A 55,057-nucleotide genomic window follows, 5' to 3' on the forward strand; every position below is an offset into this window, starting at 1 on the left:
GGGTTGAGAAAAGTGTTGGGGCAAAAATTAAAGAAATGTATGAAACAATTTGCCCCCATTGCTCAAATACTGCTGAAATTATCTATACCTTCTGGATTAAAACAATAAATTGCCCTAGCTGTCATAAAGAAGTTGAACTTTTTAAAGATTATATCATCACATTTGATAAAAAAGAGCAAAACTACTTTATATTGTGTCCTTCTTGTCACAAGGTAATTCATTACACCCAAAAGCCCAGGGAGAATGAAAAATGTCCACACTGTAATTTTGATTTTAACCCGTTTCAAGGTAGCGTATTGAATAATATCGTTGTTTGTCCCTACTGCTTGGATGAGTTTAGTTTCATTAATGAGTTAAGAAAAAAGGATGAGCCACCATCAATAAAACAATATGCAATTGATGGCTGGTGTCAAAAGTGCAAAGTCAGATTTATCAAAGAGCCCGATGATTTTGATTTAAAAAAATACGAGGCGGTAAAAAGTGAATTTCTTCTGAAAAAGGATAAGCTTTTATTCCCACGGGAAGAAATACCCGATGGTTTTAACACGAATCAAATGAAGAAACATAATTATCGGTTTTGGTATCAAATGTTTAATGAGCGTCAGCTTTTTTCATTGTCTTTACTTCTTGAACAGATAATGAAGATAGAAAAAGAAAATGTACGGGAGGCGTTGTTATGTGCATTTTCCGAAACACTTCGCTCAAATAATTTGTTTTGTTATTATGACCGAAGATGGGCTAAACAATTAACACCTCTTTTTTCAAGGAAGGATTTTGCCCCCGTTTACTTCCCGCTTGAACAAAATGTGTGGGGTGGTAGGTTCGGACGAGGAAACTTCAAACAAACCTTTAACCGTCTTTTAGAAGGCAAACAATATAACCTTATGCCGTTTGAGCGTAAATACATGGGTAAAAAGGTAAAGCGCATTTTTATAGATGAAAAAATCGGAGAAAACCATTGGGAATTATACTGCGTAGATGCAAGAAAAATGGATGAATATGTTAGAGAGAAAGTGGATTTAGTTATAACTGACCCGCCTTATTTTGACAGCATAAATTATTCAGAAGTTTATGATTTCTTTTATGTGTGGCTTCGGATAGCGCTTAAAGATAAATACCCTTATTTTAAACCGACCACAACTCTAAACGATGCAGAGGCTATTGTCAATGAAATTCAAGGTAAAAGTAAGGAAAAATATGTTGCGATTTTGAGTGAAATTTTCCATAAATCAGCTCGGCTTTTAAAGGATGATGGGCTTTTTATTTTCACTTTTCACGATTTTGACGAAGATAGTTGGTGGGATATGTTTGAAATAGTTGAGCAAGCTGGGCTGAAGGTGGTGAAAATACATTTTTACCACGGTGAAAATGTAAGCGCAGGAAGGTTCGGCGGACAAAAAACGGTCTTTGATGCGATATGGGTTTGTAAAAAGAGCAGCAACGATCTCGCTCCGATTCCTTTGAAAAATATAATTCCAAAAGTGAAACAAGAGGTAAAAAAGCTGACAGCGCAGTTTTATCAGGGCAAATTTTTCAAATTGGACACTGGTGATTTGAAAATTTTTGCCCTAGGCAAATTAATTGAGTTTGGTGGCAAAAACCTAACAAGGGAAAAATTAAAGGAAATTGTAAGCATTTTGGTAGAAGACGAAGAATTATTAACTTTTCAAATGCATCATCATACAAAAAATTCAACCGTTCAACTAAATTTGTTTGATAAAGATAAGCAAACCATTGAATTATTAAGAATTGATCGGAAAGCATACCTGGTTGAAGAATAAAAATAAAGTTATCATAAGCCCTGATGTTGATGGTTTCCTTTGCGGTCTTCTTGTTTCCTATTACCTTGATTGGGAAATCGTTGGGTTTTATGATGGTGGGAAAATTTCAACAATTGCATCAACCCTAATAATTTGAGAGACTTTGATAAAATACACGATTTTAAAAGTAAATATCCATTTGGAACAATTCACTTTCTAATTTGCCTTTTAAGTAATATGAAGGTTTCCGTTGAGATACCAAAAAACGCAGTTGGAATAATTATGTTTGCTGATGGCGTGTTTAAAAGTATGAATTGGTTAAAATACTTAAGAGAAAGGGAATTATTTCGTTTTCTTTCCCTTCAAGCACTCGTCTTGAGTATAGTATTGAAAAAGGTTAGCGCCTGTAGCTCAATTGGACAGAGCAGCGGACTTCGGATCCGCGGGTTGGGGGTTCGAGTCCCCCCAGGCGCGCTTAAATTTCCCCTTTCCTTATTCTGAATTCTATATCCCCGCCAGAACTTGAAGCTTTTATTTTCGTCCCAGTTTTAACATCACCTATCCATCCCTTTAACTTATCGTGGTTCTTTTTTTCTAACTTTAAAGGGAAGTCAATTTCAATATCTCCACCAGTAGCATTAAGGTCAACATAAGCGTTTAAATTTGATGGAGCTGATATGATCACATCGCCACCAGCCGTGGAGATTTCCGATTCCCCCATCGCGTTGATAAGTTCAACCTTTACATCGCCACCAGAGGATTTCGCAACGATTGAGCCAGAAAGTTTGCGAACGATTATATCACCGCCAGCTGATTTCGCTTCAAGCTCTCCGTTTATATCGTTTGCGATTATGTCTCCACCTGCTGAACTTAACCTCGCAGACCCAGTGTGATTTTTCAATTTGATATCGCCACCAGCGCAAGAAATTGAAATTTCTCCCTTTAACCCCTCACAATGTGCATCTCCACCGGCTGTTTTAACCTCTGCATTTATGTTCTGTGGGGTGAGGATTTTAAGTTCCGCTTTTTCAATCCCCCACTCGCTTAAAAAATTGAAAAATTTAAATTCCCTCTTGCGTTTGACCTTTATTGTTAAAGTGCCCTCACCTTCTTCAAAATCAACTTTTAAATCTTTTAAATACTTGGATGAACCGCTTGCGTAAAAATTAACATCTACCTCATCGTTTTGATGCGACAGAATACTTACATCAGCGATGTCAGATTCAACAATTAGTTTATACCCCGGCTTTACTTTAAATGTCTTTGAAATTTTTATCTCGTTGCTGAACTCTTGTCTCGGTTCAAACTGGATTTCCTTTGTCTTAATGTTTGAACATAAAAGTAATCCGCCAGCGAAGATAATCCCTGTGAAAATAAAAATAAAGAATTTCGTTCTCATCATACCTTGAAAATTTTTTTATCTCTAAGTTTGAATACGATTCTTTGCTTGGATTGTTACATATCACCCCTCAATTTCACTGGCGGTTTTAAAAGTGTGAAGGAGAGCGTCAATCTGAATAATTAGCTTTTTTTTCTCATACCTTGGTGCAAAGATTGAGCCATCAATGAAATAAATTCTCTTCTGTTTCTCGTCGTAGAAGATATAAGACACAAAAGGACCCCCGCCTGTAAAATCATTAAATCTCCACAAACCTTGAACTCTTATGGCATATCTTCCGTTGAAGTTTACGGGAAAGAAATAAAGATGTTTTATGCTTTCTGGGTCATCAGCGATTATGACATATGCATCGTCATTTGTCGTCCTGTAGAATTTTTGCGTTATTTCATTTCTTTTTTCAACTATCCAAACTTGATTAAGAAGACGATATGGATTTTCAACCGAATCAATCCAGTGAACAAAGATGAATCTTTCCATGTCCTCCGGTGTCCTTCTCCTCAGCCAGACAAATCTTTCTTGCGCTGAATCTTTTACTAAATAATAGTCGTGCTGAACGAAAATTGTCCAGCCATATTTTTCAAGCAAATACTTTTCAATGTTCTTCTTGTTATACCCTTCCGAATATATTGACTCTATCTCACGATTAAAGAAATCTCCTCTAAAAGCCATGTAAATTTCGTTTCTATCCTTTGTCAGGTGTTTTAAAAGCGTTTCTTTATCCTTGGAGATCAAAACGCAGACAATTTGTCCTTTGCTCCAGAGATTTTTTTTGATGAAGAAATAAGCCGAGTCAATTTCCACAAGTTCTTTTGCTTTTGGGTCAAGCAGGTTTAGAACATAACCGGCTATTTCACTTTTATCGTCAAGTGTTGTGACGAACATTAAATTTTTGCGCCTTTTCAATTTATCAATTGAATAGATTTGAAATTCTGGGAGAATCGTAAATAAACTTTCCGGTTGCGGTGTGTAAATAAGTCGCTGAAAGGTTGATTTAAGCGGTTGTTCAATTTGTGAATAAAGCGAAGAGTCAACATAAGTTATTATCTCAGTTTCATCGCCCGTTGCTTTTGGTTTAAGTTGTGAACAGGACATAAAAAGGATTGAAACGATGAAGAAGAAAAGAAACCGTTTCATGGGAGATGACGAAATTTACTTTAAAAAATAAAGGTCAAGGTTTGGATAAAAAATTGAATATAAAAGCCACATCGTCGCTCCAATGCTGACTGGAATTGAAAGGTTGTCATCAACTTTTAGGTTCGTTGAAGCTGCTTCAACGATTCCACCAACTACGGCTGAAACCATCGTTATGATATATTCCCCGGGGAGTTCTTGAACTTTGGGTGCTATAAGGACAACTGGGATAGATGCCACTATAAAGGCAAAAGTTCCTTCAAGCGATTTTTTGAAGAATCTATGTTTTCCAAATTTTCTTCCAAATATAGCTGCGCTTGCGTCGGATAAGATTAGGATTGCGAAGGCATTTATAACTATAAACTTTGGAAATATGACAACACAAACAAGGGCAGAGATGAAAACCCAAGTTGCACCATTTAAATTTTTCATCTTATGGTCTCGCTCGTGTTGACGGAGTATAGAGCCAAAGAGCTTGTAAAATAGCTTTTGAACCGTTGGACTGTAGTATCTCATAATGTCAACAGTTACGAAACCGAGTGTCAAGAGGATCAAAATTTTTATCGCTGTATCCCTTGGCGTGAAATAATAAATAACTGGAATTAGCATTGAGAACTGATGGATTGCCTTGCGAATATATTCGGCTTTGTAATTTCTGTCAATGTTCTTGCTGAAGTCAATTAAGACCTCGGAGTAGTCCGGGGCTTCAAATCTCCCGTTAAGCTTTTGATTCAGGATTTGGAGATACTCTTGGAGATGTTTCATTTTGACCGTTGTCTTTCTTTTGGAGGGCGGGGAGTTCTTCGCCTTTTATTATTTTATCTATCTCATCACCAGTGAGAGTTTCTCTTTCAAGCAAAGCCCTCGCAAGGCGATGTAAAGCATCAATGTTCTCAAGTAAAATTTTCTCCGCTCTTTCCATACAAGTTATTACGATCCTTTTCACTTCCTCGTCAATTAAAATTGCTGTTTGTTCGCTATAATTTTGGTGTCTTGTTATTTCTTTGCCAAGGAAAATTTCTTCTTCTTTAGTTCCGTATGTCAGGGGACCGAGTCGTTCGCTCATGCCCCATTCACAGACCATTTTACGAGCGATTGTCGTTGCCTTTTCAAGATCATCAGCTGCGCCGGTTGTTAAGGAGTTGAAAATTATCTTTTCAGCTGCCCTTCCGCCAAGTGCATATGTTATCAGGGCTTCAAGATATTCTTTTGAATAAGTGTGCCTTTCATCTATTGGCAGATAAGTTGTTACTCCAAGAGCTCTTCCACGCGGGATTATAGTTACCTTGTGCACTGGGTCTGCTTCGGGCAACATTTTCGCAACAAGGACATGCCCTGATTCGTGGTATGCTGTTATCCTTTTTTCTTTTTCGGAGATGGCGACATTTTTTCTTTGGATTCCCATCATCACCTTATCTTTTGCCTCTTCAAAATCTTGCATCGTAACGAGGTTATGGTTTTTCCTTGCTGCTAAAAGAGCTGCCTCATTTACAAGATTTGCAAGATCAGCACCTGAAAAACCCGGCGTTGATCTAGCTATTATCTCAAGGTTGACATCAGGGGCAAGTGGTAACCTTCTGGTGTGAACCTTTAAAATTTCAAGGCGTCCTTTGACATCGGGTCTATCAACGACAATTTGTCGGTCAAATCTACCAGGTCTTAAAAGTGCCGGATCAAGAATGTCGGGTCTATTTGTTGCTGCGATTACAATTATACCGCTGTTCTCTTCAAAGCCGTCCATTTCAACTAAAAGCTGGTTGAGTGTTTGTTCCCTCTCATCATGTCCTCCGCCAAGCCCAGCTCCACGATGTCTTCCAACAGCATCAATCTCATCAATGAAAACAATGCAAGGTGCAAGTTTCTTCGCTTGTTCAAACAAATCCCTAACCCTACTTGCACCAACCCCAACGAACATCTCAACAAATTCCGCACCGCTTATTGACAGGAATGGAACTCCTGCCTCTCCAGCTACCGCCTTCGCAAGCAATGTTTTCCCAGTTCCGGGGGGACCTAAAAGCAAAACACCTTTTGGAATTTTCCCACCAAGACGCTGAAATTTCCCAGGGTCTTTTAGAAATTCTATTATTTCCTTCAATTCCTCTTTCGCCTCATCAACTCCAGCAACATCATTGAATGTGACCTTTGGGATATTATTCGTTAAAATTCTTGCTCTGCTCTTCCCAAATGTGAAAATATTCCTCGTCGCATTTCCCTGCATCCTTCTCATTATAAGAAACCAGATAAATATCAAGAGAATCCACGGTATTATGCTCAATAAAGCGTTTAACCATTGGTCACTTTCCTTAACAAAGTTAAATTTAATCCCCCGGCGTGTCCATTCATCTATAACTTTTGAATCAGAGGCGTTCGGAAGAAAGACAACAAACTTGTCACCTCTGACCTTTTTCCCATCAACGGTTATCATTTCCTCCGGTTCTTTCAAAACACCGTGGAAATCAAAATTATTAACATCGGTTTTCTTGACTATCGCCTCTTTGATCTTGCCAGCTTTTAAAAATTGCTGATACTGGTCAAAGGTTATCTCATACTCAAGCTTTTGATTCCCTTTGAACCACACCATCAGCGCAAAAACAGCGGATATGATTATCAGCCAACTTAAAATTACACGCATAGCTCTTCCCCAATTGAAATCATCATCATCGTTATTTTCAAATTTAGGTCTTCTCATATTTCTGTCGTTTTTTCTAAATTTATCACTTGAATTTAAAAATTGCCTGAACATTTTCCAACCTCCAAATATTGAAATTTATTTTTGTGAATCAATCACATAAATTGACTTCAAATTTCTTCCTTTCTGAGCGTAGTCAAGCCCATAGCCGATGACGAACTCGTCTCCTATCTCAAATCCAATATAATCAATTTTAAAATCAATTTGAACTCTATTCTTCTTATATAACAATGTCACAACCCTTAAAGATTTCGGATTTTTAAGCAAGATCAAGTTCTTGATGAATTTGATTGAAAGCCCGGAATCAATTATGTCTTCAACCACAATTATGTCCCTTCCTGTCACTTGGCAATCTAGGTCTTTTAGAAGTTTTACATGTCCTGATGAAATTTTTTCGTCGCCATAGCTTGAAAGTTTGAGGAAGTCAACCTCACAATCAATTTTCACCTCCCTTATCAAATCGGCGAAAAATATGACCGAGCCGTTTAAAACTCCAATGAAAATAGGAATACTCCCAGCATAATCCTTGCTGATTTGTTCGCCGAGCTCTTTGACTCTCTTTTTTATTTCTTGCTCCGGTATCAAAACCTTAAACCTTTCTCCATTAATATAAACGACTTGGTCATTCATCATGTTTGCGTTTTTTGTTTTGGATGAAATTCAATTTTTAAAATTTTTTTCGTTGAATCAGTTATTTTGAACCTGTCGTCAAGACGCAAACCGCAAACCCAAACGATTTTTCCCTCGGATTCAAGAACGAGGATTTTCCCTTTCTCGTAAATCGGTATTTTCAGGTCAATCAGAAAATCACTCACCTTTTTTCTTCCCTTCATCCCAAGTGGGATAAACCAATCACCAGGTTGCCAATTTCTCAGAATGAATTCATCACCTATCAAATCCGCATCAATATACTCAACCTGTGAGTCGCGATGAAATTGAACCTCGTCTCTGTCCACAAATTTAGACATAAAGATGAAATTGTCAGTTTCATATTTTTCCCCGGGGTGAATGTAGACGAATACCTCTTCCTTTGCGAACTCCGGCTTCTTGAGGAAGACAAGATGAGTTCTATCGCGATAAACAAATAAATCACCGGTTAACATAACCGAGTTGCCAGGAGTTGAATCAATGAGGTTTAAAACTGAAAGAACTCTAGCGTAATCAACCCTTTCATTGAAATATGTCTCAACTATAGAAAGTATCACGCTTTCCTGTATGAAGTATAGATAATTTTTCAGTTTTTGGATGTCAACAAGGACTTTGTCCGGGTTTTCCTCTATGGCTATAAATTTCACAATTTTTGAAACTTCGTGTTTGATGAAGTTACTTAACTCCGAGAATATCTGGGCTGTTCGGTTTAAGGTTTCAATTATTCCTGGATTTATATTTTCACTTATCATGGGCAAAATTTTTAGGCGTATGTAGTTTCTTCTATATGAGGTTTTCAAGTTTGAGGAATCAATCCTAAATGATAATCCTTTTGCCTCAGCATATCTTTCAATTTCATCGCGGGTTGCAAAAAGCAGTGGTCTGATTATGCTTCCTCTTTTAACTTGTATTCCAGCGAGACCATTTACCCCGGAGCCACGGAATAAATTCAACAGCACTGTCTCAGCGTTGTCATTGGCATTATGTGCAGTTGCAATTTTATCAAATCCTTTTAACAGTCTTAGAGTTTCAAAGAAATTATATCTTAACTCACGTGCCCCTTCTTGGATTGAGATTTTTTTTGACTTGCAATATTCCCTGGTATCCTCGCCCCTGACATAGCATTCAATTCCGAGATTTGAACAGTATCTTCTGACAAATTCTTCATCCTCGTCTGATTCGGCTCCCCTGAGCTTATGGTTGAAATGAGCTGCTATAAGTTCAATTTTAAGTTGCTCTTTGATTTCGTTTAGAACATCAAGTAAAACCACGGAGTCAACTCCACCGCTTATAGCTACGATGATTTTATCTCCCGGGGAAATGAGTTGATTTTTCTGTGTGAATTCTCGGAAGCGATTTATAAATTCTTTTATCATGGTTGTTTTTGCTTCTGATATAAAAAAACCTTCCAGCCCTTTGGGACTGAAAGGTTTCGCAAGTTTTGTAGCGGGTGAGGGACTCGAACCCCCGACACGCGGATTATGATTCCGCTGCTCTACCACCTGAGCTAACCCGCCACGATGATTTTTTCATAAAAAATATACAAAGTTCAAACAAAAAAGTCAAACTTTCTAAATGCCGGTGACTTGACTTTTGGGGAAATTTTTATTATATTTATATTGCAATATCAAAATATTTGAATATAGTGATATGGAGTTGGAAAAACTCAAACAAGTTGGATTTGAAGAGGAGGCGGAAATTTTAAGGATACTCGGTCATCCGACCAGGTTGAAGATAGTGTGCGGATTGATGGAACGGGAACTATGCGTAAGTGATATTGAGAACTGTCTGGGTGAGCCACAACCGAAGATATCTCAGCATCTGTCTCTTCTTAGGGCGAAGGGTATCGTTAGAGCCGAAAGGGAAGGTTTAAATATAAGGTACAGGATCGTTCATCCGCTCGTGATTAAAATTGTAAAAATTCTTGAAAGAGAAAAATTAAAGGAATAAGCACCAAAGTGGGAAAAACAATTGATCTAAATAATTTCGTTGATATGTTTAAGGCACTTGGACATCCCATAAGGTTACGCATAATTTTTGAGCTTATGGAATCCGAAAGGAGTGTCTCTGAGTTATGGCACCTTTTAGGTGTATCTCAGACGCTTGTATCGCAGCATCTTGCGGTTTTGAGACATAGTGGGATAATAAAGAGTTTTCGCCGTGGGAACACGGTTTATTATTCCATCCTAAACCCAATTGTGGTTGAAATTTTCAAACTAATTCAAAAAAAATTAAAAGGAGGGAAAAAGTATGTTTCTTGATGCTGATGATAAGGAAGAATTGAGAAAGAGATTTGAAGAAAACCTTGTGAATAAGGTTCGCCTTATACATTTCACGCGCGAGCTTGATTGCCAATATTGTAGGGAGACGAAACAACTTTTAACAGAGCTTGCTGAGCTTTCGGATAAAATACAGCTTGAGGTATATAATTTTTACACTGATACGGATAAAGTTGCGGAGTTTAAAATAGATAAAGTTCCCGCAACGGTGATAGCTAGCGAGAACAAAGATTACGGAATAAGATATTTCGGTATTCCATCTGGCTATGAATTTGCGTCATTACTTTCGGATATAGAGATGGTTTCAAGGGGAACTTCTGGATTGAGTCAACGAAGCATGGAGAAAATAAAGGCGATTGATGTTCCGATACATATACAAGTTTTTGTAACGCCGACTTGTCCATATTGTCCAAGCGCTGTTCATTTGGCACATCAAATTGCGATGGAGAACGATTTGATAACCGCTGATATGATTGAAGCGATTGAATTTCCTGAACTTGCAGAAAAATATATGGTTATGGGAGTTCCTAAAGTTGTTATGAATGATATTTACTATTTTGAGGGAGCTTTGCCGGAGAGATATTACATTGACAAAGTTGTTGAAGCAGCAAGGAAGACAAAAGAGATCAAAGAACAACAAAATTAATTTTTTAAAATGGCGGAGCGACTTGTTGTTATTGGTGGAGTTGCTGCTGGAATGAGTGCCGCAAGTAGGGCAAGAAGATTAAACCCGAAAATTGAAATTATGGTTTTTGAGAAAAGCGGTTTTGTTTCATATGGGTCTTGTGGCTTGCCATATTTTGTCTCTGATGTGATCAAAGCACCTGAAAATCTTGTCGTTTACGATGCTAAATTTTTTAAAGAGAAAAGGAACATTGATGTTTATCTTCATCACGAAGTTTTAAAAATCTTCCCCGCCAAGAGAAGCGTCTTGGTTAAGGACCTTGAAAGGGATAAAGAGTTTGAGATTGGATATGACAAGCTCGTGATAGCTACTGGAGCTCGGGCTGTTAAACCGAATATAAAAGGGGTTGATTTAAAAGGGATCTTTACGATAAGGTTTCTTGAGGATGGTATAGCGATAAAAAATTTTATAAAGGAGAATTCACCAAAGAGGGCTTTAATAGTTGGTGCTGGATATATAGGTATGGAAATGGCTGAAGCGCTTGTTTCTCTTGGGATTGATGTGACAGTCGTTGAGATGATGCCAAATATACTTGGTTCAATGGATGATGAGATAAATGAGATTGTTGAGGGTGAGCTTCAAAGAAATGGTGTTAAATTGTTGAAATCAACTTCAGTCGTTGAATTTGTTGGTGATGGTTTTGTTAAGGGAGCGATTTTAAATAACGGTGTTTCTCTTGATGTTGATCTTGTTATAGTTGGAGCAGGTATAAAGCCAAACTCAGAAATTGCAAGAGATGCTGGAATTGAGATGGGTCGTACAGGAGCGATAGCGGTGAATCAAAGAATGGAGACGAATATACTGGGAATTTTCGCTGCTGGTGATTGCGCTGAGGCGTTTCATTTGGTGCTTGGTCGTCCGGTTTATGTTCCTCTTGGGACGACTGCAAATAAACAGGGAAAAGTCGCTGGAGAAAATGCTGTTGGTGGAAATGCAGTTTTCAAAGGTATAGTTGGGACAGCTGTTTTTAAAGTTTTTGATCTTGAAGTTGCCCGCACAGGTATTTCTGAAAAACAAGCGAGAGAAGAAGGGATTGATTATGTCTCAACCGTGATTGAACATGGCTCAAGGGCACATTATTATCCCGGTGGGAGTAAAATAAGGGTTAAGTTGATAGCCGAAAGAAAAACAGGACGTTTGCTCGGAGCTGAAATGGTTGGAAGGGATGGTGTTGCAAAAAGAATTGATGTGTTTGCTACCGCATTGCATGCAAGGATGAGCATTGATGAACTTACGCAACTTGATCTAAGCTATGCCCCACCGTTTGCCCCGGTGTGGGATCCAATTTTGATCGCTGCAAATGATATTGAAAAGAAATTGAAAAGTTAAACGATGAATCAAAAACAGCATAAAGTTATAATTTTTACAACGCCAACATGTCCTTGGTGTAGAGCAGCCAAACAATACTTTATGCAAAAAAAAGTGAAGTTTACGGAGGTTGATGTCACAAAAAATCAAAGTGCTGTTAAAGATTTGATTAGATTAACAGGTCAAACTGGGGTGCCAGTTATTTTAATTGATAATAGACCCGTTGTTGGGTTTGATAAGGCAAAGATTGATAAACTACTTGGTTTGAAATAAAAACAAAAATCGGAGAAAGTAGATATGAAGATCAGACCTCTTGATGACAGAGTTCTTGTTCAACCACTTGAAGAAATTGAATCAAAAACAAGTTCAGGGATTATAATTCCTGATACCGCAAAGGAGAAACCAAGAATCGGTGTCGTTATAGCGGTTGGAACAGATGAGGACTTACGCGAGAAGGTTAAAGAGGGTGATAAAATTTTATTTGCAAAATACGGTGGCGAAGAGGTTGAAATTGATGGGAAAGAGTATAGGATAATTTCAAGGAGTGATATACTTGCCGTAATTGAGGATTAGTTAAGCAAAGTGATGGGCGATGGGTGATATTCTTTGGCAAATAAAGGAGGATTTAATATGGCAAAAATAGTCATCCTTGGTGGTTCTTTTGCTGGTTTGACAGCGGCTTTTGACCTTAAGAGAAAGCTTAAAGATAAAGCCGAAGTTATAGTTATATCAAAGACCAAAAACTTTGTTTTCATTCCATCACTTATTTGGGTCCCGTTTAAGTGGCGCAAACCGGAGGATATATCTTTTGAGCTTAGGCCGGTTCTCGAGAAAAAAGGGATAAAATTTGTTCACGCCGAAGCAACAAGGATTTTACCTGAATCAAACAGGGTTGAGACGACATCAGGCGTTTATGATTATGATTTTCTTTTGATAGCTACTGGACCTGATTTGAACTTTTCAGAAGTTGAAGGGCTTGGACCACAAGATGGATACACGACCTCAATTTGTAATGTTGAGCATGCTCTTCACGCTGGGGAGAGGTGGGAGGAATTCGTTAAGAGCCCTGGACCAATTGTTATAGGTGCGACACAAAAGGCAAGTTGTTTTGGTGCAGCCTATGAATATGTTTTTAACATTGAGTATGCAGCAAGAAAAGCGGGTATAAGAGATAAAGTTGAGATCACTTTCATCACATCAGAGCCATTTCTTGGAAACTTCGGTATAGGTGGGGTTGGAAGCTCTCAGAAGATGACCGAGTATTTCTTTAAAAAGCTTGGAATTCGTGGGATTACAAATGTAGCTATTGAGAAGATAACCGAGGATAAGCTTTTTCTTTCAAATGGTCAAGTTTTGCCATTCAAATATGCGATGATAATCCCGCCGTTTCTCGGCGTTAAGGCAATTCGTGATTCTGGGCTTGGTAATGAAGCAGGTTTTATACCCGTTGATAGCACCTATCGGCATTTAAATTACGATAACATCTATGCTGCTGGTGTAGCTGTTGCGGTTAAATATCCAGAGCCAACGCCGATCCCGATTGGTGTTCCAAAGACAGGTTATATGTCCGAGGTGATGGCGAGGGTTGCTGCTGAAAATATCGCTTCAAAAGTTCTCGGTAAAAATCACGAGTCAAAATTGTCCTTTGAAGATATAGCACCCCTTTGTGTAATGGACGCTGGCAATATGGGTGTTTTATTGGTTGCAAGTAGAGTGTTTAAACCGAGAAAGTACCATATACTCTTCCCTGGTCCCTGGTCACATTGGGTTAAAGTTTGGTTTGAGAAGTATTACCTTTGGAAGATGAGGAATGGATATACGCAATTGCCATAAAAAGTTATTGAAAATCAATAATTGAGTCGGTTAGAAAGTTTTAATCCCATTTCTGAAACATTTGAATTGGTTTGATTGTTATATGAAATTGAACGGTTTTTTGTAAAACTTAAAGGCGGAGGTAAAATTGGTTACGACACCTGTCAACAAGCAAAAGGCGAAGGTAATCGGGATGGTCATAACAGACTGTCCGAATTGTAAGAATCAAATTTTTCTTGAGAAGCAAAGTGTTAAACTTTGCCCGTATTGTGAGGCTGAGGTACACATTGACCTTGAAAACATTGATGTTCGTGTTTGGGCGGTTGTCCCTGAAAGACCTGCACGTCGCAGGCGTAGAAGAAAAAGCACTGAAGATATTGATCTTTTAGCGAACTAAAAACTATTAAGGAGGAAGTAACAATGAAGGTAAACGAGGCAACCTGGGATAGGGTCTTGAGGGTAATCGTTGGTTTGTTTCTTCTCTCGCTTCTTTTTTGGGTTGAAGGAAACGGGAAGTATTGGGGGTTGCTCGGTCTAATACCACTTATAACTGGACTTGTTGGATATTGTCCTGCATATTCACTTTTTAAGTTTTCTACCCGTAAGGAGACAAGCTCGGGGAGTTAATTTTTCATAGACGCCACCTTTAAAATTCCGGGGTGGCGTTTTTAATTAAAATAAATCGCGTTAAAATTTTTTATGTTGCTTCTTTATTTTATACTCGCTCTTATAGTTTTTGTCCTTGTGATGAATTTTAGTGTTGTGTTAAGAGCTAGGTTCAAAAAGGGTAAATCTGTAAGAGATATAGGTGGGGAAATTGGTGAGGCGATAAAAAGAGGTGAAAAGGTTATGCTTTACTTTTATAGCCCAACTTGTTCTGCCTGCAGGGTTCAAACACCGATAATTGATAGCTTGATCAATCTGTCCAATGGGAGGACAAGGATATTTAAAGTTGATGTTAGTAGTGATCCGAATACGGCGCTTAAGTTCGGTGTTATGGGGACACCCTCAATTGTCATAGTTGAGAACGGTAAAATAAAGGAGTTTTTTGTCGGTGTTAAGTCGGAAAATATATTAAGGAGGTATATATGAACTACGGGATTTCAAAAGTCGTCAATTTATCCTATGAGGAAGCTATAGACAAGGTGACAGAGGAATTGAGAAAGGAAGGTTTTGGCGTTTTGACTACGATTGATGTCAAGGAAACATTAAAGAAAAAGCTTGGCGTTGATTTTGACAAATATATAATTCTGGGCGCTTGTAATCCTCCGTTCGCTTATAAAGCGCTACAGGCAGAGTATGACCTTGGTTTGTTGCTCCCTTGTAATGTGGTGGTTTATGAGAGAGATGGGAAAGTCTTTGTTTCAGCTTTTGATCCGATGACGATGACGCAAATAATAGATAATCCCGCATTGAAAGAGATCGCTCAAGAGGTTCGTAAGAAGCTTGAAAAGGTAATTCAAAATGTTTGAAAACAAAACTTTAAAGGTTATGGTGAAGAAGGAACAAAAAAAGAGAGCAAATTATCTGCCGATCATTGGTTTTTTGCTTTTAATACTTGCCGTTGGTTATTTCGGGTATATGACAAAAAAAGCTGAAAATTCAAGTGGTGATGAAAGTTATACGGCTATTTCAAAAGCATTTGCGGGTGTTCCATCAGATATAAGACCCGCACCTGATTTTGAACTTCCAGATGTCAATGGAAAGAAGGTCAAACTTTCTGATTTTAAGGGGAAAATTATAATTCTTGATTTTTGGGCGACTTGGTGTCCGCCTTGTAGAGCTGAGATACCCGGTTTTATTGAACTTTACAAAAAATATAAAGACAAAGGCGTTGAAATAATTGGCATATCGCTTGATGAGGGTGGGGTTAGGGATGTTGTGCCCTTTATGAAGGAGTTCGGGATAAATTATCATATCTTGATAGGGAATTATAAAGTCACGCAAGATTACGGCGGGATAAGAGGGATACCAACGACATTTGTAATTGATAGAAAAGGGAATATCAGAGCAAAATATGTTGGCTATCGTCCGAAAGAGGTTTTTGAAAGAGATATAATTATGCTTTTGAATGAAAAATGAAGTGGTAAAAAAATCAGTCGTTTTAAATTTTAACGAAGTGAAGTTTGAAGTCAAGAAATGTCCTGTTTGTGGGGAGGAAATGCTTCACCTAAGGAGATGCTGTGGAGATAATGAGGTATGGAGATGTGAGAGTTGCAATTATGTTGAAAGGGAAGTTGATGAAAAAATTTGGTATTATTACATTTGGGCAAAATAAAAAAGTTGAGATATGTTTGCAGGTGTAATTGGTGCAGTTGTTGGTGGTGTTTTTGGTTTCTTCATCGGTAGATATTTCTCAAAAATAGGGGGAATGTGCCCTCTTCTTTGTAACCCGAAGATAAGCACGATTTATTTTGCTTTGGTTGGATTTCTTTTATCTTATGGAAAATTTTAAAACAAAACCGGAGTCAAAATGGCAAAGGTTGAAGTTAAATTCGTTGATGGTATGACCTTCATTGGAAGGGGTGAGTCAAATCATTGGGTTGTGATGGATGGAGCTGAAAGCGTTGGTGGAAATAATGCAGGGACAAGACCAATGGAACTTGTCTTGGTGGCTCTTGGCGGTTGCACAGGTATGGATGTGGTGAGCATATTGAGAAAGAAAAGGGTTAAGTTTGACAAGTTTGAGATGAGAATCACCGGCGAAAGAGCTGAAGAACATCCGAGAGTATATACGAAAGTCAATGTTGAATATCTGATTTACGGTAAAGATGTAAGGGAAAAGGATGTTGAACAGGCAATAGAGTTATCGCAGGCTAAATATTGTTCTGTTTCTGCTATTTTGAGAAAGTCGGGCGCTGAGGTTACCTATAGTTATAAAATAATTCAACCAGAAAATGAGGTGGTTAAAAATGAATAAGGGCATAGTCGCAATCTTATTCATTTTTCTTTTACAGAGTCAAGGGGATCAAAAAGTGCAGAAGGCGATTGACCTTGCAAGGAAAGTTTCTGATAATGTTGTTGATTCGGTGAAAGCGACATTGTTTAAAGAACTTGGTAAAGGCGGTTATCTTAACGCTATTTCTGCATGCTCAAACCTTGCGCAAGATATAATCAAGGCGCACCAGAGCAAATATGGGATTTATGTCCGAAGGGTGAGCGAAAAATATAGAAACAAGCTTGATAAGCCGGATGATTATGAACTTGTCATCTTAAGAAAGCTTGATGAACTTAACAAAACGGGAGATTTACCTCAGGAATATTATGAAGTAGTCAATGAGAAAGATGGAAGATATTTGCGATATTTTAAACCGCTTATCGTTCAGCCGATGTGTTTAAATTGTCACGGGACTGACGAGTTTTTGAATAAGAGCATAAAGGATTTTTTGAAGGAGAAATATCCTGAAGATAAAGCTGTTGGATATAAGGCGGGTGATTTTAGAGGTGCTGTGAGCGTTAAAATCAAATTAAGTGACTAAACCATGCACAAGTTTCATCATGAAAACGCTCACCGACTTCACAGCGAGGAGAGGATGAAAATTCTTCCACCGGAGGAAGTTTTGAAATCGTGCGGTCTTTCAGAAGGTATGACGATGGTTGACCTTGGTTGCGGAAGCGGTTATTTCACGATCCCGGCTTCAAGAATTGTTGGGGAAAAAGGGAAAATTTACGCTATTGATATTCAGGAGGAGATGCTTGACAAGTTGAAGGAAAATGGATTACCTTCAAATGTGATACCGCTTCTTGCAAGAAGCGATTATGATTTTCCACTTGATGAGGGTATTAGCGATTTTACTTTTATTGCCTTCGTAACGCACGAAAACGAAGATCTTGAAAAATTTTTTAATGAGATCAAAAGAATAACGAAAGATGATGGCAGGGTGGTTATTCTTGAGTGGAAAAAGCAATATGAGGAATCGGGTCCGCCATATGAGGAGAGGATAGGGATGGATGAAATTTTAGATAAGTTAGAGGGATTTGGATTTAAAGTTATTGAATTTGGGGAATTGAACCAGTCACATTATAAAGTTATTTGCACCAAAAGATGAAAAAGCGTTTGGGGTTTTATACTTTATTTTATTTGCTTCTTTTTTATTTGGTTGGATGCAGTGCATTGTCACCTGATAGTTCAAGTGCATCCTTTGTAGATATAAGTCCAATTGAGGCAAAGAGGAAAATTGAAATGAAGAGGGATGTGTTGATACTTGATGTGAGGACGCAGGAAGAATTTTCACAGGGACATATAGAAGGGGCGATAAATATCCCTGTTCAGGAGATTGAGAAGATGATTGGAGAGTTGAGAAAATATAAAAAATATGAGATTATAGTTTATTGTAGGAGTGGGAATAGAAGCAGAAGGGCGAGTGAAATTCTTGTTAGATATGGATTTAAAAATGTTTATAACCTCAAAGGTGGATTTATTGAATGGAGCAAAACAATAATGGAGGGTGAGGATGAAAAAGATCACAAAAGATATAACAATTGAGGACCTTGTGACTGAATTTCCTGAATCAGTTGGTTTTCTTATGAAAAAGGGGATTAAATGTATTGTTTGTGGCGAGCCGATATGGGGGACGCTTGAGCAAGCGATAAAGGAAAAGGGCAAAGAGGACGAGATGGAAGAGATCATTGACGAATTAAATGAGGTTCTTGGATTGAAAGAAAAAGGGGAAGAGTCAAGTGAAAAGATTTAAAATGTTAATTTTTCTCGTTGTTGGAGCTTTGGCTGGTTACTTTTATTATCTTTTTATCGGGTGTAAATACGGGACATGTCCTATCACGAATAATCCGTATACCTCAACTTTTTATGGTTTGTTGTTGGGACTTGGATTTTATTGGGCATTTTTTACTGATGAAAAGAAAAAGGAATAGTGGATGGCTGTTGCACTTCAAATAAGTTTGTATCCTTTAAGACAGATGGACATAGTAGAACCAATTAATACTGTGATTGAAATTTTTAAAAGGCATGGTCTTGAAACGCAAGTTGGTTCAATGAGCACACTTGTATATGGGGAAGAAGAGAAAGTTTTTGAGGCTCTAAGCGAGGCATACAAAAAAGCAACGGAATTTGGCGAGGTTGTGCTTGTTGCGACCTTTTCAAATGCATGCCCGATGCCCCTGCGCTTTGATATAAGATGATTACTTCTCCCTGAATGATTGAAGGAGCTGTTGCATAATCTGGTCGGACATTGACAGCCCTTGGATATTTAAAACGACAAGCGTCATTGCATCGCTAATGTTTATCGTTTCATTTTGAATGTCGGAGTATAAATTGTCAATTCTGCCAACGATATCACCAACTGTCGTTGAGCCGATGTTTGTGTATGAAGTCCACTTTTTCATAACTGCGTTTGCAATGTCTCCATTTATAACATTGTTCTTTTCAAGATTTGATAAAGCATCTGCAAGGACATCATCTCCCCAGGTCACACCATTCCAAAACCCTGCAACAAAGTAAATCTTCGCATTCTGGTCAAGTTTCTTCCACCATTTACCATCCCTTTGAGGTTGGGCATTTGAGAAAACGGGGAGTAAGAAAAAAATCGTTAGAACCGCTATGGAAAGCTTACGCATGATAAATCTCCAAAAATTAGTTTTACGTATAATTTGCGTTAATCCCCCAGTGGATATATAAAAATGGGGTGATAAACGCTACTCCAAACTAAGCTTTTTACCGATCAAAAGCAAATTAAACCTACCATATAGCTATTCCGTCGGGTTCCTTTCCGGTTTTTATGGTTTTTATAATTTTCCCGTTTTCAATGTCAATTATACTTATTATATCGGCGTTTGAGTTAGCTACATAAACCAGATTTTTATCGGCGAATGCGATTCCAATTGGCACTGGGCTATCACCGAATGTTGAGCCGAACAACCGCCCGGAAGTTTCAATATCGGACTTTTCTGCAGTTTTAATCCGTTTTATGAGAGTTTTACTTTTTGCGTCAATGATTGCGATTTCCCCAGCCCTTGCACAGGATACAACGGCAAATTTTCCATCGCTTGAAATTTTAACCCTGATTGGGAAGCCATCAACTTTTATTTTCTTTTTAACTTTAAAATTTTTTGCATCAACGACAGCAACACTGTCCTCAGCCCTGTTCGTGACCCAAATTTCATTGCCATCTGGTGTTATGTCAATCCCTTCGCTCCCCTTTCCAGTGGGTATGTTTGTTAAAAGTTTTGAATCTTTTAAGTCAATTACACTTACGCTCCCGGATGCGATGTTCGCAACGAAACATTTTTTCACATCTTTTGAAAGCACAAGCATATGCGAGATATCTTGTTCGGTTTGAATTGATTTTAGGGTCTCGCCGGTTTTTACATCAACGATGACTATTGATTTGTTCGCTTCAGCTGTTATGATTACTTTATCGTTGTCAATCCAAGCGACGCCATGCGGTCTGCGGTAGTTTTCAAGGTTTATCGTTTTTTCAACTGTTAATCTCTCAAGGTTAATTAATGTAAGTGTGTTTCCGGGGTTTTCCCGTGTTCCATAGTTTGTTATAATGGCAAATTTTTTATCGGGTGAGATGGCAACCTCGTGGGGGGCTTCACCAGTTGGAATCTTTGCAAGGAGTTTATCAGAGCGAAGATCAAAAATCATTGCGTTATTTTCTGACTTGTTCAGAACGATCAGATTTTGAGCAAAAATAGATGTGGTAAAGATTAACATTAAAATTATGGTCATGGCTTTACATGATTTTTATTTTTGTTGTGCAAGTTTTTTTAACTTTTCCAAATTTAAAATTTTTATCTTCCTTCCCTTTACTTCAATCAGACCATCGTCTTGGAGCTTTCTTAAAGCCCTTGACAATGTTTCAATCACAGTCCCAAGGTAAGAGGCAAGGGTCGTTCTTGAGATATTTAAAATTATTTCGTCTTTATTTTTGTCTTGGCATTGCTTTGCGTATTCATCTACAAGGTATGTTGCGAGTCGCTGTGGGACATCTTTTGATGTCAAGGTTTCAATCTGTTGTGTCAATTGTTTCAATCTTTTTGCGAAACCCTGAAGAATTTTAAGAGAGATTTTGGGATTTTTGATAAAAAGGTTTAAAAATTTTTCCTTAGGTATGAAGAGAAGTAATGTCTCCTCAATGGCTTCACAATTTGAATCGTATGTTTTTCCATCAAACAAGGGAATTTCAGCTACGAGGTTAAACGGTTCAACGATTTGCAAAGTTATATCTCTACCATCTGGGGTAAGTTTAAAAATTCTCACCGCACCTTTCAATATGATATAAAATCCAAGGTATGGGGCACCTTCTAAAAAAATCGTCTCCTTTTTTGAAAATCTTTTCAATTGCGATATTTGGACGAATTTGCGGAGCTCTTCTGTTGTTAATTCCGAGAAAAGAGGTATTTGTCTTATAGTATCTTGGTCTGGTTGCATTTTAAGTTTCTACTTTATTTCAATAAGAGCAAGGATATACGCCCCTGCGCCGAAACCAACCATCGGATATTGCCCTTGATAATCGGAATTTAATTCATCATAAAGTTCGGCTATTAAATTGAAGTTCAAATTTGATTGTTCGGTTATCCATTTCAAAATTTTCTGTGCTTCTTTTTTAAGTCCAACTTTGTTCATCGCGACCGTAACCCTTAGATCAATGAACACCCACTCCTGTCTATCGTACCAATCGCCGTTGTTAACTCTGAAGAAACCGAAACGATTTTTTATTTTCAAATTTTTCTTTATCGCTTCAATTGTATTTATAGCAATTTTATCGTTTGGCGGGATGATCCCGAAGTTTATAGCTTCCACAACGCTTGCGTCAAAGTATTCGTGGTCGGTTTCTGATCTTGCTTCAAGCGTTCCTTTTATGACATAGTTTTCATCAACGAAGTGTTTCAAGAATGCGGAGAGCATTGAATCGGCAAAAGAGTTATAGAACTTTTCTGCGGTTTTGTCCTTCAAAATCCCAGCAAGTTTTGCAATGGATTTTAAGCCCTTTATTCCAGCTATCGTCGTGTATGCATAATGTTTCCCGGGTAGATGTCTTTCCCAAGGTCCCGATTCAGCTCTTATCACACCGAGTTCATCTCTTGAAGCTATGATTACATCTGCGATTTTCGTCGTCAATGTATCCCAGTAGGTTACTGCAAAGTCAACATCTCCTGATTTCTCAACATAATTTGCGAAAGCTTGAAGGAAGAGTCCAAATCCATCAAGTTCAATGTTTGGTCCATCTTCGTTATGGTCTGATTCTTCAACCCCATCGCCGTAGTATTTGCAAACAGTTATCTTGTAATCTCTTTTAACGCCATAATCTTTGCCATCTTTATGTATAAACTTTTTATAAAAGCCCGTTTTTGCCTTGAGCATGAATTCAAGTGCTGATTTAGCTTCATTAAAATAACCAAGTTCAATTAATGCATTAATTGCATAAAATCCATCTCTTACCCAAGTATAAGTCCACTCACCGGGGGGAAGTGAAGCAAGAATTTGACCATATGGGTTTCCAATCTCACGGCATTGAGCCATTTTCAAAATCGCGATTGATTGATTGAAAAGTTCTTTTTCTTTCTTCGTTAATTTAAAGGGATGCTCTCGTTTAAATTTCTCCCAAAATTTTATCTCATCGTTTAAAATGTTCTCGTTTTCCATCAACTTGCGGAATTCCTCATTTTGCCCATCAATTGGTGTGGAAATAAATACGCGCTTTTCAATCTCCCCACCGCTTCCATCGCTTCTCTTGACGGATTTCGTCCGTATGGCTCTTTTGAGTTTCATCTGTTGAAAGTCAATGACATTGCTTATCTGGTCTTCCGATGAAATCGGTCCGTAGAGTGTATTGGCTCTGAAATAGATTTTGCTTTGTTTGTATTTTTTATTCACCCTACAAATTGCAACCATGACAGGGGCGTTAGCTTGATATGTCATAAAGTAGAAAACTTGAACGCCGAGTTTTTTATAACTTGCTGAAATTATCCCCGTTCCGTTTATGTAGCCGATTTCATCTTCAGGAATTTCGGACAAATCATATTTTTGACCGTTAAGTTCAACTATGAAGTTTGCATCGTAAATTAAATTCTGCGTTGTTTTTTTATCAGATGTTATTTTGTAGATGTGCTCGTAAAATGCAACGAGTTGATGTTTTTCAGCACTGTAAATTATAGCACCAAAGCCATTGCTTGAGACGAGCGAGTTTATTGAGCGATGTGGTTTGATGTTTTCCTTCATGACGAGTTTAAAATCTTTCTTCAAAATTATTCCAATTGGTCCTTTGTGAATCCCACCGTCAAATCCAAAATCGCAGACTCTAACCGCGAGGACATTATTTTTTGTTTTTAGCAAGCCCTTCGGAATTTCATATGCTCTTAAAGTTGTCCATTCGGTTTTTCTCTCGGGTGGGAATTTACCCGTCTCACCAATTTTAACACCATTTAAATATGTTTCATCTGCATCGTCTATTTTGCCAAGCAGGAGTATTAACTCTTGTGTCATTAAGTTAGAAGGGACATCAAAATGTAATCTATACCAAACAAAGCCATCATAATTTTCAAATCCCTGGCTTTCAAAAGTTGCTGGAACTTTTAACTTCGTCCATTTTGAATCGTCAATCTCTGGAGATGCCCATTTCAAGTCGTCCCCAGTTTTAAAGAGCCATTCACCAGCAAGGTTTATCTGTAGTTTTAAGTTCTGAGTGAACGAAGTTGTAAATGCCAGAAAAAGCAACAGAAAAAGTTTTCTCATTGTGTTTTCAGTTTTTCTTTTATTCTGACATATTTGCTCTTGTAGAATGAATTTGAGTGAAACACAAGGTTTTCCGCAAAGTGCGAGAACCAAAAGTCGCGATTATGTTCCCCAGGATAAATTTTAAAAGTGTGTGGAATTCCTTTGCTTTTTAGTATCTCGTGCATTTTTATGTTTGCATCCTTAAGCCAATCTTTATCTCCAACATAGAAAAATATGTTCAAGCTGTCAAAATGTTCTTTCGCTAATCCCTGTGCTATCGTTGTCGGTTGTATTGATTTCCAGTAAAGCGAGTCACCGCCGTGGATATCTTTTCTTTCTTTGACTCTTTCAAAGGGAACTTCCAGTGCGCCCATCATGCTTCCTATGCTGATGAATTTATCAAAGTATTTGAAGCCAAGTGACATTGCACCGAATCCGCCCATTGACACACCATCTATCCCGCGTGTCTCACGATGCGGAATTGTCCTAAATGTTGCATCAACATAATTTATCAAATCATCTGTGATGTATTGTTCATACATTTTTTTCCTGTCGTATGTGTTTGCATAGAATGAAGTGTCACCGTCAGGCATTATTATGATCATCTCAACGATTTTCCCAATTTTTATCAAGCTATCAACGACTGTGTTTATATTGTCGTATTTCCAGGACTCATCACTTCCGCCATAGCCATGGAGGAGATAAAGTGTCGGGTATCTTTTGCTGATGTCAATGTCATAGCTTGGGGGCAGATAGACGAAAAATGTTCTTTCTTCCTTTAACCAATCGGAATAAAATTTCGCCCTGAAAAATCTACTTCTATTTCCAATTTCAAGGAGCGAACCATTTTCATATTTGAAATACTTTATTTGTTCATCGCTGAATTTTAAGTTTCCGGTAGCATCTTTTATCAAACGAACATAATCAGCTACAAGAACACTGTCATTTTCAGGCGAGTGATAAACCTTGAAATCAACATAGTCAATTGAGTATCTGTTTTGTGTTAAAAAGTCGCTGATCTGTCCGAGGTCTCTTTTCCAAAGCGTGTATGTCTTTTCATTTTCTCTGTACTTCGGACTTAGGAAAGCAAGGTATGATGTCAAGCGTCCCGTTGTCAAAAGTGAATCCATTATTTTAACCGTGAGGAATACGGAGTTAAATTCTTTCTCGGAAGCCAATCTTTTCGTTTCATTTTTAAACTTCCAAAGTTCATCTCTTGAAATTATCATAACCGGACCGTCGTAGATTCCACCACTGAGACCCTTGTCCTCAACTCTGACTGCAATCACATTATCGGAGTCATATTTTATCAAGTCGTTCGGGATAAAATAAATTCTCTCCTGTGTCCATCCGTTTGTCAACCCAATGAGTTCCCCATTGAAATAGACCCTGTCGTTATCGTCTATTTTCCCAAGGTAGAGGTAAATTTTTTTCGTTTTGAAATACCCGGGGATTTGGATGTGTTTTCTATACCAAGCGATGCCATCAAAGTTATAACCTTGTTTCTCCCATTGAGATGGGACTTTGATTTCAACCCAGCCGAATTCGTCAAGTTTGAACTCGCTGTATTTTTCATCATCACCTATTCTAAATAACCATTTCCCAGAAAGGTCAATTGTTTCCGATTTTTCCAAGCCGTTTAATTTTTGGTTTTGATAAGTGCTACAACCAACAAGTAAAACTGCAAAGAGCAACACCGCATAAATTTTCATCTCAAATGCCGATTTGTTTTATTTTTTTGATTACTTCTTTGATTAAAAGCGAGAATTCGTTTTTGACCTTGCTTGCTACAGCTGTGACTTCCTCGTGAGAGAGTTTGTTTTTGCTTATGCCAGCTGCATAGTTTGTGATGCAGGATATTCCAAGGACTCTCATCCCAAGGAAATTTGCGGTTATGACTTCGGGGACGGTTGACATGCCAACAGCGTCGCAACCGATTTTTCTTAACATTTCAACTTCGGCTGGTGTTTCATAATTTGGACCTCTGACTCCGCAGTAAATCCCCTCGCGAATTGATATCCCAAGTTCAATCCCAGTTTCAATTGCGATTTTTTTCAATCTATCGTCGTATGCCGGGTGATTCATCCTTTTTAAATTTTGTGGAAAGATTAGGAGTGGATTTAGGAACATAAAGTTTATGTGATCAGCTATGACCATAAGGTCGCCGGGTTTAAAGTTCTTGTTCAATCCGCCGGCTGCGTTTGTCACAATTAGAATTTTCACGCCAAGTTCATTTGCGACGAGCACAGGGTAGATTACATTTTCTATCTCACCGGACTCGTAAAAGTGAATCCTCCCTTGAAACCCCAAAACACGAACATCGTTCAATTCCCCGAAGACGAGATTTCCAGCATGACCTTCAACAGTTGGTTGGGGGTAGTTTGGGATTTTTTCGGTTTTGATTTTTGTCTTATTTTTAAATTCTTCCGCAAGTTCACCAAGCCCTGAACCAAGGATTATCGCTATTTCCGGATTAAAATCGCCGATCAGATTCCTTATGTAGGAAATGCTTTCTTCAACTTTTGCTTTCATTTTTAAACTTTTCAAATCTTTTTTGAAAGATGTAGAGCGCTATTAACCCAAGACCAACGGCGAACCAAAGCGTCGCAAATCTTATTATGATGGTTATGGCTACGGCTGTTTCTTTTTGAACTTTATTTATGATGAGTAATCCCGTCATGCTACCCTCCGTAAGTCCAAGACCACCAGGGAGCATTGATACAGCGCCAGCGATTGTTGAAAACGAATAAATGAATGTGGCAAGATTTAGCGAAAAAGCGCCAAGATATGCCTTTACCGTTAGGTAAAATCCGACACACTCAGAAAACCATGACAGTGTTGAAATAAGAACGGTTGGGATCAAAGTTTTAATTTTTAGAAGTTCAGCTATGCTGTCGTAAGCTGTGTTAATTTTTTGGGAGAGATTGTCACTGGTTAGTTTTTTTGTCCAATTCAAAATAAAGTTGAAAAATTCCCTCTTACTTACAGCGAGTGTCCCGGCGATTAGTGTAATTCCGACACCGGCGATTACCCCCTTGCCGTAGTTGAAGTAAAAAGCGCCAAAGAGCGCAAGTAGAAGAAGCGCTAAAAAGTCAGTTAATCTTTCAGCTATTACGATCGGGGCAGAGCGTGATATTTGAACATTATCCGTCAACTTCAACAAGTATGATTTTAACGCTTCCCCAATTTTTCCCGGGGTAACGGACATAGTTAAACCGCTTATGAAGACAATTAAACTTTTGAAGGTTGAAATTTTTATTCCGAGTTTCTTCAGATAAAATTCCCATCTAGCAAAGCGGATTAAATAATTCAGAATTGAAAGCAATAAAATTGGAGCGATGAGGAGCCAATTGAAGCTTTTAATTGCGTTGATTAATTCAGCGACATTGGCATAGAAAGATAAGATGGCAAGTATCAGTATGCCGACGAAGATTGATGCAAGTATTTTTTTGTGGAGGTTTTCAATCATCGGAGAGAAATTCTTTCATTCTAAGGTAAAACTTCGTCAGTGGGAAACCCACGACATTGTAGAAGCACCCGTTTATTTTCTCAACGAAGACAGCACCGTAATCATCTTGAATGCCATATGCCCCAGCTTTGTCAAGCGGTGAGCCAGTTGCAACATATTCATCTATCTCCTCATCGCTTAATTCTCTAAACTTGACATCCGTGACTTCAAAATCGGAGATAAATCTTCCAGTTTTGGTGTCAAGTATTGTGAAGCCAGTATATACCTGATGTGTTTTTCCTGAAAGTTTTCTTAACATTTGTTTTGCTTCGTTTGGGTCTTTCGGTTTATTTATTATTTCGCCTTCAAGGACAACTATCGTGTCAGCTGATATTATAATTGCGTCATCGTATTTTTTTGCGACCTCCGTTGCTTTTTTCTTTGAAAGGTTTAGGACATGGTCTGCGGGAGAAATTGATTGAATTGAGTCCTCGTCAATACCGCTTGGGTGAACTGTGAATTTGAGCCCGATCTGTTTTAAAAGCACTTGTCTTCTTGGTGAAGCGGATGCAAGAACTATCGGTTTATTTATTTTAAGCATTTTTCAAATTCGTTTATTAACAAAAAATCCCGACACGAGGTCGGGATTAAATTAAGAAATGAAAATTTTAAATTCAAAAGAATCGGGGGAAAATTATCTGAACATCGCCTTGATGCTTCCCCAGGTCCTTTTGACGCTTGAGACCTTGTGAAGCACCGTTATCGGACCGACATAAAAAGAACCGTTGTTCGTTACGACTTGGAGTCGGTAAAAGTAGATGTTATCTGTCTGTTTAAAGGCGGATGCGTCAATATATTCGTAGATTGAGTTGCTACCCTTTGGTGAAATTTCAGCAAGTTTTGCGAATTCACTTGATTGATTTACGCCTCTTTCAAGGACGAATTTTTGAACCCCTGTCTCATCGGATGTTTTCCAACGAATTATGACATTATCATTTTGGCTTTGTGCTGTGAAATATTCAACTACAGTTCCAGCTATTGAAATAGCGAAGGTAAGTGCGAGAATTAAAAAAAGTGCTTTCTTCATCGTGTTTAACCTTTTTATTTTCAGTTCAAAGTTAATACAATTTTAGGTAAAAGTCAAGAATTTGGGAAGTGGCGCAGAGCACACTTGACATAGTGATTTTTTTGAGTTATATTTAAATCGTAAAATACAGGTTGAGAGACGAATGAAGGTAATTGTTAACGATTTAAGTTTTGATGTTGATTTACAGAAAAAGGAACACGGGAAGTTTGAGGCGGAAATAGGGGGGGAAAAGTTTAAGGTTGAAATTTTAAACCTCTCAAAAAATGAGATAACCCTTTCAATAGATGGCAAAGTATTTAATTTCAGTTTTAGTTTTAATGGGGAAACGATCAATTTGGTTGATTCAATTTCCGATTATGAGTGTAGGGTCTTGAACAAATTTCAGGAGTTAATAGATTCCTACCGAAGCACCTACCTTGATAAAGAGAAAAGTGAGAAAATCTTAAAATCACCTATGCCTGGGCTTATAACCAAGATTCTTGTCAAGCCCGGGATGAAAATTAAAATTGGGGACAAGCTCTTAATTCTTGAAGCCATGAAGATGGAAAACGAGATCAGGAGCGATGTTGAAGGGACGATTGAAGCAATACTTGTCAATGAGGGTGATGCGGTTGAAAAGGGAGCAGAACTGTTGAAAATTTCTTCAAACTAAACAAAAAGTGGAGGAAATATGCGCTTTATTTTAACCCTTGCAGTTTTATTTTTAGTTTCAACGACTTCGTTATTTTCCAGTGGCTTTCAAATCAATGAACACGGCGCAAGAGCCACTGGTATGGCTGGGGCATTTGTCACATCATATGCTCCAATAAGTATCTTTTACAATCCAGCTGGTTTAGCTTATTTGAAAGGAACGAATCTCTCGCTTGGGACAACGCTTATCTTCCCTTCAGCCAGATTTCGCGGTCCTTATCAACTTAACACGACACAGGAACACAAGATGGTTAAGCAGGTTTTTTATCCGAGTAATCTTTATTTAACACACACTATGGAAAGTGGGCTTGCCTTCGGAATCGGTGTTTTTAACCCCTATGGGCTTGGTTCAAAATGGCCCGAGGACTGGGTCGGGCGTGCGATAACGGTTCAATCAGACCTTAAAACATTTTACATCAATCCAACCATTGCTTACACCTTTGCAGATGAGCTTTCTCTCGGTTTTGGGTTTGATTATGTTTATTCAACTGTTACTTTGACAAGAAAAATCACAAGTTTTAATCCCGAGGTGGATGTTAAGTTAGAAGGGAGTGGATCTGGCGTTGGTTATAATGTTGGCGCTTTGTTAAAGTTTGGCCTCGTATCACTTGGTTTTTCGTATCGTTCCCAAGTTAAAGTTAATTATTCAGGGACGGCTGAGTTTAAAAAGCCAGCTGTTCTTGACCCATTGCTTCCGGGCGGGAATATAAAGACAAGCGTTAAAATGCCAGATATAATCATGGCTGGCGTTGGATTTTCAGGGGAGGATTTAACGGTTGAATTTGGCTATCAATTTACAAGGTGGTCATCTTATGATGTGGTTGAAATTGATTTTGAAAATGAGACGGCAGCTCAAAGGGACCAGACACTTGAGAGATATTATCGCGATGTATCAATTTACAAGGCGGGGCTTGAGTATCGTTTTGGAAACTTTGCGTTAAGAGGTGGTATCGCTTATGATCAAAATCCAATTGATGACAAATATGTTGAGCCATCGCTCCCGGATTCCGACCGATGGGAGTTTACAGTTGGGGCTGGATATACGATGGGCAACTTAACAATTGATCTTGCTTATATGTTTGTTAGATTTAAACAGAGGGAGGTTATCGGCACCGTTGTCGGATTTGATGGTGTTTACAATGCAAGTGCTCACCTCTTTGGGATAAACATCTCGTATAAACTTTTTTAATTCAAAACTAAACCGGGTTTTGTGCCATGAGGAAGAAAATTCAAATTCTCAATTTTTTACCAGTTCTTTTTGTTTTTCTACTTGCTTTTGTTTTTTATGCGTGTGAAGAATTTTCGGAGGTTGGGAATCCGCCATCGCTTGGGAAAGTTGATTTTTCAAGGGTCGTTGCGATTGGGAATTCGTTGACAGCTGGTTTTCAGGATGGTGCATTGTTTGAAGGTGCTCAACAGTATTCATATGCAAATTTGATAGTTCAGCAGATCAATTCAATTGGTGGGAATGTAAATTTCGTTCAACCATTGATAAGCGAACCAGGAATAGGGACGAGGTTATATTTGAGGTCGCTTTCACCACTTACACTTCAACAGCAAACGGTGACGGGTGCTCCGAAAAACTTAACTCATCCTGCACCATTTAACAATCTTGCCGTTCCTGGCGCGATATTATATGATGTTTTTGACACGACCGATTTTGCAGCGAAATCATCTGCCCGTCAGAATCCATTTTTCCAGATTGTTTTAAGAAGCAAAGCGTTTGGTCCGACGATGTTTCATCAGGCGAAGGCATTAAATCCGACTTTTGTCATCTTTTGGATGGGAAACAATGATGTCTTAGGTTATGCTGCAAGTGGTGGAACAAGAGGAACTGATCCAACTGGAAAATTACCTACGCCGGATGTCATCTTTCAACTTCTTTTCCGACAGGCTATTGATTCACTCCTTAAGATTAACACTACTGTTAAAGTAGCTGTTGCCAATATCCCCGATGTCACTGTGATACCTTTCTTTACGACAATACCTTGGTTTATTGTTGATCCTACAACTGGCAGTCCAGTTCTTGATCAACAGGGCAGACCAATTCCGCTCATTGGAATAAAGGGAGGACAGCCAGCGCAACTTGGTCCAGGTGACCTTGTTTTGCTTACAGCGAGCTCATTGATAGCAACTGGTTACGGATTGCCGAATGTTCCACCATTTAATCAATTGCCCAATGCTGGGAAACCACTTCCTGATGAATATGTTCTTGACGCAAGTGAAGTTGCAATTGCAAGAGCTGCGATTCAAAAGTTTAATTTGATAATTGATACTGTCGTAACAAACCCGACCCGTGCGGGTAGAGTTGTCAGGGTTGATATTTATTCAAAGTTAAAAGATGTCAAAGAGCATGGGCTTGAAATCGCTGGGTTTAAATTTACGACCGATTATATAACTGGTGGGCTTTTCAGTTTGGATGGGGTTCATCCTTCATCACGGGGACACGGTATAGTTGCGAATGAATTTATAAAGGCGATAAATACAAAGTTTGGCACAAATATACCTTATGTTGATGTTATGTCTTTGCCTGGGATTCAGTTGCCAACAACCGCAGTTGCTCAAGGGAAATATCAAATTCCAAAAGTTCCAGCTGAGGCGCTTAAAAGGGTGGTTGATTTGATGGTTGGTAGATGATTTTTCTTTAGGATTAGAGGGGCGACATTTAGTCGCCCCTTTTTATTTTAAAGGGAACAACTCTACTTTCGTTATCGTCATTTTAGATGAAAAACAAAAAACAAAATTAGGTTAAACTATGCGCAGATATTTACCCACCTTGATTATTTCCATTATCGTATTCACCTCTTTAATTTTTGCTCAAGATGAAGCTCGTCTTTTCAGATTTCCTGCGATTTATGATTCACAGATTGTTTTCACTTATGCGGGCGATCTTTACATTGTTTCTGCAAATGGTGGGATTGCTCGGAAGTTGACAAGTCATAAGGGTTATGAAATGTTTGCTCGTTTTTCTCCTGATGGTAAATATATCGCTTTTACAGCTCAATATGATGGAAATACGGAAGTTTATGTGATGCCATCTGAAGGTGGTGTTCCTCGCAGATTGACCTACACCGCAACGCTTGAGCGCGATGATGTTTCAGATAGGATGGGTCCAAATAACATCGTGATGGGTTGGACTCCAGATGGTAAGTATGTCATTTTCCGCTCAAGGATGAAAAGTTGGAATGCTTTTCAGGGGAAATTATATAAAGTTTCACTTGATGGAGATATCCCAGAGGAGTTACCATTGCCGAGAGGTGGTTTCTGCTCTTTCTCACCAGATGGAAAGAAGCTTGCTTACAACAGGGTCTTTCGCGAGTTTAGAACTTGGAAAAGATACAGAGGTGGGATGGCTGATGATATTTGGATTTATGACTTTGAGACGAAAAAGACGGAAAATATAACAAATAACCCCGCATCAGATATTATTCCGATGTGGTATGGCGATAAAATTTATTTCATCTCGGACAGGGATGAGAATAAAAGAATGAATCTTTATGTCTATGACTTGAAAACGAAACAGACGAGGAAGCTGACGAATTTCAAGGACTATGACATTAAGTTTCCGTCAATTGGGAAAAATGCGATCGTCTTTGAATATGCCGGGTATATTTACAAGTTTGATCTTAAGACGGAAAAGGTTGAGAAAGTTCCAATCATAATTGCAGATGACATGTTGAATGGTCGTGGTGGAATAATAAAGGTTAGCGATTTTATAACCGATTATGATATTTCACCTGATGGAAAAAGGGCTTTGTTTGTTGCTCGTGGTGATATCTTTACAGTTCCAGCTAAAGAGGGACAGACGAGAAATTTGACTGCGACATCTGGGGTTCACGAGCGTGATGCGGTTTGGTCTCCAGATGGTAGATATATCGCTTATATTTCAGATGCGACTGGGGAAGATGAAATTTACATCATCCCTCAGGATGGCAGTGGGAAGCCAATTCAAATAACATCTGGGGAAGATACTTATAAATATCAACCTGTTTGGTCACCAGACGGGAAGAAAATAATGTGGTCGGATAGAAAATTGAGATTACGCTATGTTGATATTCAAACCAAAAAAATAAAGGATGTCGCGCAGTCAAAAGTTTGGGAGATAAGACAATATGCGTGGTCACCTGACGGGAAATGGATTGCTTATGTTAAGCCGGAAGAGGAAGGACTTTCAAAAATTTACCTTTATTCACTTGAAAAAGATGAATCATATGAAGTCACGGATGGATGGTATGCATCTTACAGTCCGATTTTCAGCTCTGACGGGAAGTATTTAATTTTTGTCTCGGATAGGGATTTTAATCCGATTTACGGCAGAACCGAGTTCAATCATGTTTATCAAGATATGGCAAGGGTTTATCTTGTTTTGCTTTCAAAGAGCGTTGAGTCGCCGTTTAAGCCAACAAGCGATGAAGTTAAAGTAAGCGAAGGGAAACAGGAACAGCAAAAAGAAGAAGCAAAGAAAGGTCCTGTCAGTGTAGTGATTGACCTTGATGGGATAAAAGAAAGAATAGTTGGTTTGCCGATAACACCATCAAATTATACGCGTCTTGGTTATGTTCAGGACAAAGTTTACTACATAAGGAGAGGGTTGAAGGATAATAAACCGACGCTTTTTATGTATGATTTGAAGGAGAAAAAGGAGACGGAGATTGGTCAATTTGATAATTTTGTTATTTCGTTTGATGGGAAGAAGATGCTTGTTGTCAGGGAAAAGGCATACGCAATTGTTGATTTGCCGAAGGCGAAGCTTGAGTTGAAAGACCAGCTTGACCTTTCTGGACTTGAAGTTAATCTTGACAGGCGGGCGGAGTGGAAACAAATTTTTGATGAATGTTGGAGACAGATGCGTGAATTTTTCTATGATCCGAACCTCCATGGTGTTGATTGGGAGGCAGTCAAAAAGAAGTATGAGGTTTTGTTACCTTATGTCAATCATCGTGCGGATTTGACTTATATAATTGGTGAGATGATCGGAGAGTTAAACGCTGGTCACACTTATGTTGGCGGGGGCGACCTCCCGAAAATAGATAAGACGCGGGTCGGTTTGCTTGGCGCTGACCTTGAAAGGGACAAGTCATCGGGTTATTACAGGATAAAGAAAATTTTGAAGGGTCAAAATTGGGATAAAAATCTAAGGTCACCTTTGACAGAACCCGGAGTTAATGTGAAAGAAGGTTATTACATACTCGCTGTAAATGGTAAGTCGGTTAAGGAGATGAAAAATATCTACGAGTCGCTTGTAAATACGGTTGGGAAGCAGGTGAAGCTTCGTGTTAATTCTCAGCCAAAGGAGGAAGGAAGCTGGGAGGTTACAGTTGTTCCGATAGGTGATGAGACACGGCTTTACTATTACAATTGGGTTCAAAGCAATATAGAGAAAGTTAATAAAGCAACGGATGGGAAGGTTGGATATATTCATATCCCTGATATGGGAGTTATGGGGTTAAACGAGTTCGTTAAGCATTTTTATCCTCAACTTAACAAGAAGGCACTGATCATTGATGTTAGAGGCAATGGTGGCGGGAATGTCTCACCGATGATAATTGAGCGTTTACGCAGGGAGATTGCTATGGTAAGCATTTCAAGATATACGATACCGACTCCAAACCCGAGGGATATGCATTATGGTCCGAAGATTTGTATAATTGATGAATTTTCCGCTTCGGATGGTGATATATTCCCGTATAGGTTCAAGAAGTATGGGCTTGGAAAGCTTGTTGGTAAGAGAACTTGGGGAGGTGTGATAGGCATCAGGGGGACATTGCCCCTTGTTGATGGTGGATATTTGAATAAGCCTGAGTTTGCAGTCTATGGCGCTGAGGGGGAGGGATGGATAATTGAAGGTTACGGGGTTGAGCCGGATGTTTATGTTGACAATGACCCGGCAAAGGAATATGCCGGTATTGATGAACAGCTTAACAAGGCGATTGAATTGATACTTGAGGAGTTGAAGATGAAGGAGAAGAAGCTTCCACCTGTGCCACCTTATCCGAAGAAGTAATGTTGAAGGGGCGAGCTTTGGCTCGCCTTTTTTATTTTTGATGGCAAATTTTTATTTTTATCTTGAAGAAAGTAGCTGATTAAAAATTTCATTCCGTAAAGATATGTCCGTCAATGTTAAAGGTGAAACAGGGTTAATTTTAATTGATGGTGCAATTGGTGAAGGTGGAGGGCAAGTTTTGAGAACTTCGCTTGCGCTTTCCATTTTGCTCTTGAAACCATTTGAGATGATAAACATCCGAGCCAATAGACCAAACCCCGGGATTCAACCGCAACATTTAAAGGCGATTGAGTCATCTGCTGTTATTTCTGACGCTGTCGTTGAAGGTGCTTACTTGAAGTCAAATCGCATCAGATTTTATCCATCGCGTATAAAGTTTGGAAATTTCAGATTTGATATCGGAACAGCTGGCTCAACATCTCTTGTTTTGCAAACGCTTTATCTTCCTTTGTCTTTTTCCAATGGAACTTCAACACTTGTGATAATTGGTGGAACGCATGTGGCTTGGAGTCCGACATTTGACTATATCAAAAATTGTTGGATCTATTTTATGGAAAGGATCGGATTGAAGATAAAAGTAGAGATGAAAAGAGCCGGCTTTTATCCACACGGTGGGGGTGAGATAAAAGCAGTGATAAGTCCAACACAGGGAGTAAAACCAATTAAACTCATTGAGCGAGGGAAACTTTCAAAGATTCAAATTTATTCGGCGCATACAAATCTAACGGATGAGGTTGCGCAAAGGCAGGCTAAAGCTGCTGAAAAAGTTTTAAAAGGATATAGTGAAGTTGAAGTCATAGTTGATGAACTCAAGTCACACTCAAAAAATACTACAATAGCGATAACGGGGATTTTTGAAAATACGGTTTGTTGTTATACGAACCTCGGTGAGAGAGGCAAAAGAGCTGAAATTGTTGCAGAGGAGGCGTGCGAAAAGTTTATTAGGTTTATCTCCTCTGGCGCCGTCGTTGATGAACATATGGCTGACCAGATTTTGCTTCCACTTTCAATTGCTGATGGTGTTTCAGAGTTCACGACACCAAGGATTACAAATCATCTTCTCACAAACATTGAGACGATAAAAAAGTTCCTTGAGGTTGATTTTGAAATAGAAGAACTTGGAAATTCGTTCAAAGTGAAAATAAAACCTGGTGAATTTAAGCATGAGGGTTAGGATACTTGATTTGAAAAATGAGATTGAAGTCGCAGAGGAGATTTTAAGGTTCGGAGAAATTGATAGAAATTTTTCTTCGGAAGTTGTGCTTGAGAAGTTGTTGGATGTAAGTTTTAAAATTGAAGGCGTAAGCGATGAGATTTCAAGTTTTGTTTCAAGTGAAGTTGCAAGGCGTTTAAATGTGGATGTTTTTGTGTCAACGGCAAGGGAAAACGGAAAAAGGGATTTGATAGCGTCAATGAAGCGGGAAAATTTGAGATACTTTTTGAATATTTTGAGCAATTTTTCCGATGAAGGGAAAGAGCTTGCGGGGAAATTGTCCCGGGCGATTGATGGATTTTCCGGGGATGATTTGATTTATAAGTTCGGTGATGTTGAGTTTGATTTTTCAAAGAGGACTTATGTGATGGGGATTTTGAATGTGACGCCTGATTCATTTTCGGATGGCGGGAGGTATTTCACGCTTGATTTGGCGCTTGAACACGCTTTGAAGATGATTGAAGAGGGCGCAGATATAATTGATGTGGGTGGCGAATCAACTCGTCCGGGCTCAGACCCAGTTCCAATTGAAGAGGAATTAAGAAGGGTTATACCTGTTATAAAGGAACTTGCGAAGCGGACAAAAGTTCCGATTTCAATTGATACTTATAAGTCGGAAGTTGCAAGGCAAGCGCTTGACAATGGTGCTATGATTGTAAATGATATAAGTGGGTTAAGATTTGATGAGAAGATGGTTGAAGTTGTTGCGGAATATAAAGCGAGCGTTGTTTTGATGCATATAAAGGGGACGCCGAAGACAATGCAACAAAACCCCGAGTATAAAGATGTGATATCCGAGATTTATTCCTACCTTTCTGAAAGAGTTGATTTAGCCGTTAGCGTTGGGATAAAACAAATAATCGTTGACCCTGGGATTGGTTTTGGGAAGAGGTTGAGTGATAATCTTGAGATAATAAGACGTCTTCGTGAGTTTAAGTCGCTTGGCTATCCAATTTTGATAGGCGTATCAAGGAAGTCATTCATTGGCAATGTTTTAAATTTGCCCGTTGATCAACGACTTGAAGGGACAGCTGGGGCGGTTGCGATTTCTGTTTGGAATGGTGCGAATATAGTTAGAGTTCACGATGTCAAGGAGATGGTTCGTGTCGTTAGGATAGTTGATGCGATAAAGAAAACAGCATTAAAGCAAGAGCAATGATTGAGCTTGTGAAAATAGGTTTTTTGCGTTTGACATTGATTGATGTCATTGACATTATGATTGTGGGACTTTTGATCCGTCAGCTTTATATTTGGATGAAGGGAACGATAGCAGCACAGATTTTCATAGGGCTTTTGTTTTTAGTGTTTCTTTCGTTTCTTTCCGAGTTAATAAATTTGAAGGTTTTGAATTGGCTTTTAAGGTTTATAGGTGATGTTTGGGTTCTTGCTTTTATAATTTTGTTTCAGCCCGAGTTAAGACGACTTTTGATGCTTGTTGCTAATAATCCATTGTTTCGCCTTATTTTTAAGCCGAGCGTTACAGCTGTGGTTGATGAAATAGTTGAAGCCGTTGCTGAGATGTCGCAAAAGCAAATCGGGGCTTTGATTGTGATACCGAGGCAAACTGGGATAAAGTCAATAGTTGAGACGGGGGTTCCGATTCAGGCGAAGGTGACAAAGGAACTTCTTTTAACGATTTTTTTCCCGAGGTCTCCTCTTCACGATGGCGCCGTTGTAATCTCAGGGGATAGGGTTGAAGCTGCAGCTTGTACATTGCCTTTGAGCGCACAATCAAAGATTGGTAATTTTTTGCTCGGGACAAGGCACAGAGCTGCACTTGGGCTCAGTGAGATTTCAGACGCAATTGTCGTTATAGTAAGTGAAGAAACAGGGACTATATCCCTTGCCGAGGGTGGCAAATTGACACGTGGTCTTTCACCTGAAGGTTTGAAGAAGAAGTTACTTGCGGAGTTACAAGCAACGGACAAATCGCCGAAAGAAATTTTTGAAGAGGTCTCACAAGGTGAATAATATCTGCGCCATAATACCAGCATATAATTCCGAAAAAACAATCGGAACATTGCTTGAGAAAGTTTTGAAATTTGTCAATGATGTCGTTGTGATTGATGATGGTTCCGTTGATAGAACTGTTGATATCGCTTCCGAATTCGGTGTTTATGTCATCAGGCACGAAAGAAACTTTGGGAAGGGAAGGGCATTGAAAACGGGGTTTGAATTTGCAAAGTTAAAAAATTATGATGCTGTGCTCACGCTTGATTCAGATTTGCAACACAATCCTGAGGAAATACCGAAGTTTTTTAAAAAGTACGCAGATGGGTTTGACATCGTCATCGGGAACAGGATGAAAAATTTGAAGGGGATGCCGATTGAGAGAATTTTTTCAAATAAGACGACATCGCTTTTGATTTCGCTTAGAACAGGAGTAAAAGTTCCTGATAGTCAGTGTGGTTTTAGGTTGATCGGGATTGAAGTTATAAAAAATGTTGATGCGAAAAGCGATGGGTTTGCTTTTGAGAGTGAATTCTTGATAAAGGCGTTGCTTTGTGGTTTCAATGTTGGTTTTGTTGATATTGAGACGATTTACAACGGGGAGAGAAGTTATATAAAACATGTGAGGGATACTTTCAAGTTCGTTTCAATTTATCTTCAAAGTTTTTTTTGGGAAAATAAACGAGGTAAAGTTTAGAGTTGGGAAAGTTTGAAGATGAGCGTAAAGCAATGGTTGAGTTACTTAGGAAGCGTGGCATAAAGGATGAAAATGTTTTGAGGGCGATGGAAAAAATACCGAGGCATCTTTTTGTTCCTGAGGCGTTGATTAATTACGCTTATGAAGATTCGGCTTTGCCGATAGGGTGTTCGCAGACGATATCACAGCCGTATACGGTTGCTTTTATGACAGAAGCATTGAAAGTTAAGCCGGGTGATAAGATACTTGAGGTGGGAACAGGTTCAGGGTATCAAGCAGCGATACTTGCGGAGATGGGAGCTCAGGTTTTCACGATTGAGAGATTTGAGGAACTTTTAAAAACGGCACTTGAAAAGCTTTCAAAACTTGGGTATAATGTCATAGGAATGGTTGGGGATGGTTCAATTGGTTGGAGCGAGTTTGCCCCTTATGATGGTATAATTGTCACTGCTGCAGCTCCGAGGATACCCCAATCGCTTGTCAAACAACTTAAAATTGGTGGACGACTTGTAATACCCATTGGCGATCTTGATATTCAGGAGCTTTACATAATTAAAAAAGTAAGCGAGACCAAGCTTGATATAAAAAAGAAGTTCGGTTTCAAATTTGTCCCTCTTATCGGAAAGGAAGGTTGGGGAGAGGATAGTTTCAGGAACAACGGAAGGTGAAATTTATTATGAAAAAAAAGGTCCTTGCTATTGTTGGTCCAACTGCATCGGGGAAGACAAAATTATCAATTATAGTTGCTGAGAAAATCGGTGGTGAAATAATTTCAGCTGATTCAAGGCAAGTTTACAGATATATGGACATTGGGACAGCAAAGCCATCAAAGGAAGAAAGAGAGAGGGTGAAACATTATTTTATTGACGAGCTGAATCCAGACGAGGAATTTAACGCAGGTGTTTTTGGAGAGAGGGGACGTGAGATAATTGAAGATATATTCTCAAGAGGTAAAGTTCCAATCATAGTTGGTGGTTCAGGTCTTTATGTTAAGTCGCTTATAGATGGTTTCTTTGAGGGTCCGGCTGGGGATTGGGAATTGAGGGAAACACTTTACAGAAAAGCTAAACAACTTGGTAAAGAAGCGGTTTACGAGGAGTTGAAAAGGGTTGACCCGGCATCGGCTGAAAAAATTCATCCGAACAATCTCAAAAGGGTTATAAGGGCGCTTGAGGTTTATTATTTGACTGGCAAGCCGATTTCACAACTTCAAGTTGAAATGAAACCAGAGATAAACTTTGAGACCGTTCAGGTTGGGCTTAATTGGGATAGGAAAAAACTTTATAGGAGAATTGAAAAAAGAGTTGATGAAATGATAGAACGGGGTTTGATTGATGAGGTTAGGAAATTGAGGGAGCTCGGTTATGATAAGAATCTTAACTCACTTCAAACGGTTGGGTATAAAGAGGTCTTTGATTATCTTGATGGGCTTATCTCTTATGATGAAATGGTTTACTTGATAAAGAGAAATTCAAGAAGGTATGCCAAAAGGCAGTTGACTTGGTTTAGGCAGGATAGGAGAATAATTTGGGTTGATGTTGATGATGGAACTGATTTTAACGAACTTGCTGATAAGGTGATAGAGATTTACAGTAGGGGGAATTAAATTTTTGCTTGTTTTGGTCTTTTGTTTTTAAATTTTTTCAAAAAGCGTTTTGAAAAATGCTTTACATTGAGCGTGAAAAATGGATTGGAAAAGGGAAAGAAGAAATTGAAAGGGATTGGGCGGAAAGGGGTTTCACCTGTGATGTTTGGGTTGATCCACCCTGGCAAAGTTGGGAGGATTTTGTCCATGATACGGATGAGCTCGTAACTCCTTTGAATGCGACGCTTGAAATTGAATGTGAAGGTGAGATTGCAGAACTTAAACCAGGGGATGAGTGGTTCATACCTCGTGGGGCGGTTCACTCCGTAAGAAATAAAAACAATGTGGTTGCATATTGGCTTTACGGCTACAATATATCAAAAACAAAAGCTTAAAAAGCGAGATGGAATATAGGCAATTTGGTCAAACTGACATTAAAATCCCCGTTGTAACATTTGGCGGTTGGGCTATAGGAGGATGGTTTTGGGGAGGAACAGACGAAGAACTTGCAATTAAAGCAATTCACAGGGCGATTGAACTTGGGATGAATTGCATTGATACTGCACCAGTTTATGGGTTTGGGCTTGGTGAGGAAATCGTCGGTAAAGCAATTAAAGGGAAAAGAAATGAAGTTATAATTGCCACGAAATGCGGACTCCGATGGGATAAAGAAGAAGGTGAGTTTTTCTTTGATACATATTTCAACGGTAGAAGATATTATGTTTATAAAAATTTGAGGAAAGATTCAATAATTGAGGAGTGCGAAAGAAGTTTAAAACGGCTCGGGGTTGATTACATTGATATTTATCAGATTCATTGGCCTGATAGAACAACACCTGTTGATGAATCGCTTGAGGCGTTGGTGAAACTTCAGGAACAGGGCAAGATAAGGTTTTTTGGTGTTAGCAATTTTGATGTGAATTTAATGAAGGAAGTAGTTAAATATGCTCGGGTTGAAAGTGACCAAGTGAAATATAATTTGCTTGAGCGTTCAATTGAAAATGATTTAACATCGTTTTGCATTGAAAATAAAATCTCAATCCTTGCTTATAGCCCTCTTGAACAGGGACTTCTTACCGGTAAGATAACTATGGAGACGGAATTTAAGAGTGGCGATTTGAGGAAAAGACAATTTTGGTTTCAGCCTGAAAATAGGAGGAAAGTTCTTGAGGCGCTTGAGAAGATAAAGCCAATAGCAAAGGAGAAAGGAGTGACATTGGCTCAACTTGTGATCAATTGGACTTTTTCACAGCCAGGGATTACGACGGCTATAGTTGGCGCAAGAAATCCGCAGCAAGTTGAAGAAAATGCAGGCGCCGTTGAGTTCAAGCTGACGGAAGAGGAGATTAAAAAGATAAAGGAGGCATTTACATGGGAAGGATAACCTTTCTTTCTATTTTGTTGATAAGTTTCTCACTTGCTCAAAGACCTGAATATTTTCAACAGAGGGTTGATTATTTCATTGATGTAACGCTTGATGTTAAATCGCATTTGATGAGCGGGAAACAAACGGCAGTGTATTATAACAATTCTCCTGATACGCTTTATGAAATTTATTACCATCTTTATTTGAATGCTTTCAAACCTAGCAGCTCAATGCAAGTTCGGGGTGATGTTATAAGAAATGCTCTTGGTGAAAGGATAAGAAGGATGAAGCCAGATGAATATGGTTGGACGAAGGTGAGATATCTAAGGGCGGACGATGAGGACATTGAGTTTGAAATTTTTGATACGATTTTAAGGGCTAAACTTAAAAAAGCACTTTTGCCAGGTCAAAGTGTTAAACTTGAGATGGAATTTGAATCTCAAATTCCAAAACAAACAAGGAGAAATGGGCGGGACAATCGCGAGGGGATTGATTATAGCATGGCTCAATGGTATCCGAAGATATGTGAATATGATTTTGAGGGTTGGCACGCGGATCAATATATTGAACGCGAGTTTTACGGTGTTTGGGGAAATTTTGATGTTAAGATAACTTTGCCATCGGATTATCTAGTTGGGGCAACGGGCGTAATTCAAAATCCAGATGAAGTTATGTGCGGTTATGAGCTTGGCGCTGTTGATACAGTCATATTTCCACAGGAGTGGAAAAGGAATTTAAAACCAGGGTTGAAGACATGGCATTTTAAAGCTGAAAATGTCCACGATTTTGCCTGGGTCGCTGACCGGGATTATATTCACGAGATAACATGGGTTTCACTTGACGAGGATACGGTTGTGGTTCATTTGCTTTATCAGCCCGATGTTTATAATCTTTGGAGGGAAACGGGGAAATTCACGAAGGAGATAATAAAACTTTACAGTGATTGGTTTTTCAAGTATCCATACAAAAGTTTCACCGTAGCTCAAGCAGGTGATGGCGGGATGGAATATCCGATGTTGATAATGATAACGGGGAGAAGGTCAAGGACAAGCATGATCGGAATACTTGCACATGAGATTGGGCATATTTGGTTTTATGGCTTGATTGGAAATAATGAGTCAAAAGAAGCTTGGATTGATGAAGGTGGGGCAAGTTTTGTCACACCGCGCGTGTTCAAGGAATTTCTTGGCAAGGAATGGAAAGATTTCTCAGGGATTGAAGCGATTTTAAGACCTGAATCGGATATTTACGGTGGATATAGAAGCTATGTGCGTTTTTCACATCTTGGCTTTGAAGAGCCAGTTCTTTTACATTCAGATTTTTTCAGGGAGTCGGTGACTTATACAAACGCTGTTTATGGCAAGGGTGCTTCTATCTTTGAGATGCTTGAGTATGTCCTTGGAGATAGCGTTTTTAATCAGGTTATGAAGGAGTTCTTCAACAGGTGGGCTTTCAAGCATCCTACGACAAAAGATTTTGAAAGGGTTGCTGAAAATGTAAGTGGTATGGAACTTGATTGGTTCTTTGATCAATGGCTTAAAACGACAAGAAAATGCGATTATGGGATTGAAAGTTTTAATGGGGAATGGAAATTTGAAAATGGCATTAGGAAGTATATCGCAAGGGTGAGATTGCGAAATTACGGTGAGATAGTTATGCCAATAGATCTCTACTTTTATTTTAAAGACGGAACTTATCAAAAGGTTATTATACCGCTTGACCTTCAACTTAAACCCAAAAAGGAGCCAGGGGCTATAGTTCTTCCTCCTTGGTTTTGGGTAAATCCAATTTATGAATTTGAAATCGCATTTGATAAAGAAGTTAAAATGGTTGAGATTGACAGTGATTTTAAGTTAAGGGACATCAATAGATTGAACAACAGGGTTGGGCTTTTGAACAAAGTCCAGTTGAAGTTTCTTGAACAGACGAATTTGAATCCGCCGATTGATAAGTATTGGTTGACATTTAGACCTTCACTTTGGTTCTCTCAAGTTGATGGGATAAGGTTGGGATTGATTTTTAACGGTGCTTATCTTTTCAATTTTTATGAGACGAAGTTTGGGGCATGGTATAATGCGAGGACTAAAAACTTTGATTATTTTGGGGATTATAAAAACAATACGCTTCAAGTTTTGGGGAGATTAAGCGAGTTTGAAATTGAGGTCTTTAAGCTTCACGGGTTGAGGAGAATTTATTTTGATATCGCAAAAGATGTGAGAAAATATCTGACGATACCGCCATTTTATCGTTTTACTTTTTTCTTTGAGCATACATCTCTTGTTGAGAATAAGCTGCCGTTTTTGAGGATAAATTGGGAAACGGGAAACTTTAACTCCGTCGGTTTAAAAGTTGATGCATTTCATCAGTTACGTAGATTGAATTTATACGGCGTTTTGAATTTCAAGGCGACAACAGCAAACAGTGCGAAAAATTTTACTAACATATCACTTGAGTTGAAGCAATCAAGCGCTTTTAAATGGGGTGAATTTTCAACGCGACTTTATCTTGTAAGGTCATACGGTCAGGTGCCAGTTCAAGAAAAATTTTATCTTGTCGCAAATCCGTATGAAACTTTCTTTAATCAGCAATTTAGAATGTTATACCTAGTAGACAGAAGATTTTCCGAGAAGGCGAATTTATTCTTGAAGGGCGGTTTGAATTTGCGCGGATATTTTGATAGGGACAGCATAACGATAATAAGAGGTGGAAGTTTGAATTTTGATTTGACATTTTTAAGATTTAAAAACTTTGCGATCTCGTGGTTTGGAGATGTTGGGGTTTTTGAGGGAAGCGAGAACGCAAATTTGTATGATTCGGGCTTTGAGGTGAAACTTAAACCATTTATGTTTATCCCACCGATAGTTGAAAATTTGATAAATGGTTTCAATAGGTTAAATTTAAATGTTGTTTTTCCGCTCTTTCTTAAAGAAGGAGTCAAGTTTAAATGGGCTGTTGAAATAAAAGTTGAGTAAGGTATGAAATTTCAGTTTTTTTTGACCGTGCTTTTATTTTTGAGCATTGGTGTGATTTCTTCGTCAAAAGGTGGCTTCAAAGTTGAAGATGAATATCTTGAATATCACGCTTTCTGGGGGTTTATAAACCTTGGAAGCATAAAAATTTGGACGGAGACGGATGGCGAATATGTTAAGTCGCGTTTTCAAATTGATTCAAATCCATGGCTTTTTTTCATAAGCATTCATTATGGGTTTGAGAGTGAATTTAGGATTGATTCACTTCTTGATGCGAAGTTTTTGATTTATGAGATGAAAAAGGGCAGAAAAATTGTAACTGTATTTGAGCGCAAGGGAGATAAAATCGTCGCTGCTCAGAAGGATTTAGAAACAGGTGAGGTTATAGAAGTGACCGAAAAAGAGACGAGAAGTTTTTACAATGGTATCACCGCATTTTATCTGACTAGGAAACTTTCAGGGTCAAATCAAAAATTGACTTTGTCAATTTTGATTCAGCTTGATGTTAAGGATGTAGAGGTGAATTTTCATAATGAGAATTCAGATTTAAAATTTTCCGGTTCACTTATAAGGACTAAAAAGATTTCTGGTTTTATTCCATTTGTTGCAGAGGACATAGCGGGTGTGACGGGTGATTTTGTGGCTTATTATTCCGATGATTCAGCGCGGATTCCGATAAGGGCATATTTTAAGACATCCCTTGGGAATGTGAAAGTGGAGCTTGTCAAATGGTCAAGGAGCGATTGGCAACCCCCGCAGGTTGCAGATAAAAAATAAAAAATCTTCCAAAATGAAAGCGCTTGTAACGGGAGGAACTGGATTTATTGGAAGTCATCTCGTTGATGAACTTTTAAAGCGTGGTTATGATGTCAAATGTATCGTCAGGGATACAAGTAATCTGAAATGGCTTGAGGGGAAAGATGTTGAAATTGTGAGAGGGAGTTTGTTTGATGTTGACTTTCTTAAAACGGTGGTTAAAGATATTGATTATGTCTATCATATTGCTGGTGTGACGAAGGGACGAAATTATCGGGATTACTATCGCGGAAATGTTGAGACGACGAAGAATTTGCTTGAGGCGAGTTTATATAGCTCAAATTTGAAAAAATTTATCCTTGCAAGCAGTTTGTCAGCCGTTGGTCCTGGCTATGATAAAGTTCCTGTTGACGAGAGCACACCGTATCATCCAATTACTTCGTATGGTAAAAGCAAAGCAGAGGCGGAGAAAGTCGCGCTTTCTTTCAAAGACAAGCTTCCAATCGTTATAGTACGACCGCCGTCGGTATATGGTCCACGCGATACTTACACTTACGAGATTTTTAGATACATAAAACTCGGCATTCTTCCAGTTGTTTTGCCATCGGATCAGATTTTAAGTTTGGTTTATGTTTCTGACCTCGTTGACGGTTTTATACTTGCGGGTGAGAGTGAGAGATCAACGGGGAAAATTTATTTTATCTCAAGCGATGAAATCTACACTTGGAAGGATATAGAGGTGGCGATATTGAGAGCGCTTGATAAAAAAGTTTTGAGAGTTAAAATCCCAGCACCAATTTTATATTCGGTTTCATTTGTTTCGGAAACGATATGTAAAGTTTTCGGGAAAGCATCACCGCTAAATTCTGAAAAGATAAAAGATATCAGACAGAAGAACTGGGCTTGCTCTGTTGAAAAAGCTAAAAGGGAACTTGGATATAGACACAAAGTTCCCCTTGAAGAGGGGATGGAAAAGACAATTAATTGGTATATTCAAAACGGATGGCTTTGAAAGATTTCAGCGGTAAAATTTTCGCTTTCGGTTACGATGTCTTTATGTTTCCAATTGAAAAATTCGCTTTGGAAAAATTAAGGGCGAAAGCATTAAGCTTTATTGAAGGGAAGAGAATACTTGAGGTTGGAGTTGGAACTGGATTAAATTTTCAATTTTATCCAGATGGGGTTAATGTTATAGCGGTTGAGCCAAAATTTGAAATGCTGAAAAGGGCGATTAAAAGGGCAAAGAATTTTAACGGTCAAATTTACTTTGTTTCTGCAAGGGTTGAGTTCTTGCCATTCAAGGATGATTTTTTTGATTCGGTTTTAGCGACATTTGTTTTTTGCGAGGTTGAAAATCCTGCAAATGGTTTCAGGGAATTGCTCAGAGTTTTGAAACCAGGTGGAAGATTGATTTTGCTTGAACATGTGAGACCAGGGGGTAAATTCCTTTCAAAAGTTTTTGATCTGGTGAACAACTTCACCTCAATTTTGGGGGAGAATATAAACAGGGAAACATTAAAAATTGCACTTGAAGCTGGTGTTGTAATTGAGAAAGTTATAAATGTTTATGGTGATTTTGTCAAATTAATAATCGCTCGGAAATAGTTGGATATTAATTTCAATTCAATTCGCAAGGGGAGGAAATACTCAATAATTGAGGGAAGCTTTGCATTGGTTTTCATCGCTTTGTCAACTGATGTGTTTTTGACGGGGTATGCTTTGATACTTGGTGCGAATGAGTTTGTAATCGGTATAATCGGGGCTATCCCATTTATATCACAGATGATACAATTTCTCGGGACTTTACCTTTTGAAAAAGTATAAAAGTCCGAAAAAGCTCGCAGTAGCAGCAAGCATTTTTAATCGTTGGATTTGGTTTGTTTTGATATTTTCTTCCGTTTATTGATGTAAAAGCGAGGTTAAAATTTTAATTTTCGTTGTCGTTTTTTTTCATTTCGTCGTCAGCTGGGATGGTTTTAGCAAACATCTGGACCACATGGATAAGTGAGATTGCAGCGAGGCGAGTTTGGGGAAAATACTTTGGAAGTGAGAAGCGTTTAATAATAGGGGATAAAACAAGTTGAAAAATTCCGTTTTCTTTATTAAATTAATAATGCCGTTGGAGAGGTTCTTTCACTGGGGCGTCGCCAAGCGGTAAGGCAGCGGTCTTTGGAGCCGCCATTCGGAGGTTCGAATCCTCCCGCCCCAGCAAGTTTGCGTTTGGTTAATTTATAAGTTTTTTTTATCTTTGTCATTGACCGCTTGAAACGATGGAAAAGTAACAAATAGAGTGATGAGTCATATAAAGATTTTCTCTGGAAGGTCAAGTAGAGAGCTTGCTGAGAAAATAGCTGAGGAGATCGGAGAACCGCTTGGAAGTTGTGAGATACGTAATTTTAGTGATGGTGAGATTTGGGTTAAGTATCTTGAGAACATTCGTGGTAATGATGTGTTCATAATCCAATCAACTTTCCCACCCTCGGATAATTTGATGGAGCTTTTAATTATGATTGACGCTGCGAAAAGGGCTTCAGCTCGTCGTATTACAGCTGTTATACCTTATTTCGGCTATGCGAGACAGGACAGAAAAGATCAGCCGAGGGTACCGATAACATCAAAACTTGTCGCAAATTTGATCACCGTTGCAGGTGCAGATAGGGTTTTGACAATGGACTTACACGCTCCCCAAATTCAAGGTTTTTTTGATATACCTTTTGATCATCTTTATTCCGCTGTCGTTTTAGTTCCAGCAATAAGGGAGATGGTTGGTGATTTGGATTTTGTGGTGGTCTCACCAGATATAGGTGGTGTGAAATTTGCCCGCGGGTATGCGAAAAGGTTAAATGCTGAACTTGTGCTCATAGATAAAAGAAGATTGAAACCGAACGAATCGGAAGTGGTGAATGTGGTCGGTGATGTTAAAGGGAAGGTGGTCGTCATCGTTGATGATATAATTGACACCGCTGGGACATTTGTAAACGCAGCTTTGGCTCTTATAGATAGAGGAGCGAAAGCGATTTATGGGGCTTGCACCCATCCGATTTTATCTGGAAATGCGATTGAAAAGATAGAAAACATACCTGTTGAAAAGATTCTTGTAACCGATACCATCCCGCTTAGGAAACAGAGTCCAAAAATTGAGGTAAAATCGGTTGCGAGGATATTTGCCGAGGCAATAAAACGAATACACTGCAATGAATCGTTGAGTGTTTTATTTGAAATTGAAAATTAATTTTATTTAAGGAAGATGACGGAAATAGTTCTAAATGCGGAGGTAAGAAAGACAGGCAAAAGCGCTTCAAATCAATTAAGGCGTTCTGGGAAAATCCCCGGGATTTATTATGCCCCTGGAGATGAGCCATTGCCAATAGCTGTTAGAGAGACTGATCTTAAGAAGTTGATTTATACAACGGAGGCGCATGTAGTTAGATTAAAACTTGGAGATGGGAAAGAGTTTCAGTGTATTTTAAAAGAAGTTGAATTTGACCCCGTTACTAATAAACCAATTCATTTTGACCTTTATGGCTTAAAGGCTGGAGCTACTGTGACGCTTGAAATCCCGGTTGTCCTTGTAGGGAGAGCGCCCGGAGTTGAGAAGGGCGGTGTAATTGAACACCTGCTTCACACTGTTGAGGTTGAATGCCCAGCAAGTGCGATACCTGAACATATTGAGGTTGATATAAGCGCCCTTGACATTGGTGATGCAATTCATGTTAAGGATTTGAAGATACCGAATGTTAGAATTCTTGAGAATGAACTTGCTGTTGTGGTGGCGGTTGTTCCGCCAAGAGGTGGTGAGGTTGAAGAAGCTAAACCAGCTGAGGAGGCACAGCCAACCGCACCATCTCAACAAGAGAAACAAGCTCAGTGAAATTAGTTCTTTTTAAAATTTATGATTGCTATATTTGGACTTGGAAACCCCGGGAAAGAATACGAGATGACGAGGCATAATGTTGGTTTTATGGTTGTTGACGCCTTAGCGGATAAGTTGGGGATAGCGCTTAAGCCAGGAAAAGGTGATTATTTAATCGGTCCGGGTAAATATGAAGGTAAAGAATTGGTGTTGATCAAACCGCTAACTTATATGAACAACAGTGGGATTGCGGTTAAGGATGTTGTTGAGCGCTATAGAGTTGATGTGCGCGATGTCTTTGTGATATGTGATGATTTGAATTTACCACTTGGGATGATAAGAATAAAACAAAAGGGAAGCGATGGTGGACATAATGGGCTTTATTCAATAATCTATCATCTCGGGACTATTGAATTCCCTAGGTTGAGATGTGGGATAGGCAATCCCGACAAGATGAAGAATATGGTTGACTTTGTTCTGTCAAAGTTTGATGAGGATGAGATTGGTATTGTCAATGATATGATCGGACTTGCGGTTGAAGCGACATTGTGCTTTATTTCCGAGGGCGTTTTAAAAGCAATGAATAAGTTTAATAGAAAAGTTAAGTTAAAATTTGATACTCCTTAAAAACAAAAAATGACCATATGGAGGCAATTTAATGGCGAGAAAAATTCCAAAAAATATGCTTTCAAGGCGCTGGTATGAGACAACATTTTTGATCAATGCTTCGCTTGACGATCCGATAATTGAGCAGATAATAAAAAAGTATGAGAATTTTATAAAGGAGCGAGGCGGAGAGATAATTTTATTGGAGCGTTGGGGTAGGAGAAGATTGGCATATCCGATAAATAAGAAGAACAGCGCTTTCTATGTATATATTGAATACTTTGCGCCACCGACAATTGTGAGTGAGCTTGAGAGGGCTTTTCAACTTGATGAGAATATCATGAGATATTTGACTGTCGTTGTAACGAAGAAAGCTCTTAAGGCGAAGGAACAGGAGAAAAGGCGTGGTAGAATAACGATTGAACATCTTGGTCTTGGAAATGTTGAATCCGTTGCTCAAGCTGAAACGGAGGAAGATGAATTTGAAGATGAAGAAGAATAGAGTTTTCGTTTGAAAAATCTTTATGTAAAACTTAACGATGGAGGGAGCAATCTATGGCGAAGGAACTCAAAATGCCTGAGCTTAATAGCGTTGTCATAGTTGGGAATTTAACAAAGGACCCGGTGTTTCGCCAGACGACGAAGGGGACACCGGTTGTCAATTTCACAATCGCCTCAAACAGGAGATTCAGGGATAGTAAGAGGCAGTGGAAAGAGGATGTTTGTTTTGTTGGAGTTGTTGCTTGGAATAAGCTTGCCGAATCTTGTAGAGGGAGATTGAAAAAATCAAGTGCTGTCCTTGTTGAAGGTGAGCTACAAAGCCGGAATTTGAAAACAGCCGATGGTAGAACGAGGACCATTGTTGAAATTAAGGCAAGAAGAATTCAATTTCTTGACAGGAGATCTGCATCATCAGGTGACAATGAGGGACAGTCACAACAGTCATCAGGACAGCAATCAGATGCTTTGAACAAGTATCTTTCAAACGAAGGTCCAAAAATTTAATTGAAAAATAAATTTAACATTTATCGTTATGGTTGAGAATGGCGAAAAAGTATTGCGGTTAAGGAAGAAGAAAATATGCAGGTTCTGCGAAGCCGGTGAGATATACATTGATTATAAAGATGAGAAGAAACTGGGCAAATTTTTGACTGAGCAGGGCAAGATAATTCCACGAAGGGTTAGTGGAAATTGTGCTATGCATCAGCGTCAGTTGACGAGGGCGATTAAACGAGCCAGACATTTAGCTTTGCTTCCGTTCGTTGCCGAAGCTGTGAAGTAATTTTTGTAAAACTTAATGGAGATGTGTAAAGATGAAAGTCATATTGCGTCAGGATTATGAAAATCTCGGGAAGGATGGGAGATATTGTAGAAGTGAAGGATGGTTATGCGAGGAATTTTTTAATTCCGAGAAAAATTGCTTTGCCGGCTACACCTGGGAATATAAAAATGGTTGAAACGGAGAAGAAACAAAAGGCATTCAAACTTGAAAGGGAAAAATTGAACGCTCAAAAGCTCGCTGAAAAGCTAAATGGTCTTGAAATAGTTATTCCAATGAGAGCCGGGGAAAATGAGCGTCTTTTCGGTTCCGTAACGGCTCAGATGATAGCCGATGAAATTAGTAAGATGGGTATTGAAGTTGATAGGAAGAAAATTTTGCTTGATGAGCCGATAAAAATGCTTGGGTCATATGAGGTGCCGATAAAGCTTCATCCAGATGTGAGTGTGAAAATTAAGGTCAATGTCGTTCAGTTGGAGGAGCAAAAACAAGAGTAATTCAATGTCCGCCCGATTGGGCGGTTTTTTTATCAAATTTAGGAGATTTGACGAGATGGAAAATGTTGGCTTATTTACTTCCTTTTTGTTTGGGATTCTTTCTTTCCTTTCCCCCTGTGTTTTACCTCTTGTCCCGGGGTATATTTCCTTCATTTCCGGTTTATCGTTTGAAGAGCTGAAGGAATCCCAAAGTTCAAAAAGATTTTTTTTGAAAACCTTGTTAAGTTCATTGTTTTTTGTCCTTGGCTTTTCAATAGTTTTCGTCATGCTCGGGGCTTCTGCCACAGCGGTGGGAAAATTTCTCTCCGAGAATATGAATGTGATTGCAAAAGTTGCAGGTGTTATAATAGTTATTTTCGGTCTTCACATGACGGGCATTTTTAGGATAAAATTTTTGAATTACGAGGCGAAATTGAAAGTTAGCAGTAAACCACTTGGTCTTTTAGGGGCTTTTGTGGTCGGGTTTGCCTTTGCTTTCGGATGGACACCTTGCATTGGACCAGTGCTTGCGACGATACTTGTCCTAGCTTCTCAGCAAGAAACAGTTAAACAAGGTGTTTTGCTTCTTTCGGTTTATTCGCTTGGGCTTGGGATTCCTTTTTTGATCACGAGTTTAAGCATAAATTTCTTTTTCAAGTGGTTTGCACGCATCAGAAAATATCTCAATGTAGTTGAAATCGTAAGCGGTGTAATTTTAATTATACTTGGAGTTTTGATTTTTACGAACTCTCTTGGCGTTATTTCGTCCTACATTATGAAGATGTTTCCTTTTTTGAGTAAATTTTCATAAAAACAAAAGAACATAAAACAAAGATGTCAGAAAATGGGAATCTTAAAGATGTTGTAGTCAGAATAGGTGGTGAAGGCGGTGAGGGTGTGATGAGCGCTGGGGAAATTTTGACCTATTCAGCTGCGAGGTCTGCTTATCGTATTTTTACTTTCAGGACATTCCCAGCTGAGATAAAAGGTGGGCTTGCGATGTATCAATTTCGTGTCAGCCCCTATGATATTTTTTCCATGGGCGATAAGCTTAATATCTTGATGGCTTTTAATCAGGAAGCATTTGATAATTATTCAAGTGCACTTGCTGAAGATGGCGTTCTGTTTTACGATCCCGCTGAGTGTAAGCCATCGGATAGCTTCACGAAGAAGAAGTATGAGGTTCCACTTAGGGAGCTTGCGATGGCATCGGGGACGCACCTTGCAAAAAATATGGTTGCAACTGGGTTTTTAACCGCTATTCTTGGAATTCCGGTTGAGGAATCAGAAAAACAGATCATTGATAAATTTAAGCGCAAGGGCGAAAAACTGCTTCAGCAAAATTTGACTGCTTTTAGAAGTGGTATTGAATATGCCCAAAAGTATCTTGATGAGCTTGAAAGATTTCGCCTTGGGAAGCCAGAGGGGAAAGACAAAAGGATTATATTGTCGGGTAATCAAGCAATCGGCTTTGGAGCAATAGCTGCTGGTTGTAAAGTTGCGGTTGGTTACCCTATAACTCCTGCCTCCCCGATACTTGAATTTCTTGCAAGGCATCTTCCAAAGTTTGGTGGTAAAGTGATCCAAAATGAGGATGAGATATCAGCGCTTGCAACTTGTATCGGTGCTTCATTCGCTGGGGCAAAGGTTATAACTCCTACATCTGGACCAGGGCTTGCGCTTATGACCGAACTTATAACTTACGCCTCAATGGCTGAGCTTCCTGTCGTGATAGTTGATGTTCAACGAGCTGGACCATCAACAGGGATGCCGAGTAAAACAGAGCAAACGGACCTATATCATGTTGTTTTTGGTGGACCTGGCGAAGCCCCGAGAATTGTCATTGCACCAGCTCATGTAAGCGACTGCTTCTATCAAACGGTCAGGGCTTTTAATCTTGCTGAGGAATATCAAATGCCAGTTATAATTCTTTCAGATCAGGTCTTGGCATATCAAACGGAGGCAATTCCAAAGCCAGATATTGAATCAGTGAAGATTATAAACCGTCTTGAGCCAGATTATGAGAGCTTAAATTCATATCTTCGCTATAAAATAACCGAGTCGGGTCTTGCACCGATTGCTGTTCCTGGGCATCCAGGGTTTGAATACATCGCTCCCGGGCTTGAGCATAACGAGCGTGGAGCTCCAAATTATACGCCAAAGGTTCATACCGAGATGCAAAAGAAGAGGTTCAGAAAGCTTGAGGTTTTAGCTGAAAAGCTTGAAAATGAAAATGACGATTATTACGAGGTTATGGGAGCAGAAATTTTAATCATTGCTTGGGGTTCAACCTATGGCGCTGTGAGAGAAGCGATAAAAAAAGCGGAGATGAACGGAATAAAAGTAAGTCATTACCATCCAAGAATTCTTAATCCTTTGCCGAAACGAAAAATTAAAAATATCATTGGAAGTTACGATAAGGTCATCGTTGTTGAGCAAAATTACAATGGACAATTTGCAAATATATTGCGGACATTCGTTGATTATAACCCGATAAAACTTAACAATTACGGTGGAATACCCTTCACATCCGAGGAAATCTACAACAAAATAATTGAGGTGGCAAGATGAGCGAGACAATTGAGAAAATAAAGCAAGCAAAACTTGAATATAAAAGTGATGTTAAGCCAACCTGGTGCCCTGGTTGCGGTGATTATGGTGTTTTGGCATCTTTTATAAGGGCATTAGGTGAGCTGAAAATACCAACGCATAAATTAAGTATTGTCTCCGGAATAGGTTGCTCAAGTCGGTTTCCACACTTCGTCAGAGGTTACAATCTTCACACTGTTCACGGGAGAGCGCTTCCAGTAGCTCTTGGGGTTAAAATTGCAAACCCAGAGCTTGAGGTTTTCGTCATAGGTGGAGATGGTGATGGTTTTGCAATAGGTGGTGGTCATATACCGCATATTGCAAGAAGGAATCCAGATATAGTATACATAATCCTTGACAATGCGATATATGGTTTAACCAAAGGACAGGTCTCACCGACTTCAACACTTACAATGACGACAACAACTACACCCTATGGAGCGCTTGAACCACCGCTTAATCCGATCATGCTTTTACTTGCTTACGGCGCAAGCTTTGTCGCTCGTGGTTTCTCGTCAAACACTAAACAATTAACTCAACTTATAGTTGAGGCGACAAAGCACAAGGGATTCGCAGCGATACAAGTCATTTCTCCTTGTCCCACATTTAATATGGAGATCACGTTTGATTTCGTGCGTGAAAGAGTCGTTGAAATTCCACCAGAGCATGACCCGACGAATAAATTGAAAGCGTTTGAGCTTGCGATGGTTCAAGATAAAATTTACACTGGGATTTTCTATCGCGAGGAAAGACCCACATTTGAAGGAAATCTTGACAAAATTGTTTCAAAGTTTGATGGCAACATTGATGAACTTTTAAAGAAAGAACGACTTGAAAAACTATTTGATCAGTTTGCCTGAGAAATTTTAAACCCGGGCGAAAATAAGCCCGGGTTTTTTATTTTAACGGTAAAAATTTCTTACCCACCTATGTTTCCTTAATTCAAGAAGCATTCTATCGGAAAGTTTCCGTCCATCGGAAACAGAACAGTTTTCCTCAACATGCTCAACCTTTCTCATCCCAGGTATTACAGTTGAGACCGCCTCATGGCTTAGACAAAACCTAAGTGCAAGCTCGCTCAATGTCTTTGCTTCTTCAC

At 38.9% G+C, this 55,057-nt stretch carries 66 protein-coding genes and 3 tRNA genes (2 of these 69 cut by a window edge); 52 read left to right on the forward strand and 17 right to left on the reverse strand.

The genetic code is table 11. The features are described from left to right. The 3 genes from FKZ43_RS03690 to FKZ43_RS03695 form a co-directional block, all read left to right on the forward strand. Positions 1–1,781: the 3' portion of a hypothetical protein gene (locus FKZ43_RS03690; protein WP_140944535.1), read on the forward strand. 385 nt of this gene lie to the left of the window's left edge; only the last 1,781 of its 2,166 coding nucleotides appear in the window; its start codon lies beyond the left edge, outside the window; its stop codon occupies positions 1,779–1,781. Continuing rightward, positions 1,771–1,917 carry a hypothetical protein gene (locus FKZ43_RS11395; RefSeq protein WP_181180242.1) on the forward strand — a complete coding sequence of 49 codons (147 nt, stop codon included), beginning with the start codon at positions 1,771–1,773 and terminating at the stop codon, positions 1,915–1,917. The genes FKZ43_RS03690 and FKZ43_RS11395 overlap by 11 nt, the downstream gene beginning before the upstream one ends. Before the next feature lie 243 nt (positions 1,918–2,160). After that, positions 2,161–2,234: transfer RNA gene (locus FKZ43_RS03695), tRNA-Arg, on the forward strand. 1 nt (position 2,235) lies between these two features. On the opposite strand, the gene FKZ43_RS03700 is transcribed toward FKZ43_RS03695, so the two are convergent. The 7 genes from FKZ43_RS03700 to FKZ43_RS03730 all read right to left on the reverse strand — a co-directional run bounded on the left by FKZ43_RS03700 (position 2,236) and on the right by FKZ43_RS03730 (position 9,144). Further along, the gene (locus FKZ43_RS03700; protein WP_219916501.1) at positions 2,236–3,159 is read right to left on the reverse strand and encodes a DUF4097 family beta strand repeat-containing protein; all 924 of its coding nucleotides are present in this window, start codon (positions 3,157–3,159) and stop codon (positions 2,236–2,238) included. Between the two features lie 63 nt (positions 3,160–3,222). Beyond that, complete coding sequence (locus FKZ43_RS03705) at positions 3,223–4,293, reverse strand: DUF4837 family protein (protein ID WP_140944537.1); 1,071 nt, start codon at positions 4,291–4,293, stop codon at positions 3,223–3,225. A 15-nt stretch (positions 4,294–4,308) separates the two neighbouring features. Next, positions 4,309–5,055, reverse strand: a complete 747-nt coding sequence (locus FKZ43_RS03710) for a diacylglycerol/polyprenol kinase family protein (RefSeq protein ID WP_235894675.1) — start codon at positions 5,053–5,055, stop codon at positions 4,309–4,311. Continuing rightward, on the reverse strand, positions 5,009–7,033 hold the full coding sequence (gene ftsH, locus FKZ43_RS03715) for an ATP-dependent zinc metalloprotease FtsH (RefSeq protein WP_235894676.1): 2,025 nt from the start codon (positions 7,031–7,033) through the stop codon (positions 5,009–5,011). Before ftsH ends, FKZ43_RS03710 begins: the two co-directional genes overlap by 47 nt. 24 nt (positions 7,034–7,057) lie before the next feature. Next, on the reverse strand, positions 7,058–7,609 hold the full coding sequence (hpt, locus tag FKZ43_RS03720; RefSeq protein ID WP_140944538.1) for a hypoxanthine phosphoribosyltransferase: 552 nt from the start codon (positions 7,607–7,609) through the stop codon (positions 7,058–7,060). Next, the gene (tilS, locus tag FKZ43_RS03725; RefSeq protein ID WP_140944539.1) at positions 7,609–9,003 is read right to left on the reverse strand and encodes a tRNA lysidine(34) synthetase TilS; all 1,395 of its coding nucleotides are present in this window, start codon (positions 9,001–9,003) and stop codon (positions 7,609–7,611) included. The genes hpt and tilS overlap by 1 nt, the downstream gene beginning before the upstream one ends. 68 nt (positions 9,004–9,071) lie before the next feature. Then, positions 9,072–9,144 (reverse strand) — tRNA-Met (locus FKZ43_RS03730). A gap of 133 nt (positions 9,145–9,277) precedes the next feature. On the opposite strand from FKZ43_RS03730, the gene FKZ43_RS03735 reads away from it, so the two are divergent. The 21 genes from FKZ43_RS03735 to FKZ43_RS03835 all read left to right on the forward strand — a co-directional run bounded on the left by FKZ43_RS03735 (position 9,278) and on the right by FKZ43_RS03835 (position 18,850). After that, a complete protein-coding gene (locus tag FKZ43_RS03735) occupies positions 9,278–9,577 on the forward strand; it encodes an ArsR/SmtB family transcription factor (RefSeq protein ID WP_140944540.1) in 300 nt (99 codons plus the stop codon). Between the two features lie 44 nt (positions 9,578–9,621). After that, on the forward strand, positions 9,622–9,888 hold the full coding sequence (locus FKZ43_RS03740) for an ArsR/SmtB family transcription factor (RefSeq protein ID WP_140944541.1): 267 nt from the start codon (positions 9,622–9,624) through the stop codon (positions 9,886–9,888). Continuing rightward, positions 9,878–10,552, forward strand: coding sequence for a protein disulfide oxidoreductase (pdo, locus tag FKZ43_RS03745; protein ID WP_140944542.1), 675 nt, complete (start codon positions 9,878–9,880; stop codon positions 10,550–10,552). Before FKZ43_RS03740 ends, pdo begins: the two co-directional genes overlap by 11 nt. Before the next feature lie 9 nt (positions 10,553–10,561). After that, positions 10,562–11,920: a CoA-disulfide reductase gene (locus FKZ43_RS03750; RefSeq protein ID WP_140944543.1), complete on the forward strand. Its 1,359-nt coding sequence runs from the start codon at positions 10,562–10,564 to the stop codon at positions 11,918–11,920. A gap of 3 nt (positions 11,921–11,923) precedes the next feature. Continuing rightward, entirely contained in the window at positions 11,924–12,172 is a 249-nt protein-coding gene (locus FKZ43_RS03755) for a glutaredoxin family protein (RefSeq protein ID WP_140944544.1), read from the forward strand. A gap of 24 nt (positions 12,173–12,196) precedes the next feature. Beyond that, positions 12,197–12,472 carry a co-chaperone GroES gene (locus FKZ43_RS03760; RefSeq protein ID WP_140944545.1) on the forward strand — a complete coding sequence of 92 codons (276 nt, stop codon included), beginning with the start codon at positions 12,197–12,199 and terminating at the stop codon, positions 12,470–12,472. Positions 12,473–12,529: 57 nt separating this feature from the next. After that, positions 12,530–13,732 (forward strand): NAD(P)/FAD-dependent oxidoreductase, encoded by a 1,203-nt coding sequence (locus tag FKZ43_RS03765; protein ID WP_140944546.1) that lies wholly within the window; start codon positions 12,530–12,532, stop codon positions 13,730–13,732. A gap of 127 nt (positions 13,733–13,859) precedes the next feature. Next, positions 13,860–14,108: a hypothetical protein gene (locus FKZ43_RS03770; protein WP_140944547.1), complete on the forward strand. Its 249-nt coding sequence runs from the start codon at positions 13,860–13,862 to the stop codon at positions 14,106–14,108. Positions 14,109–14,131: 23 nt separating this feature from the next. Then, on the forward strand, positions 14,132–14,338 hold the full coding sequence (locus FKZ43_RS03775) for a YgaP family membrane protein (protein WP_140944548.1): 207 nt from the start codon (positions 14,132–14,134) through the stop codon (positions 14,336–14,338). 72 nt (positions 14,339–14,410) lie between these two features. Next, on the forward strand, positions 14,411–14,803 hold the full coding sequence (locus FKZ43_RS03780; RefSeq protein WP_140944549.1) for a thioredoxin family protein: 393 nt from the start codon (positions 14,411–14,413) through the stop codon (positions 14,801–14,803). Further along, positions 14,800–15,183: a DUF302 domain-containing protein gene (locus FKZ43_RS03785; RefSeq protein ID WP_140944550.1), complete on the forward strand. Its 384-nt coding sequence runs from the start codon at positions 14,800–14,802 to the stop codon at positions 15,181–15,183. The genes FKZ43_RS03780 and FKZ43_RS03785 overlap by 4 nt, the downstream gene beginning before the upstream one ends. Further along, a complete protein-coding gene (locus FKZ43_RS03790) occupies positions 15,176–15,793 on the forward strand; it encodes a TlpA disulfide reductase family protein (protein ID WP_140944551.1) in 618 nt (205 codons plus the stop codon). Before FKZ43_RS03785 ends, FKZ43_RS03790 begins: the two co-directional genes overlap by 8 nt. Next, entirely contained in the window at positions 15,783–15,989 is a 207-nt protein-coding gene (locus tag FKZ43_RS03795; RefSeq protein ID WP_140944552.1) for a hypothetical protein, read from the forward strand. Before FKZ43_RS03790 ends, FKZ43_RS03795 begins: the two co-directional genes overlap by 11 nt. 12 nt (positions 15,990–16,001) lie before the next feature. Further along, the gene (locus FKZ43_RS03800; RefSeq protein WP_140944553.1) at positions 16,002–16,166 is read left to right on the forward strand and encodes a YtxH domain-containing protein; all 165 of its coding nucleotides are present in this window, start codon (positions 16,002–16,004) and stop codon (positions 16,164–16,166) included. A gap of 18 nt (positions 16,167–16,184) precedes the next feature. Then, positions 16,185–16,631 carry an OsmC family protein gene (locus tag FKZ43_RS03805; RefSeq protein WP_140944554.1) on the forward strand — a complete coding sequence of 149 codons (447 nt, stop codon included), beginning with the start codon at positions 16,185–16,187 and terminating at the stop codon, positions 16,629–16,631. Further along, complete coding sequence (locus tag FKZ43_RS03810) at positions 16,624–17,190, forward strand: Tll0287-like domain-containing protein (protein WP_181180243.1); 567 nt, start codon at positions 16,624–16,626, stop codon at positions 17,188–17,190. Before FKZ43_RS03805 ends, FKZ43_RS03810 begins: the two co-directional genes overlap by 8 nt. A gap of 3 nt (positions 17,191–17,193) precedes the next feature. Beyond that, complete coding sequence (locus FKZ43_RS03815) at positions 17,194–17,760, forward strand: class I SAM-dependent methyltransferase (RefSeq protein ID WP_140944556.1); 567 nt, start codon at positions 17,194–17,196, stop codon at positions 17,758–17,760. After that, entirely contained in the window at positions 17,757–18,197 is a 441-nt protein-coding gene (locus tag FKZ43_RS03820) for a rhodanese-like domain-containing protein (RefSeq protein WP_140944557.1), read from the forward strand. Before FKZ43_RS03815 ends, FKZ43_RS03820 begins: the two co-directional genes overlap by 4 nt. Then, on the forward strand, positions 18,166–18,405 hold the full coding sequence (locus FKZ43_RS03825; protein ID WP_140944558.1) for a DUF1858 domain-containing protein: 240 nt from the start codon (positions 18,166–18,168) through the stop codon (positions 18,403–18,405). Before FKZ43_RS03820 ends, FKZ43_RS03825 begins: the two co-directional genes overlap by 32 nt. Next, a complete protein-coding gene (locus FKZ43_RS03830; RefSeq protein ID WP_235894677.1) occupies positions 18,392–18,583 on the forward strand; it encodes a hypothetical protein in 192 nt (63 codons plus the stop codon). The genes FKZ43_RS03825 and FKZ43_RS03830 overlap by 14 nt, the downstream gene beginning before the upstream one ends. A gap of 3 nt (positions 18,584–18,586) precedes the next feature. After that, positions 18,587–18,850: a YkoF family thiamine/hydroxymethylpyrimidine-binding protein gene (locus FKZ43_RS03835; RefSeq protein ID WP_140944559.1), complete on the forward strand. Its 264-nt coding sequence runs from the start codon at positions 18,587–18,589 to the stop codon at positions 18,848–18,850. Here the strand turns inward: FKZ43_RS03835 and FKZ43_RS03840 are convergent, their stop codons facing one another. The 9 genes from FKZ43_RS03840 to FKZ43_RS03880 all read right to left on the reverse strand — a co-directional run bounded on the left by FKZ43_RS03840 (position 18,851) and on the right by FKZ43_RS03880 (position 27,925). Then, positions 18,851–19,285 carry a hypothetical protein gene (locus FKZ43_RS03840; protein ID WP_140944560.1) on the reverse strand — a complete coding sequence of 145 codons (435 nt, stop codon included), beginning with the start codon at positions 19,283–19,285 and terminating at the stop codon, positions 18,851–18,853. 121 nt (positions 19,286–19,406) lie between these two features. Further along, positions 19,407–20,402, reverse strand: coding sequence for a YncE family protein (locus FKZ43_RS03845; protein WP_140944615.1), 996 nt, complete (start codon positions 20,400–20,402; stop codon positions 19,407–19,409). A gap of 15 nt (positions 20,403–20,417) precedes the next feature. Continuing rightward, on the reverse strand, positions 20,418–21,104 hold the full coding sequence (locus FKZ43_RS03850) for a Crp/Fnr family transcriptional regulator (protein ID WP_140944561.1): 687 nt from the start codon (positions 21,102–21,104) through the stop codon (positions 20,418–20,420). A gap of 9 nt (positions 21,105–21,113) precedes the next feature. Then, complete coding sequence (locus FKZ43_RS03855) at positions 21,114–23,408, reverse strand: glycoside hydrolase family 15 protein (protein ID WP_140944562.1); 2,295 nt, start codon at positions 23,406–23,408, stop codon at positions 21,114–21,116. Then, a complete protein-coding gene (locus FKZ43_RS03860; RefSeq protein WP_140944563.1) occupies positions 23,405–25,102 on the reverse strand; it encodes an alpha/beta hydrolase in 1,698 nt (565 codons plus the stop codon). Before FKZ43_RS03860 ends, FKZ43_RS03855 begins: the two co-directional genes overlap by 4 nt. A 1-nt stretch (position 25,103) precedes the next feature. Continuing rightward, positions 25,104–25,922: a purine-nucleoside phosphorylase gene (locus FKZ43_RS03865; protein ID WP_140944564.1), complete on the reverse strand. Its 819-nt coding sequence runs from the start codon at positions 25,920–25,922 to the stop codon at positions 25,104–25,106. Continuing rightward, positions 25,906–26,859, reverse strand: coding sequence for a lysylphosphatidylglycerol synthase transmembrane domain-containing protein (locus FKZ43_RS03870; RefSeq protein WP_140944565.1), 954 nt, complete (start codon positions 26,857–26,859; stop codon positions 25,906–25,908). Before FKZ43_RS03870 ends, FKZ43_RS03865 begins: the two co-directional genes overlap by 17 nt. Next, a complete protein-coding gene (locus FKZ43_RS03875; RefSeq protein ID WP_140944566.1) occupies positions 26,852–27,439 on the reverse strand; it encodes a Maf family protein in 588 nt (195 codons plus the stop codon). The genes FKZ43_RS03870 and FKZ43_RS03875 overlap by 8 nt, the downstream gene beginning before the upstream one ends. A 93-nt stretch (positions 27,440–27,532) precedes the next feature. Beyond that, complete coding sequence (locus tag FKZ43_RS03880) at positions 27,533–27,925, reverse strand: hypothetical protein (RefSeq protein WP_140944567.1); 393 nt, start codon at positions 27,923–27,925, stop codon at positions 27,533–27,535. A gap of 142 nt (positions 27,926–28,067) precedes the next feature. On the opposite strand from FKZ43_RS03880, the gene FKZ43_RS03885 reads away from it, so the two are divergent. The 28 genes from FKZ43_RS03885 to FKZ43_RS04020 all read left to right on the forward strand — a co-directional run bounded on the left by FKZ43_RS03885 (position 28,068) and on the right by FKZ43_RS04020 (position 54,818). Beyond that, positions 28,068–28,577, forward strand: a complete 510-nt coding sequence (locus FKZ43_RS03885) for an acyl-CoA carboxylase biotin carboxyl carrier protein subunit (protein ID WP_140944568.1) — start codon at positions 28,068–28,070, stop codon at positions 28,575–28,577. Between the two features lie 18 nt (positions 28,578–28,595). Next, on the forward strand, positions 28,596–29,804 hold the full coding sequence (locus FKZ43_RS03890) for an OmpP1/FadL family transporter (protein WP_140944569.1): 1,209 nt from the start codon (positions 28,596–28,598) through the stop codon (positions 29,802–29,804). 26 nt (positions 29,805–29,830) lie between these two features. Beyond that, complete coding sequence (locus tag FKZ43_RS03895) at positions 29,831–31,252, forward strand: SGNH/GDSL hydrolase family protein (RefSeq protein WP_140944570.1); 1,422 nt, start codon at positions 29,831–29,833, stop codon at positions 31,250–31,252. 118 nt (positions 31,253–31,370) lie between these two features. Continuing rightward, positions 31,371–34,619, forward strand: a complete 3,249-nt coding sequence (locus FKZ43_RS03900) for a S41 family peptidase (protein ID WP_140944571.1) — start codon at positions 31,371–31,373, stop codon at positions 34,617–34,619. A 103-nt stretch (positions 34,620–34,722) separates the two neighbouring features. Beyond that, positions 34,723–35,793, forward strand: a complete 1,071-nt coding sequence (gene rtcA, locus FKZ43_RS03905) for an RNA 3'-terminal phosphate cyclase (protein WP_140944572.1) — start codon at positions 34,723–34,725, stop codon at positions 35,791–35,793. Next, positions 35,783–36,991 (forward strand): dihydropteroate synthase, encoded by a 1,209-nt coding sequence (gene folP / locus FKZ43_RS03910; RefSeq protein ID WP_235894678.1) that lies wholly within the window; start codon positions 35,783–35,785, stop codon positions 36,989–36,991. The genes rtcA and folP overlap by 11 nt, the downstream gene beginning before the upstream one ends. After that, on the forward strand, positions 36,988–37,803 hold the full coding sequence (gene cdaA, locus FKZ43_RS03915) for a diadenylate cyclase CdaA (protein ID WP_140944573.1): 816 nt from the start codon (positions 36,988–36,990) through the stop codon (positions 37,801–37,803). The genes folP and cdaA overlap by 4 nt, the downstream gene beginning before the upstream one ends. After that, entirely contained in the window at positions 37,796–38,479 is a 684-nt protein-coding gene (locus FKZ43_RS03920; protein WP_181180244.1) for a glycosyltransferase family 2 protein, read from the forward strand. The genes cdaA and FKZ43_RS03920 overlap by 8 nt, the downstream gene beginning before the upstream one ends. 2 nt (positions 38,480–38,481) lie before the next feature. Further along, the gene (locus FKZ43_RS03925; RefSeq protein WP_140944575.1) at positions 38,482–39,147 is read left to right on the forward strand and encodes a protein-L-isoaspartate(D-aspartate) O-methyltransferase; all 666 of its coding nucleotides are present in this window, start codon (positions 38,482–38,484) and stop codon (positions 39,145–39,147) included. 8 nt (positions 39,148–39,155) lie between these two features. Then, positions 39,156–40,085, forward strand: a complete 930-nt coding sequence (gene miaA, locus FKZ43_RS03930; protein WP_140944576.1) for a tRNA (adenosine(37)-N6)-dimethylallyltransferase MiaA — start codon at positions 39,156–39,158, stop codon at positions 40,083–40,085. A gap of 56 nt (positions 40,086–40,141) precedes the next feature. Further along, positions 40,142–40,459 carry a cupin domain-containing protein gene (locus FKZ43_RS03935; RefSeq protein ID WP_140944577.1) on the forward strand — a complete coding sequence of 106 codons (318 nt, stop codon included), beginning with the start codon at positions 40,142–40,144 and terminating at the stop codon, positions 40,457–40,459. A gap of 8 nt (positions 40,460–40,467) precedes the next feature. Beyond that, positions 40,468–41,448, forward strand: a complete 981-nt coding sequence (locus tag FKZ43_RS03940; RefSeq protein ID WP_140944578.1) for an aldo/keto reductase — start codon at positions 40,468–40,470, stop codon at positions 41,446–41,448. Then, positions 41,436–44,402, forward strand: coding sequence for a M1 family metallopeptidase (locus FKZ43_RS03945; protein ID WP_140944579.1), 2,967 nt, complete (start codon positions 41,436–41,438; stop codon positions 44,400–44,402). Before FKZ43_RS03940 ends, FKZ43_RS03945 begins: the two co-directional genes overlap by 13 nt. A gap of 3 nt (positions 44,403–44,405) precedes the next feature. Further along, positions 44,406–45,176, forward strand: a complete 771-nt coding sequence (locus FKZ43_RS03950; protein ID WP_140944580.1) for a DUF3108 domain-containing protein — start codon at positions 44,406–44,408, stop codon at positions 45,174–45,176. A 13-nt stretch (positions 45,177–45,189) separates the two neighbouring features. Continuing rightward, complete coding sequence (locus tag FKZ43_RS03955; protein WP_140944581.1) at positions 45,190–46,167, forward strand: NAD-dependent epimerase/dehydratase family protein; 978 nt, start codon at positions 45,190–45,192, stop codon at positions 46,165–46,167. Continuing rightward, entirely contained in the window at positions 46,158–46,760 is a 603-nt protein-coding gene (locus FKZ43_RS03960; RefSeq protein WP_140944582.1) for a class I SAM-dependent methyltransferase, read from the forward strand. The genes FKZ43_RS03955 and FKZ43_RS03960 overlap by 10 nt, the downstream gene beginning before the upstream one ends. Continuing rightward, the gene (locus tag FKZ43_RS03965) at positions 46,761–46,979 is read left to right on the forward strand and encodes a hypothetical protein (protein WP_140944583.1); all 219 of its coding nucleotides are present in this window, start codon (positions 46,761–46,763) and stop codon (positions 46,977–46,979) included. A gap of 313 nt (positions 46,980–47,292) precedes the next feature. Further along, positions 47,293–47,364, forward strand: a tRNA-Gln gene (locus FKZ43_RS03970). An 84-nt stretch (positions 47,365–47,448) separates the two neighbouring features. Next, positions 47,449–48,387, forward strand: a complete 939-nt coding sequence (locus FKZ43_RS03975) for a ribose-phosphate pyrophosphokinase (protein ID WP_181180245.1) — start codon at positions 47,449–47,451, stop codon at positions 48,385–48,387. A gap of 15 nt (positions 48,388–48,402) precedes the next feature. After that, entirely contained in the window at positions 48,403–49,026 is a 624-nt protein-coding gene (locus FKZ43_RS03980; RefSeq protein WP_140944585.1) for a 50S ribosomal protein L25, read from the forward strand. 21 nt (positions 49,027–49,047) lie between these two features. Then, the gene (pth, locus tag FKZ43_RS03985; protein WP_140944586.1) at positions 49,048–49,635 is read left to right on the forward strand and encodes an aminoacyl-tRNA hydrolase; all 588 of its coding nucleotides are present in this window, start codon (positions 49,048–49,050) and stop codon (positions 49,633–49,635) included. 31 nt (positions 49,636–49,666) lie between these two features. Continuing rightward, entirely contained in the window at positions 49,667–50,116 is a 450-nt protein-coding gene (gene rpsF, locus FKZ43_RS03990) for a 30S ribosomal protein S6 (RefSeq protein ID WP_140944587.1), read from the forward strand. Between the two features lie 53 nt (positions 50,117–50,169). Continuing rightward, a complete protein-coding gene (locus tag FKZ43_RS03995) occupies positions 50,170–50,619 on the forward strand; it encodes a single-stranded DNA-binding protein (RefSeq protein ID WP_235894680.1) in 450 nt (149 codons plus the stop codon). Between the two features lie 28 nt (positions 50,620–50,647). Continuing rightward, the gene (gene rpsR / locus FKZ43_RS04000; protein ID WP_140944588.1) at positions 50,648–50,896 is read left to right on the forward strand and encodes a 30S ribosomal protein S18; all 249 of its coding nucleotides are present in this window, start codon (positions 50,648–50,650) and stop codon (positions 50,894–50,896) included. A 56-nt stretch (positions 50,897–50,952) separates the two neighbouring features. Further along, a complete protein-coding gene (gene rplI / locus FKZ43_RS04005) occupies positions 50,953–51,390 on the forward strand; it encodes a 50S ribosomal protein L9 (RefSeq protein WP_320415044.1) in 438 nt (145 codons plus the stop codon). Between the two features lie 55 nt (positions 51,391–51,445). After that, positions 51,446–52,180 (forward strand): cytochrome c biogenesis CcdA family protein, encoded by a 735-nt coding sequence (locus tag FKZ43_RS04010; protein WP_140944589.1) that lies wholly within the window; start codon positions 51,446–51,448, stop codon positions 52,178–52,180. A gap of 23 nt (positions 52,181–52,203) precedes the next feature. Next, entirely contained in the window at positions 52,204–53,940 is a 1,737-nt protein-coding gene (locus tag FKZ43_RS04015; RefSeq protein WP_140944590.1) for a 2-oxoacid:acceptor oxidoreductase subunit alpha, read from the forward strand. Next, positions 53,937–54,818, forward strand: coding sequence for a 2-oxoacid:ferredoxin oxidoreductase subunit beta (locus FKZ43_RS04020; protein WP_140944591.1), 882 nt, complete (start codon positions 53,937–53,939; stop codon positions 54,816–54,818). Before FKZ43_RS04015 ends, FKZ43_RS04020 begins: the two co-directional genes overlap by 4 nt. A 42-nt stretch (positions 54,819–54,860) precedes the next feature. On the opposite strand, the gene FKZ43_RS04025 is transcribed toward FKZ43_RS04020, so the two are convergent. Next, positions 54,861–55,057, reverse strand: partial view of an aldo/keto reductase gene (locus FKZ43_RS04025; RefSeq protein WP_320415045.1) — the end only. Its footprint extends 811 nt past the window's final position; only the last 197 of its 1,008 coding nucleotides appear in the window; its start codon lies beyond the right edge, outside the window; it ends in the stop codon at positions 54,861–54,863.

Origin of the sequence: Candidatus Thermokryptus mobilis, from assembly GCF_900070205.1 — a bacterium.
GTDB lineage: Bacteria > Bacteroidota > Ignavibacteria > Kryptoniales > Kryptoniaceae > Kryptonium > Kryptonium mobile.

What these genes read in the sequence shown, in the direction of transcription:
- FKZ43_RS03700 (WP_219916501.1), bottom strand. Translation starts at nt 3,159, where the DNA reads ATGAGAACGAAATTCTTTATTTTTATTTTCACAGGGATTATCTTCGCT.
- FKZ43_RS03705 (WP_140944537.1), bottom strand. Translation starts at nt 4,293, where the DNA reads ATGAAACGGTTTCTTTTCTTCTTCATCGTTTCAATCCTTTTTATGTCC.
- FKZ43_RS03710 (WP_235894675.1), bottom strand. Translation starts at nt 5,055, where the DNA reads ATGAAACATCTCCAAGAGTATCTCCAAATCCTGAATCAAAAGCTTAAC.
- ftsH (WP_235894676.1), bottom strand. Translation starts at nt 7,033, where the DNA reads ATGTTCAGGCAATTTTTAAATTCAAGTGATAAATTTAGAAAAAACGAC.
- hpt (WP_140944538.1), bottom strand. Translation starts at nt 7,609, where the DNA reads ATGAATGACCAAGTCGTTTATATTAATGGAGAAAGGTTTAAGGTTTTG.
- tilS (WP_140944539.1), bottom strand. Translation starts at nt 9,003, where the DNA reads ATGATAAAAGAATTTATAAATCGCTTCCGAGAATTCACACAGAAAAAT.
- FKZ43_RS03735 (WP_140944540.1), top strand. Translation starts at nt 9,278, where the DNA reads ATGGAGTTGGAAAAACTCAAACAAGTTGGATTTGAAGAGGAGGCGGAA.
- FKZ43_RS03740 (WP_140944541.1), top strand. Translation starts at nt 9,622, where the DNA reads ATGTTTAAGGCACTTGGACATCCCATAAGGTTACGCATAATTTTTGAG.
- pdo (WP_140944542.1), top strand. Translation starts at nt 9,878, where the DNA reads ATGTTTCTTGATGCTGATGATAAGGAAGAATTGAGAAAGAGATTTGAA.
- FKZ43_RS03750 (WP_140944543.1), top strand. Translation starts at nt 10,562, where the DNA reads ATGGCGGAGCGACTTGTTGTTATTGGTGGAGTTGCTGCTGGAATGAGT.
- FKZ43_RS03755 (WP_140944544.1), top strand. Translation starts at nt 11,924, where the DNA reads ATGAATCAAAAACAGCATAAAGTTATAATTTTTACAACGCCAACATGT.
- FKZ43_RS03760 (WP_140944545.1), top strand. Translation starts at nt 12,197, where the DNA reads ATGAAGATCAGACCTCTTGATGACAGAGTTCTTGTTCAACCACTTGAA.
- FKZ43_RS03765 (WP_140944546.1), top strand. Translation starts at nt 12,530, where the DNA reads ATGGCAAAAATAGTCATCCTTGGTGGTTCTTTTGCTGGTTTGACAGCG.
- FKZ43_RS03775 (WP_140944548.1), top strand. Translation starts at nt 14,132, where the DNA reads ATGAAGGTAAACGAGGCAACCTGGGATAGGGTCTTGAGGGTAATCGTT.
- FKZ43_RS03780 (WP_140944549.1), top strand. Translation starts at nt 14,411, where the DNA reads ATGTTGCTTCTTTATTTTATACTCGCTCTTATAGTTTTTGTCCTTGTG.
- FKZ43_RS03785 (WP_140944550.1), top strand. Translation starts at nt 14,800, where the DNA reads ATGAACTACGGGATTTCAAAAGTCGTCAATTTATCCTATGAGGAAGCT.
- FKZ43_RS03790 (WP_140944551.1), top strand. Translation starts at nt 15,176, where the DNA reads ATGTTTGAAAACAAAACTTTAAAGGTTATGGTGAAGAAGGAACAAAAA.
- FKZ43_RS03795 (WP_140944552.1), top strand. Translation starts at nt 15,783, where the DNA reads ATGAAAAATGAAGTGGTAAAAAAATCAGTCGTTTTAAATTTTAACGAA.
- FKZ43_RS03800 (WP_140944553.1), top strand. Translation starts at nt 16,002, where the DNA reads ATGTTTGCAGGTGTAATTGGTGCAGTTGTTGGTGGTGTTTTTGGTTTC.
- FKZ43_RS03805 (WP_140944554.1), top strand. Translation starts at nt 16,185, where the DNA reads ATGGCAAAGGTTGAAGTTAAATTCGTTGATGGTATGACCTTCATTGGA.
- FKZ43_RS03810 (WP_181180243.1), top strand. Translation starts at nt 16,624, where the DNA reads ATGAATAAGGGCATAGTCGCAATCTTATTCATTTTTCTTTTACAGAGT.
- FKZ43_RS03815 (WP_140944556.1), top strand. Translation starts at nt 17,194, where the DNA reads ATGCACAAGTTTCATCATGAAAACGCTCACCGACTTCACAGCGAGGAG.
- FKZ43_RS03820 (WP_140944557.1), top strand. Translation starts at nt 17,757, where the DNA reads ATGAAAAAGCGTTTGGGGTTTTATACTTTATTTTATTTGCTTCTTTTT.
- FKZ43_RS03825 (WP_140944558.1), top strand. Translation starts at nt 18,166, where the DNA reads ATGAAAAAGATCACAAAAGATATAACAATTGAGGACCTTGTGACTGAA.
- FKZ43_RS03835 (WP_140944559.1), top strand. Translation starts at nt 18,587, where the DNA reads ATGGCTGTTGCACTTCAAATAAGTTTGTATCCTTTAAGACAGATGGAC.
- FKZ43_RS03840 (WP_140944560.1), bottom strand. Translation starts at nt 19,285, where the DNA reads ATGCGTAAGCTTTCCATAGCGGTTCTAACGATTTTTTTCTTACTCCCC.
- FKZ43_RS03845 (WP_140944615.1), bottom strand. Translation starts at nt 20,402, where the DNA reads ATGACCATAATTTTAATGTTAATCTTTACCACATCTATTTTTGCTCAA.
- FKZ43_RS03850 (WP_140944561.1), bottom strand. Translation starts at nt 21,104, where the DNA reads ATGCAACCAGACCAAGATACTATAAGACAAATACCTCTTTTCTCGGAA.
- FKZ43_RS03855 (WP_140944562.1), bottom strand. Translation starts at nt 23,408, where the DNA reads ATGAGAAAACTTTTTCTGTTGCTTTTTCTGGCATTTACAACTTCGTTC.
- FKZ43_RS03860 (WP_140944563.1), bottom strand. Translation starts at nt 25,102, where the DNA reads ATGAAAATTTATGCGGTGTTGCTCTTTGCAGTTTTACTTGTTGGTTGT.
- FKZ43_RS03865 (WP_140944564.1), bottom strand. Translation starts at nt 25,922, where the DNA reads ATGAAAGCAAAAGTTGAAGAAAGCATTTCCTACATAAGGAATCTGATC.
- FKZ43_RS03870 (WP_140944565.1), bottom strand. Translation starts at nt 26,859, where the DNA reads ATGATTGAAAACCTCCACAAAAAAATACTTGCATCAATCTTCGTCGGC.
- FKZ43_RS03875 (WP_140944566.1), bottom strand. Translation starts at nt 27,439, where the DNA reads ATGCTTAAAATAAATAAACCGATAGTTCTTGCATCCGCTTCACCAAGA.
- FKZ43_RS03880 (WP_140944567.1), bottom strand. Translation starts at nt 27,925, where the DNA reads ATGAAGAAAGCACTTTTTTTAATTCTCGCACTTACCTTCGCTATTTCA.
- FKZ43_RS03885 (WP_140944568.1), top strand. Translation starts at nt 28,068, where the DNA reads ATGAAGGTAATTGTTAACGATTTAAGTTTTGATGTTGATTTACAGAAA.
- FKZ43_RS03890 (WP_140944569.1), top strand. Translation starts at nt 28,596, where the DNA reads ATGCGCTTTATTTTAACCCTTGCAGTTTTATTTTTAGTTTCAACGACT.
- FKZ43_RS03895 (WP_140944570.1), top strand. Translation starts at nt 29,831, where the DNA reads ATGAGGAAGAAAATTCAAATTCTCAATTTTTTACCAGTTCTTTTTGTT.
- FKZ43_RS03900 (WP_140944571.1), top strand. Translation starts at nt 31,371, where the DNA reads ATGCGCAGATATTTACCCACCTTGATTATTTCCATTATCGTATTCACC.
- rtcA (WP_140944572.1), top strand. Translation starts at nt 34,723, where the DNA reads ATGTCCGTCAATGTTAAAGGTGAAACAGGGTTAATTTTAATTGATGGT.
- folP (WP_235894678.1), top strand. Translation starts at nt 35,783, where the DNA reads ATGAGGGTTAGGATACTTGATTTGAAAAATGAGATTGAAGTCGCAGAG.
- cdaA (WP_140944573.1), top strand. Translation starts at nt 36,988, where the DNA reads ATGATTGAGCTTGTGAAAATAGGTTTTTTGCGTTTGACATTGATTGAT.
- miaA (WP_140944576.1), top strand. Translation starts at nt 39,156, where the DNA reads ATGAAAAAAAAGGTCCTTGCTATTGTTGGTCCAACTGCATCGGGGAAG.
- FKZ43_RS03935 (WP_140944577.1), top strand. Translation starts at nt 40,142, where the DNA reads ATGCTTTACATTGAGCGTGAAAAATGGATTGGAAAAGGGAAAGAAGAA.
- FKZ43_RS03940 (WP_140944578.1), top strand. Translation starts at nt 40,468, where the DNA reads ATGGAATATAGGCAATTTGGTCAAACTGACATTAAAATCCCCGTTGTA.
- FKZ43_RS03945 (WP_140944579.1), top strand. Translation starts at nt 41,436, where the DNA reads ATGGGAAGGATAACCTTTCTTTCTATTTTGTTGATAAGTTTCTCACTT.
- FKZ43_RS03950 (WP_140944580.1), top strand. Translation starts at nt 44,406, where the DNA reads ATGAAATTTCAGTTTTTTTTGACCGTGCTTTTATTTTTGAGCATTGGT.
- FKZ43_RS03955 (WP_140944581.1), top strand. Translation starts at nt 45,190, where the DNA reads ATGAAAGCGCTTGTAACGGGAGGAACTGGATTTATTGGAAGTCATCTC.
- FKZ43_RS03960 (WP_140944582.1), top strand. Translation starts at nt 46,158, where the DNA reads ATGGCTTTGAAAGATTTCAGCGGTAAAATTTTCGCTTTCGGTTACGAT.
- FKZ43_RS03975 (WP_181180245.1), top strand. Translation starts at nt 47,449, where the DNA reads ATGAGTCATATAAAGATTTTCTCTGGAAGGTCAAGTAGAGAGCTTGCT.
- FKZ43_RS03980 (WP_140944585.1), top strand. Translation starts at nt 48,403, where the DNA reads ATGACGGAAATAGTTCTAAATGCGGAGGTAAGAAAGACAGGCAAAAGC.
- pth (WP_140944586.1), top strand. Translation starts at nt 49,048, where the DNA reads ATGATTGCTATATTTGGACTTGGAAACCCCGGGAAAGAATACGAGATG.
- rpsF (WP_140944587.1), top strand. Translation starts at nt 49,667, where the DNA reads ATGGCGAGAAAAATTCCAAAAAATATGCTTTCAAGGCGCTGGTATGAG.
- FKZ43_RS03995 (WP_235894680.1), top strand. Translation starts at nt 50,170, where the DNA reads ATGGCGAAGGAACTCAAAATGCCTGAGCTTAATAGCGTTGTCATAGTT.
- rpsR (WP_140944588.1), top strand. Translation starts at nt 50,648, where the DNA reads ATGGTTGAGAATGGCGAAAAAGTATTGCGGTTAAGGAAGAAGAAAATA.
- rplI (WP_320415044.1), top strand. Translation starts at nt 50,953, where the DNA reads ATGAAAATCTCGGGAAGGATGGGAGATATTGTAGAAGTGAAGGATGGT.
- FKZ43_RS04010 (WP_140944589.1), top strand. Translation starts at nt 51,446, where the DNA reads ATGGAAAATGTTGGCTTATTTACTTCCTTTTTGTTTGGGATTCTTTCT.
- FKZ43_RS04015 (WP_140944590.1), top strand. Translation starts at nt 52,204, where the DNA reads ATGTCAGAAAATGGGAATCTTAAAGATGTTGTAGTCAGAATAGGTGGT.
- FKZ43_RS04020 (WP_140944591.1), top strand. Translation starts at nt 53,937, where the DNA reads ATGAGCGAGACAATTGAGAAAATAAAGCAAGCAAAACTTGAATATAAA.